46 protein-coding genes and 2 pseudogenes (2 of these 48 cut by a window edge) are annotated in these 57,671 nt (G+C 38.3%); 19 read left to right on the forward strand and 29 right to left on the reverse strand.

The window, feature by feature from the left end:
* The 14 genes and pseudogenes from pgi to AC1M9P_RS12005 all read right to left on the reverse strand — a co-directional run.
* On the reverse strand, window positions 1–409 hold the beginning of the coding sequence (pgi, locus tag AC1M9P_RS11940; protein ID WP_481587726.1) for a glucose-6-phosphate isomerase. It extends 1,265 nt beyond the left edge of the window; the window shows 409 of its 1,674 coding nt (coding positions 1–409); its start codon is at window positions 407–409; its stop codon lies off the left edge, out of view.
* Window positions 409–1,665 carry a nucleotide sugar dehydrogenase gene (locus AC1M9P_RS11945; protein ID WP_481587727.1) on the reverse strand — a complete coding sequence of 419 codons (1,257 nt, stop codon included), beginning with the start codon at window positions 1,663–1,665 and terminating at the stop codon, window positions 409–411. Before AC1M9P_RS11945 ends, pgi begins: the two co-directional genes overlap by 1 nt.
* 13 nt (window positions 1,666–1,678) lie before the next feature.
* Complete coding sequence (gene galU / locus AC1M9P_RS11950; protein WP_481587728.1) at window positions 1,679–2,557, reverse strand: UTP--glucose-1-phosphate uridylyltransferase GalU; 879 nt, start codon at window positions 2,555–2,557, stop codon at window positions 1,679–1,681.
* A 33-nt stretch (window positions 2,558–2,590) separates the two neighbouring features.
* On the reverse strand, window positions 2,591–4,465 hold the full coding sequence (locus tag AC1M9P_RS11955; RefSeq protein ID WP_481587729.1) for a polysaccharide biosynthesis protein: 1,875 nt from the start codon (window positions 4,463–4,465) through the stop codon (window positions 2,591–2,593).
* A 64-nt stretch (window positions 4,466–4,529) separates the two neighbouring features.
* Window positions 4,530–5,051: a PglD-related sugar-binding protein gene (locus tag AC1M9P_RS11960; protein ID WP_481587730.1), complete on the reverse strand. Its 522-nt coding sequence runs from the start codon at window positions 5,049–5,051 to the stop codon at window positions 4,530–4,532.
* A complete protein-coding gene (locus AC1M9P_RS11965; protein ID WP_481587731.1) occupies window positions 5,044–6,054 on the reverse strand; it encodes an MraY family glycosyltransferase in 1,011 nt (336 codons plus the stop codon). Before AC1M9P_RS11965 ends, AC1M9P_RS11960 begins: the two co-directional genes overlap by 8 nt.
* A 14-nt stretch (window positions 6,055–6,068) precedes the next feature.
* A complete protein-coding gene (locus AC1M9P_RS11970; protein ID WP_481587732.1) occupies window positions 6,069–7,010 on the reverse strand; it encodes an NAD-dependent epimerase/dehydratase family protein in 942 nt (313 codons plus the stop codon).
* 4 nt (window positions 7,011–7,014) lie between these two features.
* On the reverse strand, window positions 7,015–8,154 hold the full coding sequence (locus AC1M9P_RS11975) for a glycosyltransferase family 4 protein (RefSeq protein WP_481587733.1): 1,140 nt from the start codon (window positions 8,152–8,154) through the stop codon (window positions 7,015–7,017).
* Complete coding sequence (locus AC1M9P_RS11980; RefSeq protein WP_481587734.1) at window positions 8,141–9,244, reverse strand: glycosyltransferase; 1,104 nt, start codon at window positions 9,242–9,244, stop codon at window positions 8,141–8,143. The genes AC1M9P_RS11975 and AC1M9P_RS11980 overlap by 14 nt, the downstream gene beginning before the upstream one ends.
* A complete protein-coding gene (locus AC1M9P_RS11985) occupies window positions 9,241–10,443 on the reverse strand; it encodes a hypothetical protein (protein ID WP_481587735.1) in 1,203 nt (400 codons plus the stop codon). Before AC1M9P_RS11985 ends, AC1M9P_RS11980 begins: the two co-directional genes overlap by 4 nt.
* 2 nt (window positions 10,444–10,445) lie before the next feature.
* The gene (locus AC1M9P_RS11990; RefSeq protein WP_481587736.1) at window positions 10,446–11,243 is read right to left on the reverse strand and encodes a glycosyltransferase; all 798 of its coding nucleotides are present in this window, start codon (window positions 11,241–11,243) and stop codon (window positions 10,446–10,448) included.
* Window positions 11,233–12,219 carry a polysaccharide pyruvyl transferase family protein gene (locus AC1M9P_RS11995; RefSeq protein WP_481587737.1) on the reverse strand — a complete coding sequence of 329 codons (987 nt, stop codon included), beginning with the start codon at window positions 12,217–12,219 and terminating at the stop codon, window positions 11,233–11,235. The genes AC1M9P_RS11990 and AC1M9P_RS11995 overlap by 11 nt, the downstream gene beginning before the upstream one ends.
* Before the next feature lies 1 nt (window position 12,220).
* Entirely contained in the window at window positions 12,221–13,735 is a 1,515-nt protein-coding gene (locus AC1M9P_RS12000) for an MATE family efflux transporter (protein WP_481587738.1), read from the reverse strand.
* Between the two features lie 474 nt (window positions 13,736–14,209).
* Window positions 14,210–14,703, reverse strand: a pseudogene (locus tag AC1M9P_RS12005) (nucleotide sugar dehydrogenase); the annotation flags it as partial.
* 270 nt (window positions 14,704–14,973) lie between these two features.
* Between AC1M9P_RS12005 and AC1M9P_RS12010 the strand changes: the two are divergent.
* From AC1M9P_RS12010 to bamJ (AC1M9P_RS12030), 5 genes are all read left to right on the forward strand, one after another.
* Complete coding sequence (locus AC1M9P_RS12010; protein WP_481587739.1) at window positions 14,974–16,077, forward strand: polysaccharide biosynthesis/export family protein; 1,104 nt, start codon at window positions 14,974–14,976, stop codon at window positions 16,075–16,077.
* Window positions 16,077–16,505, forward strand: a complete 429-nt coding sequence (locus AC1M9P_RS12015) for a low molecular weight protein-tyrosine-phosphatase (RefSeq protein ID WP_481587740.1) — start codon at window positions 16,077–16,079, stop codon at window positions 16,503–16,505. The genes AC1M9P_RS12010 and AC1M9P_RS12015 overlap by 1 nt, the downstream gene beginning before the upstream one ends.
* Before the next feature lie 17 nt (window positions 16,506–16,522).
* A complete protein-coding gene (locus AC1M9P_RS12020; RefSeq protein WP_481587741.1) occupies window positions 16,523–18,709 on the forward strand; it encodes a polysaccharide biosynthesis tyrosine autokinase in 2,187 nt (728 codons plus the stop codon).
* A 181-nt stretch (window positions 18,710–18,890) separates the two neighbouring features.
* Entirely contained in the window at window positions 18,891–19,598 is a 708-nt protein-coding gene (gene bamJ / locus AC1M9P_RS12025; RefSeq protein ID WP_481587742.1) for a BamJ family beta-barrel-assembly machinery protein, read from the forward strand.
* Window positions 19,599–19,645: 47 nt separating this feature from the next.
* Window positions 19,646–20,335: a BamJ family beta-barrel-assembly machinery protein gene (gene bamJ, locus AC1M9P_RS12030; protein WP_481587743.1), complete on the forward strand. Its 690-nt coding sequence runs from the start codon at window positions 19,646–19,648 to the stop codon at window positions 20,333–20,335.
* A 74-nt stretch (window positions 20,336–20,409) separates the two neighbouring features.
* Here bamJ (AC1M9P_RS12030) and murJ read toward each other — a convergent pair whose 3' ends face one another.
* Complete coding sequence (murJ, locus tag AC1M9P_RS12035) at window positions 20,410–21,963, reverse strand: murein biosynthesis integral membrane protein MurJ (protein WP_481587766.1); 1,554 nt, start codon at window positions 21,961–21,963, stop codon at window positions 20,410–20,412.
* A 68-nt stretch (window positions 21,964–22,031) separates the two neighbouring features.
* Window positions 22,032–22,601, reverse strand: a complete 570-nt coding sequence (gene ampD, locus AC1M9P_RS12040) for a 1,6-anhydro-N-acetylmuramyl-L-alanine amidase AmpD (RefSeq protein ID WP_481587744.1) — start codon at window positions 22,599–22,601, stop codon at window positions 22,032–22,034.
* Window positions 22,602–22,746: 145 nt separating this feature from the next.
* Between ampD and nadC the strand changes: the two genes are divergently transcribed.
* Window positions 22,747–23,592, forward strand: a complete 846-nt coding sequence (gene nadC, locus AC1M9P_RS12045) for a carboxylating nicotinate-nucleotide diphosphorylase (protein ID WP_481587745.1) — start codon at window positions 22,747–22,749, stop codon at window positions 23,590–23,592.
* A gap of 433 nt (window positions 23,593–24,025) precedes the next feature.
* A complete protein-coding gene (locus tag AC1M9P_RS12050; RefSeq protein ID WP_481587746.1) occupies window positions 24,026–26,356 on the forward strand; it encodes a DUF6351 family protein in 2,331 nt (776 codons plus the stop codon).
* Between the two features lie 61 nt (window positions 26,357–26,417).
* On the opposite strand, the gene AC1M9P_RS12055 is transcribed toward AC1M9P_RS12050, so the two are convergent.
* Window positions 26,418–28,649, reverse strand: a complete 2,232-nt coding sequence (locus tag AC1M9P_RS12055) for a phosphocholine-specific phospholipase C (protein ID WP_481587747.1) — start codon at window positions 28,647–28,649, stop codon at window positions 26,418–26,420.
* A 306-nt stretch (window positions 28,650–28,955) separates the two neighbouring features.
* The gene (gene rph, locus AC1M9P_RS12060) at window positions 28,956–29,672 is read right to left on the reverse strand and encodes a ribonuclease PH (protein WP_035270511.1); all 717 of its coding nucleotides are present in this window, start codon (window positions 29,670–29,672) and stop codon (window positions 28,956–28,958) included.
* A 271-nt stretch (window positions 29,673–29,943) separates the two neighbouring features.
* Between rph and AC1M9P_RS12065 the strand changes: the two genes are divergently transcribed.
* The 3 genes and pseudogenes from AC1M9P_RS12065 to AC1M9P_RS12075 all read left to right on the forward strand — a co-directional run bounded on the left by AC1M9P_RS12065 (window position 29,944) and on the right by AC1M9P_RS12075 (window position 32,256).
* Window positions 29,944–30,393: a PAAR domain-containing protein gene (locus AC1M9P_RS12065; protein ID WP_481587748.1), complete on the forward strand. Its 450-nt coding sequence runs from the start codon at window positions 29,944–29,946 to the stop codon at window positions 30,391–30,393.
* Window positions 30,386–30,670: pseudogene (locus tag AC1M9P_RS12070) on the forward strand (PAAR domain-containing protein); the annotation flags it as partial. The gene AC1M9P_RS12065 and the pseudogene AC1M9P_RS12070, both read left to right, overlap by 8 nt.
* A gap of 1,163 nt (window positions 30,671–31,833) precedes the next feature.
* Entirely contained in the window at window positions 31,834–32,256 is a 423-nt protein-coding gene (locus AC1M9P_RS12075) for a hypothetical protein (RefSeq protein ID WP_180028922.1), read from the forward strand.
* A 171-nt stretch (window positions 32,257–32,427) separates the two neighbouring features.
* Here AC1M9P_RS12075 and AC1M9P_RS12080 read toward each other — a convergent pair whose 3' ends face one another.
* Window positions 32,428–33,570 (reverse strand): fatty acid desaturase family protein, encoded by a 1,143-nt coding sequence (locus AC1M9P_RS12080; RefSeq protein ID WP_481587749.1) that lies wholly within the window; start codon window positions 33,568–33,570, stop codon window positions 32,428–32,430.
* Window positions 33,571–33,603: 33 nt separating this feature from the next.
* A complete protein-coding gene (locus AC1M9P_RS12085) occupies window positions 33,604–34,626 on the reverse strand; it encodes a flavin reductase family protein (protein ID WP_481587750.1) in 1,023 nt (340 codons plus the stop codon).
* 176 nt (window positions 34,627–34,802) lie between these two features.
* Between AC1M9P_RS12085 and AC1M9P_RS12090 the strand changes: the two genes are divergently transcribed.
* Window positions 34,803–35,447, forward strand: coding sequence for a TetR family transcriptional regulator (locus AC1M9P_RS12090; protein ID WP_180000353.1), 645 nt, complete (start codon window positions 34,803–34,805; stop codon window positions 35,445–35,447).
* A 27-nt stretch (window positions 35,448–35,474) separates the two neighbouring features.
* Here AC1M9P_RS12090 and AC1M9P_RS12095 read toward each other — a convergent pair whose 3' ends face one another.
* Window positions 35,475–36,092 (reverse strand): thiol:disulfide interchange protein DsbA/DsbL, encoded by a 618-nt coding sequence (locus AC1M9P_RS12095; protein WP_180000355.1) that lies wholly within the window; start codon window positions 36,090–36,092, stop codon window positions 35,475–35,477.
* A 182-nt stretch (window positions 36,093–36,274) separates the two neighbouring features.
* Here AC1M9P_RS12095 and ubiG point away from each other — a divergent pair, with 182 nt between their 5' ends.
* Genes ubiG through AC1M9P_RS12110 form a run of 3 tightly spaced genes read left to right on the forward strand, consistent with a single transcriptional unit; the run spans window position 36,275 to window position 38,445 of the window.
* The gene (ubiG, locus tag AC1M9P_RS12100) at window positions 36,275–36,991 is read left to right on the forward strand and encodes a bifunctional 2-polyprenyl-6-hydroxyphenol methylase/3-demethylubiquinol 3-O-methyltransferase UbiG (RefSeq protein WP_035268814.1); all 717 of its coding nucleotides are present in this window, start codon (window positions 36,275–36,277) and stop codon (window positions 36,989–36,991) included.
* Window positions 36,988–37,674, forward strand: coding sequence for an HAD family hydrolase (locus AC1M9P_RS12105; protein ID WP_481587751.1), 687 nt, complete (start codon window positions 36,988–36,990; stop codon window positions 37,672–37,674). The genes ubiG and AC1M9P_RS12105 overlap by 4 nt, the downstream gene beginning before the upstream one ends.
* 24 nt (window positions 37,675–37,698) lie before the next feature.
* Complete coding sequence (locus tag AC1M9P_RS12110; protein ID WP_035268812.1) at window positions 37,699–38,445, forward strand: YciK family oxidoreductase; 747 nt, start codon at window positions 37,699–37,701, stop codon at window positions 38,443–38,445.
* Window positions 38,446–38,691: 246 nt separating this feature from the next.
* Here AC1M9P_RS12110 and dnaJ read toward each other — a convergent pair whose 3' ends face one another.
* From dnaJ to AC1M9P_RS12130, 4 genes are all read right to left on the reverse strand, one after another.
* Window positions 38,692–39,807 carry a molecular chaperone DnaJ gene (gene dnaJ, locus AC1M9P_RS12115; protein WP_035268804.1) on the reverse strand — a complete coding sequence of 372 codons (1,116 nt, stop codon included), beginning with the start codon at window positions 39,805–39,807 and terminating at the stop codon, window positions 38,692–38,694.
* Between the two features lie 94 nt (window positions 39,808–39,901).
* Entirely contained in the window at window positions 39,902–40,279 is a 378-nt protein-coding gene (locus tag AC1M9P_RS12120; RefSeq protein WP_481587767.1) for a hypothetical protein, read from the reverse strand.
* A 135-nt stretch (window positions 40,280–40,414) separates the two neighbouring features.
* Window positions 40,415–43,549 (reverse strand): efflux RND transporter permease subunit, encoded by a 3,135-nt coding sequence (locus AC1M9P_RS12125; RefSeq protein ID WP_481587752.1) that lies wholly within the window; start codon window positions 43,547–43,549, stop codon window positions 40,415–40,417.
* On the reverse strand, window positions 43,546–44,661 hold the full coding sequence (locus AC1M9P_RS12130; RefSeq protein WP_481587753.1) for an efflux RND transporter periplasmic adaptor subunit: 1,116 nt from the start codon (window positions 44,659–44,661) through the stop codon (window positions 43,546–43,548). The genes AC1M9P_RS12125 and AC1M9P_RS12130 overlap by 4 nt, the downstream gene beginning before the upstream one ends.
* Window positions 44,662–44,803: 142 nt before the next feature.
* Between AC1M9P_RS12130 and AC1M9P_RS12135 the strand changes: the two genes are divergently transcribed.
* The 3 genes from AC1M9P_RS12135 to AC1M9P_RS12145 all read left to right on the forward strand — a co-directional run bounded on the left by AC1M9P_RS12135 (window position 44,804) and on the right by AC1M9P_RS12145 (window position 49,827).
* Window positions 44,804–45,421 (forward strand): TetR/AcrR family transcriptional regulator, encoded by a 618-nt coding sequence (locus AC1M9P_RS12135; RefSeq protein ID WP_035268797.1) that lies wholly within the window; start codon window positions 44,804–44,806, stop codon window positions 45,419–45,421.
* A gap of 116 nt (window positions 45,422–45,537) precedes the next feature.
* Complete coding sequence (ppc, locus tag AC1M9P_RS12140; RefSeq protein ID WP_481587754.1) at window positions 45,538–48,228, forward strand: phosphoenolpyruvate carboxylase; 2,691 nt, start codon at window positions 45,538–45,540, stop codon at window positions 48,226–48,228.
* Window positions 48,229–48,531: 303 nt separating this feature from the next.
* Entirely contained in the window at window positions 48,532–49,827 is a 1,296-nt protein-coding gene (locus AC1M9P_RS12145; protein WP_481587755.1) for a solute carrier family 23 protein, read from the forward strand.
* A gap of 56 nt (window positions 49,828–49,883) precedes the next feature.
* On the opposite strand, the gene AC1M9P_RS12150 is transcribed toward AC1M9P_RS12145, so the two are convergent.
* From AC1M9P_RS12150 to ilvD, 4 genes are all read right to left on the reverse strand, one after another.
* The gene (locus AC1M9P_RS12150; RefSeq protein WP_092768001.1) at window positions 49,884–51,587 is read right to left on the reverse strand and encodes a putative bifunctional diguanylate cyclase/phosphodiesterase; all 1,704 of its coding nucleotides are present in this window, start codon (window positions 51,585–51,587) and stop codon (window positions 49,884–49,886) included.
* Window positions 51,588–51,758: 171 nt separating this feature from the next.
* Window positions 51,759–52,082, reverse strand: coding sequence for a chorismate mutase (locus AC1M9P_RS12155; RefSeq protein WP_481587756.1), 324 nt, complete (start codon window positions 52,080–52,082; stop codon window positions 51,759–51,761).
* A complete protein-coding gene (locus AC1M9P_RS12160) occupies window positions 52,039–53,361 on the reverse strand; it encodes a hypothetical protein (RefSeq protein WP_481587757.1) in 1,323 nt (440 codons plus the stop codon). Before AC1M9P_RS12160 ends, AC1M9P_RS12155 begins: the two co-directional genes overlap by 44 nt.
* Before the next feature lie 258 nt (window positions 53,362–53,619).
* Entirely contained in the window at window positions 53,620–55,449 is a 1,830-nt protein-coding gene (gene ilvD, locus AC1M9P_RS12165) for a dihydroxy-acid dehydratase (RefSeq protein WP_180000371.1), read from the reverse strand.
* Window positions 55,450–55,830: 381 nt separating this feature from the next.
* On the opposite strand from ilvD, the gene fmt reads away from it, so the two are divergent.
* Both fmt and rsmB read left to right on the forward strand, forming a co-directional pair.
* Window positions 55,831–56,793, forward strand: coding sequence for a methionyl-tRNA formyltransferase (gene fmt / locus AC1M9P_RS12170; RefSeq protein ID WP_481587758.1), 963 nt, complete (start codon window positions 55,831–55,833; stop codon window positions 56,791–56,793).
* Window positions 56,790–57,671 carry the 5' portion of a 16S rRNA (cytosine(967)-C(5))-methyltransferase RsmB gene (rsmB, locus tag AC1M9P_RS12175; RefSeq protein WP_481587759.1) on the forward strand. The gene runs 414 nt beyond the window's last position, so only the first 882 of its 1,296 coding nucleotides appear in the window; the start codon lies at window positions 56,790–56,792; its stop codon lies beyond the right edge, outside the window. Before fmt ends, rsmB begins: the two co-directional genes overlap by 4 nt.

Consider the following 57,671-nt stretch of genomic DNA (forward strand, 5'->3'; position numbering starts at 1 on the left):
TATGTATCTTCTCAACCAAAGCATACATACGATCAAGTTGCAGATGCACTTGATTGGCGATCTGTGAATGCTCAGCATGATCTTGCGGCAAACGTAATGCCCAATGCATGGCTGCTCGACTTTCTGTGTAGTTGATTCGCTCTTCAGAAAATAAGCGCTTAATCCAACCCGATAAGTCACAGCTTTGAGCTAGATTGACCAAGGCATCCAGCACAGATCGATCAACACGCTGCTTACTATAATCAAAAATGAGTGGCTCGAAATGAATCGCACAATTTTGAAAGCGATTAGAATCTTGCTGAAAAAAATCACGTAAATGTTGACGTGCAATTTGTTTTTTTAAAAGCTCGAGATTAGAAAGCGCTTGTTCAACAGCGACTGAATTACATTCCTGATTTGGCTGTTCCATTAACGCCCTACTCCTTTATAAGCAAAGCCCTGCGACTTCACATATTCGGGATTTAAAATATTACGACCATCTAAAATTAAAGCATGTTGCATGGTTTTCTTAAGGATTTGATAGTTTGGACACCAATACTGTTTCCACGCTGTGAGGATACAAAGTGCATGCGCATCATCCGCTGCTTCATATTGATCTTGGCAATAAATTAAATCTTCGCGCTGACCATACACCTTTTCAATTTCGCTCAAGGCTTGTGGATCATGAAGTTTAACGACAACCCCTTGTGCCCATAAAGCTTTTAACATGGCATGAATCGGGGATTGTTGAATACGAGCCGTATTTTCTTTAAAAGAAGCCCCCCAAATTGCCACGACTTTGCCCTTCAGATCTCCTTGAAAATGATTCCATAATTTCCGGAAGAGGATTTCCTTTTGTTGTTCGTTAATCTCCCAGACTTGTGCTAAAAGCTGACTCTTAGCCCCAGTACCAGAAACAGTACTCGCCAAAGTTTGTACATCATGCGAGAAATTTTCCCCACCAAACCCTGCTCCTGGATATAAATAAGAAGGACCAATACGACTATCTGCCGCTAAGCCTTGGCGCACATGCTCAATATCAATCCCCAATTTCTCAGCCACAACAGCTAAATCATTGATATAACTTATTCTGGTCGCCAACATGCCAGATACGCTTAACTTGGTAAATTCCGCATCTAACACTGGCATAAATAGATATTGTTGCTCACGTGGAAAGAGCGGTCGCAATAACTCTTGTAATACACGTTTAGCACGCTCACTCTCACAACCAACGACCAGTTGTGAGGTTTGCGTCAGGCTACGTAATGCATTGCCCTCTTGGATCACATCTGGTACATACACCCAATCATCTTCAGGTAATAGTTCAGCAAATTTTTGGGTTCCACGTAAACCCAATGTGGATGCATTAATCATTAATTTAGGATGACGGATCGAACGTTGTTTAAGGGATTTGAGTATTTCAACACCGTGCAATTGTTCAGTCGGATTAAAACTAAAAAAATAGGCATCCACATCAAGGGGAATCGCATCAAATGTGCAGTATTTTATTGCACCAGTCTGATGTAATTTCTCAAGCAAGTCTTGTACAGATTGATCCTGAGCATATACCTGTTCCGATGCTGGTTTTTTTAAAAGATCACACCAGAAGACTTGATGACCATATTCAGCCAACAATGCTGCCATAACCCCTGCATACAAGGTCTGACCAAATACTGCAATATTCATAGCGATACTCATTTTAAAGTTTTAAGTCTTTAATCATGACTTTAAAAGCTTCACCTAAACTTGGGTGATCCATACCGTAATGCAATACCGCTTTTAAATAACCCAATTTACTACCACAGTCAAAGGTTTGACCCTTCATTCGATAAGCTTCCACCACATCTGTTTGTTGCAGCATGGCAATCGCATCGGTCAATTGAATTTCATTGCCCGCACCACGTGGGGTGTGTTCCAAGAGCTGCATAATTTTTGCAGGTAAAATATAACGCCCGACCACAGATAAGTTAGACGGTGCTGTACCTACGGCAGGTTTTTCTACAATACCTTGCATCACAGTACTTTGCCCTTCAGCTGGAGACTCTGCAACATCAACAATACCGTATTGATCCACCAAATGATCAGGTACAGCTTCCACCATAATTTGTGATGCTTTTGATTCATTGAACCGCTGAATCATCAAGCTCAAGTCATTAGTCGCTGATGAATCTTTCACTAAAACATCAGGCAGAAGCACAGCAAAATCATCATCACCTACCACATCTTTTGCACAGAGTACGGCATGTCCTAAACCTAAAGGTTGTGGCTGACGCACACTGATCACGCTCACATGCGCGGGCAAAATTTCGGTAATTTCTTTGAGTAAATCAAATTTCTTTTTTTGTTCTAAGGTCGTTTCCAGCTCAAAACTACGATCAAAGTAGTTTTCAATCGAGGCTTTTGAAGAATGCGTCACTAAAATAATTTGTTCAATGCCTGCTGCAACCGCTTCTTTAACCACATATTCAATCGCAGGACGGTCAACTACGGTCACCATTTCTTTAGGGATGGACTTACTTGCAGGTAAAAAACGTGTACCAAGACCTGCTACAGGAAGAATCGCTTTTTTGATCGACATATTCAAAGCTCTACAAATATTTAATTTACTTCATTAGTTAACGCGAATTTCGGCACCGCGTTGATATCCATCTACATAGTATTCTAGTTGAGACAACACCCAATCAACATCCTCATGTGTTGCGGTTAAATCATAGAAACGGTCAAATATGGGTAAAATTTCATCCAACGGATGTGATTTTTCAAACGATCTGAGGATCCGGCTATGCTCGGTAATCTGAGTATCCTCTTGATCGATTAGCAATTCCTCATATAACTTTTCACCCGGACGTAAACCTGAATATTGAATCGCAATATCACCTGTTTGTGATCCTTCTTCACGAACCGTTAATCCACTGAGTGAAATCATTTGTCGCGCCAAATCTTGAATACGGACTGGCTCTCCCATATCCAACAAGAATACATCTCCCCCCTCACCTAAAGCACCGGCTTGAATCACCAACTGAGAAGCTTCTGGAATGGTCATAAAGTATCGCGTAACATCAGGATGCGTTACTGTAATTGGACCACCCTTCGCAATCTGTTGCTTGAAAAGCGGAACCACTGAACCTGATGAGCCCAGCACATTGCCAAAACGCACAATACTCACCTGAGTATGATCTTGAGCTGCTGCCATCGCTTGACAATAGAGCTCCGCCATACGTTTGGTAGCCCCCATCACATTAGTAGGACGAACCGCTTTGTCCGTTGAAATCAGGACAAATGTTTCCACTTGATTGCGTACAGCAGCATTTAAACTAAAGGCTGTACCGACTGCATTATTTTTCACACCTGCAATCGGATTACATTCTACCAAAGGGACATGTTTGTAAGCCGCTGCATGATAAACGGTTTGTACTTGATATTGTGCGATGACACGCTCGAGCTTCTGCTGATCCAATACTGTGCCTAGGATCGGAATAATGGTTAACTCTGTTTTTTGGCGTAATTCTTTGTCGATACTGTACAGTGCAAATTCAGTCAATTCATATAACACCAAAAGCTTAGGTTGGTTTTTGATAATTTGACGACACAGTTCAGAACCAATGGATCCACCCGCACCCGTAACCATCACAATTTTATTGGTGATATTTTTTGAAAGCAAATGGGCGACAGGAGGCACAGGATCGCGACCGAGCAAGTCGATAATATCGACTTCTTGAATATCCGACAGACGTATTTCACCATCAACCAGTTTTGTTAAGCCTGGAATCTCGGTAATTTTTAAATGTGCGGGTTCTAAATTTTTTATAATTTCGGTTTTACGTTGACGACCCACCGAAGGCAACGCAATCAAAATTTCATTGACTTGATGCTTGTTCAGCACTTTTTGTGCATCCGCTGCATGATAGACTTTCAATCCACCAATATTCTTCGCGGCAAGTGTGACATCATCATCTAAAAAAAGCACAGGTAAGTGTTCATCAGAATTATTCAGCATAGCTGCGACTTGTTGACCCGCAAAACCAGCCCCATAAATCGCAATTCTTTTTCGTGGAATATCTGCATGTAATACATATTTGACTAGGGCTCTAATGATCCCTCGACTAAGCCAAATCCATGCAAACATCATAAATCCAAACATCAACGGAATTGAGGTTGGAATAAATGCATGAGTAAAATAAGCTAAAGCGTAAAGTGCCAATACCGTGAGTGTTGTCGCTAAACCCAACTGGAAAATGAAAGCTTCGTTAAAGGCTCTTACAATAAAACTATAAATCCTTGCTAAGCCCAATGCACAGACTGCAATCAAAGATACCCAAAGAGATCCAAAAGCCAGATTCGGCACAACTTCGACGCCTAAATCAAATTGGCGAATGGCATAACACAGCCAAATCAGAATTGGAAAAATAAACAAATCTAAAGCCACTAAAAATATTTGTTTTAATGCTCTAGAACTCGCTGCTAAGCTTATAATTAAATTTTTCACATAGACCTTCTTTCATATTGATCGTCATGCATTAATTGATGAGTGATTTGAATATATCAATGTATTACTTCAAAATCGCATTCTCTTCAATTAATTCTCCCCCAGCGCATTTAACGCCAACACTTAAATGTGCATATTCACTCACCACGACATCATGGTCGAGAAGTACACCTAAATTTAATAAGACACCATTTTTAATAATCACATTGGAGCTTAATATACAACCAGCCATAATTGAAACTCCCTTTCCAATTTTTACACTCGGGCTGATAATTGCGCTTGGATGTATGATAGTAGCCAAAGGTATATCACACGCCATAAGAATTTCATGCCATTGACGTCTAATTTGATTATTTCCTACAGCAGCAATGCCCTCAACATACTTATTTTCAACCCAATCTTGTAAAACCTCTATATTTGAAACAACTTTAATGCCGTTAATTATCTTCTTGTGCGGCCATTGATCGTCCACAAAATAGATATTAGACCACTGATTTAACATTTGTGCGACTTCAGCTAATGCTTGACCATAACCACCAGCGCCTAGAATGATTAATTCAGGTAAAGTTGTTTTTTGCTCAGGCATCAGGATTCCCTGCTTTTAGGAAAACTGCTACTACCAGCAAAGGTAAATAAGCAATTAAAACACCCACCTCAGGCATAACAAAATATTCTTTGACTGTTAAATAAGCGATTGGGAATAGCCATAAGATATTAATAAATAGAACACCCATGGTCACTGGCGTATGACTTCCCCATTTACGAGATAAAATTTGATAGCCATGACTTCGATGCGCGTCATACATTTTGTAACCACTCAATACACGTTTAACAAGTGTATATGTTGCATCTACAATAAAGACACCCAGGCAAATAATCCATGCACAAAACAGAGCTACATTTTCTTTAAGTGCTATTAAGGCTAAGATACCTAGTGTCAAACCAAGGAAACCACTACAGGCATCCCCCATAAAAATTTTAGCTTTGGGAAAATTCCATAATAAAAAGCCAAATACAGAAGCTGCGAGTAATAAAAGAAGATCCGTATTTAATGAAACACTAAGGACACAATATAAAATTGCTACGCTAACTGTTGTCGTGATTGCTTCAATACTCGCAATACCATTAATACCATCCATAAAGTTATATAGATTGAGCAACCACACCAAAAATAATACCGCAATAATATTGGCGATAAAGCCAAGTTCTAGACCATTAAAAACAGTTACCCCAGCAAAGCCACCTAAACTGATCACCACTCCAATTGCAACCAAAAAATGGATTGCTAAACGTAGCATGGAATTGATATGGCCATGGTCATCGAGAAAGCCCAGTAAAGCGATGACAAACACTGCAGCCATCAGAGTTAAGCCCAAATGTACTGTCACTTGTTGGCTATAGATTAACACCACGAGTGCCAGTAAATAACTACATACCACCGCAACCCCACCACCGCGCGGCGTGGGTACACTGTGGGAGCTACGTTCATTAGGGTTGTCTATGATATTTTTCTTTAAAGCATAAGTTCGCATAAAATAAGTCATAGCGAATGCAAGCATAAAGAATACAAAAAGGGAAAGAATGGACATAACTATGACTAGACTCAATTTTTATTTAAGGTATTAAACATTTTCTCTAAACTTTCATCCACACTATATGGTGCTGTCCAGCCTAAAAGCTGAGTGTTTTTTATAGTATCTACTACTAATTCTGAACACAAACGTGATGCAACTGCTTTTTTCCCCACTAAACTTGCTATAAAACTGATCAAGCTTTTTGGTATAGGTAGCACTAGCAATTGATTATTTTGATATTTTGCTAATTTTTCGAATAGTTGTTTAACCGAAATGTCATCCTGATCACTGGCTAAAAATACTTCACGGTTGGCATTTGGATGAGTCATACACGTATGAATCAGGTCAGCTAAGTTATAGACGCTCACCATACTGCGTTTATTGTCTAAGCAACCAATCGGCAAAGGGAGTTTTTTACTTGCCAAGTTCACCATACTTTTAAAGTTGGCTTTTACATTAGGTCCATAAATGAGGACGGGGCGAATAATAACCACTTCTAAACCTGTACGTTGAGAGAGCGCAAGTAAGGTTTGTTCGGCTTCATATTTAGATAAGCCATATGGATCATCTGTGCAGACAGCATCATGGGGTTGAAAAGCTTGTGTGGTGGTTTGTTCACCATTGACCTTAATACTGCTTAAATAAATAAAACGTTTTACACCACTTTTTACAGCTTTTTTAGCAAGATTTAAAGTACCTTGGACATTTGTCTTACGATATGCTTCAAGTGGTGATTCTTCAGTTTCATTCATGACGTGCGCACGACCTGCACAATGAATAATAATCTCCACCTGATTTAGATCAATATTGTCTAAATTATCATTTAAATCAAAATTAATATTACTAATATTTGGATGTTCAAAAGTTTGGGCTTTACGAGTATGCGCTAAAATGAAATAGTCTTTTTCAACCAAGAATTGTGATAAATATTGACCTAAGAAACCGTTACTGCCTGTAAGTAAGACCTTCATATTTTTAAATTCCCAATATTTCTAATAAGCGTTGGTTTACTTTTTCTGCATCAAACTTTTCAATCGCAATTTTATGGCTTTGATCCCCCATCATACGAACTTGCTCTGGGTGCTCGATGAAATAAATCATTTTTTCTGCCAGTGCTTGCGGATCCCATTTGGGTACTAAAAAACCACTTACACCGTCTATAACCGTATCTCGACAACCAGGGACATCTGTTGTAATGACTGGGCGTCCTATTGCCATTGCTTCTTGTGTGCTTCTCGGCACGCCTTCGCGATATGATGGCAGCACAAATACATGAGACTGTTTGATCCGTTCAGCAATATTCTCAACATGACCAGGATAATCAATGACTTTTTTGTCAATATACTGAGTCAATTCGCCTTGTGTTAAAGCACCTAAATTTGCTTCATCAATTCCACCTAGTACAGTGAACGTTGTTTGAGGAAATTTCTGTTTTACAATCTGAGCAGCGGCAATAAAATCATGTATTCCTTTTTCTTTTAGAAGTCGACCAATGAACAAAAATTGTATTGGCAAATCTTTTGTTGCAGGTGAATATTTATACTGATTTAAATCTAGACCGATACCACCTAAAATATATGTTTCTTTGACTTCTATATCATTATTTATGAGCAGATCGATTTTATCGTCATGATTGAGTAGAATTAGCTGATCTAACTTTGGTAGCGCAAGTTTATATAAAAAAACTTGAATTGCTTTAATGAGTTTAGTTTTTGAGCTTAAACCATTCGGTTGATCTGTAAATGTGTAGCCTAATCCTTCAAGCATACCTATAATTTTTGGAACTTTTGCAATTTTTGCAGCGAGCGTACCAAAAATGACAGGTTTAGCAAAATATGAAAAAACTAAGTCTGGCTTTAATTGTTTGATTTGTTGTACCAACTTAAAAGTTGCAAGCATATCTGCTAAAGGGTTTAAACCACCTCGGTTAAGCTGGTAAGAGATAGGAATCGCGCCTAACTCACTAATTTTTTCTAGTTCCAATGCATCATTGTCCGTAGTAAATGCATAAACAGTAATATTTTTTAAGTTTAAGTTCTTTATAAGCTCTGACCTAAAACCGTAAAAACATGCAGCGGTAGTGCCAATCATTACGATCGTTTTAATTTTGCTCATACAATTTTAACCAATTTTGAACAGACTTTTCTAAAGAAAATAATTCCTCTACACGTTGACGTGCTTTGAAATTATTTTCTTGTATTTCAAGAGGTGTTTTTTCAAGAGCTCGCTTGAATGCTTCAGCTAAAGCTTCACTATTATGAGGGGGAACTAAAACTCCCGTATCTCCCATAATTTCCTTAGTTCCACCACAATCGGTTGCAATAACAAAACATTCACAGGCCATAGCTTCAGCAACAACCAATCCAAAGCCTTCATAAGATGAAGATAATACAAAAAAATTAGCCACTGACATTAGACCAGGAATATCTTCTCTTCTACCTAGTAGATTAACATTATTGTTTAGATTATATTTTTCTATTAAAGCTTTTAGTTCGGATCTCGCTTGATCATCACCATCACCTGCAATAAAAAGCTTGAAATTTTCAACCCTCTCGTGCTGGTTAAGATAAATAGAAAATGCTTTTAGTAAATTTGGATAATCTTTAGCTACATGAAAACGACCAACTGCAAGAAAAATAGTAGTAGAAATATCAGCACCTAAGTTTGACCTAATCTCACTGAACTCATATTTGCATTTATTGAAGTAATTTAAGTCTATACCGTTATAAGTAGTTAAAATTTCTCCTTTAGGGACGGCACCTAAATTTTCAAAGTTTTGGCTAGCTGCCTGACTAACATTTGTTGTTATATCCGCTAAATTATGTGTTAAACGATAAGCCAGCATTCTTAAGGAGCCACCCTCGTTATTACTATGTGCAGTACATATAAGACGAGGAATTTTAACAAAGAAACGGCACAGGCGTGTAAAAATATTGGCATGCACCATATGGGCATGTACAACATCTGGCTTGAAATCATTTACTAATTTTTTATATTCTTGATAAGCAAATATAAATTGTGTTAAAGATTCAAGACCTAAATAAATAAGTTCTATTGATTGGTTTTTTGGCCCTACAACAACCTCTCCTTTTAGAAAAGCAATTTTTACAGTATGACCCTGTTTAGTCATTTGATCGGCCAAGTCAACAACAACTTTTTCTGCTCCACCACCACCAAGACCCGTAATAAGAAATAAAATATTCATGATATACTCTTAGAATCTAAAATAAATTTATTCTTTATATATAAATAAAAAACAAATGAAAGAGTGATTGGGAGAAAACCTGGATTATTAAAAATAAAAACGCCTTTGAAATGCAAAAATAAAGAAATAATTATCAATATATAAACTACTGGGATTTTTCTAACTCTATAAAAAATAGAAACAAAACAAAGCAATAAAATTAAGACAAATCCTAAACCACCAAATAAAATATTACGCATGTAACCTATATCTGTTGCGCCATAATAACCACCAAATTCAGAAACATATCTTCCATCCCCAAATAACAATGTTAACTCATTAGGCAGATAAAACATTTGTTTTAAATCTTGTACTGTAGTAGAGTCACCTAATTTTTCACTCTTATAAAGCTCAGAAATCCATGCATTTGCGTCCTCAAAATAAACCAGATTATTTAAAGCCATGTAACCAAAAAAAATAAAAATAAAAAAAATAAAAATAAAGCTAATTTTTCTTTTAAAAAAAGAAAACAAAAGAAAAGAAACAAAATATGCAACTAATGCTATACGACCGGCCAAAACCCCAGCGATTAAAACAAAAAACAATTTCACATAATTAAAAAAATTTTTATTTAAAAAGATATAATATAACATTATTGGAACAACTAAAGAATAAAGTGCGGCTACACCAAAATAACCAGAACCCGATAAAAAAGAATTTCTGTACTCACTCATCCCAATAAGCTCATTCCCCCCCATAGTGGTTGGATATTGAAAATATGAAATAATAAATTTATAATCTGGAAAAGTACCAAAAAAAATACAAAATAGTGCATTAACAAAAAAAACATTAACTATATTTAAGATTATATTAGATTTATAAAAAATAGCTAAATAAAATAAAGTTGCAATCAAAATAACTAAACATTTCATGGCAGATAACCAATAAGAAACATCTTGAGCCATATCCACATAGACTCTAAAAGAAACAAATATTAAATAAACCAAAAATAAAATCAAAAATAAAGAAAAACAAGAAACAACCTGTTCTAAACGATAAATAAAATCCCTATAATTTAAAATAAAATATACTAGAGAAAAAAATAGAACAATAAATGCACTCCCAAAAAATCCAAAAATTCTTAAATCAAAAATCAGAAAAAACATACCAATAAAAGAAGAAAAGGTATAAATGCTCTTTTTTAATATATCCCCCCCCACACTCATCCTCCATTATACATTTTCTTTCTAAATTTGTGCGTTCTCAAAATTAAATATTGAATAACCTTATTTTGAAAGAACATTCCCTTTAAGAAATTATAGTCTTTATATTTCTTGAAAAAAATATAAAGCATAGCATATATATATATGTTTTTTTCTGCAGATGTACTACTTACTTGATATTCATGAATTCGATAGTTTAATAAAATATCAGGCAAATTCACTATATTTAAATTATTCTTTATACAACGCAACCAGAGCTCAAAATCCTCGCCATAAAAACCATATTTATATCCACCAATTTCAAGTATAACTGACTTTCTAAACATAACTGTAGGATGATAGACTGGACACTTGTAATATAACACTTTCTCAGAAGGATTTTTTGGTAAAACACTTGCCTTCAGAGAAGATGGTTCACCATTATCATCAATATAACTAATTTGCGCTCCCAAAATAGCTACTGAAGTATTTCGATCTAAAAAATCTACTTGTTTCTCTAATCTTTCAGGCAAAGAAATATCGTCAGCATCCATTCTTGCTATATATTGACCCGCTGCAATATTTAATCCGTAATTTAATGCAAAAGTCAAACCGCCTAAATCTAGCCTATAGGCTTTTACCCGAACATCTAATTCTTTAATATTCTCAATTTTAGACCAAAGCTCATCAGTACAATTATTAGCAATTATTAATAACTCAAAATCCTTAAAAGTTTGATTTAATATACTACTAACAGCTGCGTCTAAGTAACCATCATCCCTATTTACAGGTAACAGCACTGAAACCTTAACCGACATTTTTTGACTCCTGAGACAAACACTCTATTTTATCATAATCATACAACCATGCTTTATAGAATTTACTATTTTTACCATAACTATTATCCAACAACTTTACTTTTTTACCAGTTAACACAGCCAATATACACCCATGTAATCTAGTTGTATAAATTAACTCATATTCATTTATAAACTTTAAAGCTTCTGAAAAAAGATAGGGTCTCATTATATTACTCATAAAGATATCTAAATTATTTGAATGGGTAGAAAAAAAATCTATTCCAAATCTTGCTTTCAATTTATTCAATATGATTTGAAAAATTACTTTATTTTTTAACTTTTTTGTTAAAGGCGTATTAAACTCAAAACTTGGCCAGTCAGAAACTTTATCGTAGTTAAAATCCACGACAATATCATCATTCGCCTCACAATCGATGCGTTTCATATATAATGTTTTTGCCTTACTGTTTGAAACAATTTTATCATCATTAATGCAAAATGCCATATCTGGAAGTAAGTAAATATTATTTTCCACCAACCTATCGGCCAACAATTTGTAAGAGTACTCATCTCTTACACAGATAAATAAAGATTTATGTTGTGATAAGACTCTCATATCACACTCAAAAACATCTAAGTCATTGTAATGAATTGTTTGCGGGAAAATAATAATTTTATTATTTGGATAAGACTCAATCACCTTATTTCTAAAATTTTGACTACTGCGATAGATATCTCCGAAATTCCCTCCACCGTGTAATAAAATTACTGTTTCACTATCTAGTTTAGGAAATTTAACTGTATATGCAGAACCATAATCCAACATTTTATAAGGTACTTTTTTTAGAAAATCTAACTCACCTTCCCATATTAGAATATCACCCATATTAATATGGTAAGGCAAGTCCCACAGCACATAATCACTATCAATCAATGTTAACAACTTTGATTCAATGATTAATTCCAACTTTTTTTTCAAATCTATTTCATTCATTTTAAAACCTTTTAAAAAAACCAGATATTAAATTAAATATCAATTTATGCTCATTACGATTAAGAAATACACAAAAAAACAAAATTATGAGCAAAAACAATATCATTAACATATTAATTAAAACTTGTATAAAGTTCTGATTTTCCTGAGTCATATACAAAAAAATAATTGGCATAACAGCCAATAAAAATATCAACAACCTCAATATTAATTCATCAATGTATTCTTTGTAAGTTAAACAGCTTAGAGAATGAACACTATATATTCTATATAAATAAGCAAGAATTGAAGTAAATATTTTTGCAACAAAAGCCAATATCGGTTGTTCCCACACTACAAAACACAAATAAGCTATGGGTAAGTTTATTATTAGAATAATTGATATGATAACCTGATATCGTTGAATATTTCCTGATGCCTGAACGGTCAACCACAATGGTGCTGACAATACTTCAAATAATACTATGATTAATGTCAAGCGTGTAAACGATACAGCATAATCAGGAACACTTCCCAGCCAAATTTTTAAAATTGACTCAGCGAATGTAAATAGTGGCACTGCTAGCAATAGATATAAGAAAACAGAAAACTTTGAGAAGAAAATAATTAATTGTTTTAATTTTTCAAAATCTTGTTGGGCATAAGTTTTCATTAAATATGGACTATAAGCTGTTTGAAAACTACTGACAAATTGATAAACAGCAGTATACACTTGTTGTGCGATTGCATTTGACGCATTAATAAGCACACCAAAAAAATTATTTATTATAATAGCTAAGCCCTGCTGTGAAAATAACGCGGAACTACTTCCAAATATTGTCCACCCCGAGAAAGAAAGCATTTCCTTATAATATAATTTATCACTAATTCTTCGTAATTTTGGCATATCCAACCAAATATAACAAAGTACAATGTATAAAAGTGTCACAATAAAATTTATTAAAATTAAGATATAACCATAAACAATTAGATTGGATACATCTAAAGATAAAAAACCTAATATTAACACACCAAAAAATTTTAGTTGTGCATCAAAAATTGAAATTGAAGCATACATTCCCATTTTTTCGTTCGATATTAATAATGCGATGAATGGCAATCTAAAAACCATAATAACCAAATTCACAACACACAATTTAAAAAAAATTTCTGCGTCATAAATAAAATAAATTGGTATATTCAATAATTCAACTACATCACCACAAAACAAAAAACCAAATAAGAATATTAACAAGGAAATAATAGAAAAAATTTGCAATGACACACTATAGATAATAGAATTTTTGTATAAATCCCCTTGTGAAACATTATAAAATCTCTGTAATGTGGTTGCCATTGACCCACTTAATATATTGAAAAGTATAACAACCCCAAAAATAAGATCGTAAAGCCCATAGCCTTCAAACCCTAATGTTTTTAATAAAAGACGAGTAGAATACAGCGTTAAAAACATTACAAAAAACATTCTTAAAAACATGTAAACTGTATTTTTTATTACCACTTTAGTCTGACTCAAAAACTTACACCCATAAATTTAATGAAGTATTTTATTCATTCAAGAAATGCTCAAATCATACCAAATACACTTAGTTTTATTCAAAGCATATATTTTCAGCAGTGATTTTTTACTCATCTTGAGTAACGACTTGAATAATAAGTGCTATATACACATTATTTTTTAAAGTATTATATGATTCGAAATTACATTCATATCCTTCTACTTTAGGGATTAATAAACAGGCTATAAACATCTAAATTTAGTTCATTCCCTTTTAAAAGTATAATCGTCTCAATATTTTGTATCGCTAACCTTTAGACAATTTCTTTACAACTCACGCTCATTACCTATTTTTTTGATACCATCTATTATATGCATTAACACACGATATCTTTTAAGAAGTTTTGCACAATATATTCATCACAACTGTCATTTAAAGTACGAGCTGCCAAACTAATTCTGGATACAAGTCTAAAGAGCATACTTTATGTAAACAATTTGCAATTTAACGCCTGAGTCGATCCATTCAAGATTATAACCCACAAAGAAATTTTGGTTAAATTTTAAGTCTGACACTCGTTCATGTACAAGATTACAGATCTCACCTGTCGGACCTAGATACACAGTAGATTCATTCATTACAAAATCGCCTTTTTTTCAGCACTTTTTCAATACTTTGTGAAACTTTAACGATTAGATTTAAATAAGGTTATTTAAACTCATCGATCGGCGTTAGTACTGTGACAATAAAGAAATTTCATTTTTTTAAATCTTCTAAATTTGCTGAATAACTCAGCTGGTTTGCCTGTTTGAGCTCGTCAGGTGAAACCTCTAAAATATGATGTTAGCCACTTGTAAATTCATCTACGTTTTTGATGAATATCAAAACCCACGACAGACACTTTTTTACCAAATTCTACCGCTATCGGTAGGCCAACATAGCCTAATCCAACCTGAGCCAATTTTAAATTCGATACATTCAGCATCCGTTATACCTTATAGTATTTAATATCAATTTAACGGTGCGTAATATAACAGATCCTAAATTAAATATTTATGTAAAATAATCACAATTGAAAAAATTCATTACATAACCCCATGATCTTAATCACAATCAAGCAACAAAAAAGGGTTTTATATTCACATTGCCGCTAGGCGTTATAGGTTTATTCCTATAATATAGCTCAACAAATATCAGCTTAGATTTTTGAATCTATTTTAAATATTCTACTAATTAAAAAATGATAGGAATTCGAGTGAGTTACTACCGCTATAGTTTATTATTAGCACTTAGCTTAAGTTTTACAGGTTGTGCTGTGACCTCAGGTCTTCAAACCTATGACTTACCAGAAGAAGGTGTTTTTCAGACGGATTTGGGGACTCAAGTCAATGTCATCAAACTCACTCAAGAGTCCCTTTTTGCTGTTCAACCAGCACAAGTCAATGTCCACCAAGATTTAGGACATTTATTTTTACAAAATCAAAAACAATATCTACTTAGTCCTGGTGACGTATTATCCATTTATCTATGGGCATATCCAGAAATTACCCCCCCCACTAATACTATTAGCAACGAAGAAGCGATTAAAGCAAATGGCTACCAAATCGACTCTCGTGGCTATATTCAGTTCCCGATTATTGGGCGCTATAAAGCGGCTGGCAAAAGTTTAGATCGAGTGAATCAGGAACTTCGTCAATTACTTGCCCGTTATTTAAAAACGCCTGATGTTATTGCTCGAGTTTTGTCTTACCAAGGTCAACGTTATTCAGTACAGGGCAATGTCATGAAAGGTGGTCAATATACATTAAATGATCAACCCACCAGTATCTATACGGCGCTTGGCTTAGCTGGTGGCGTCAACACACAATTTGGTGCGAATACATCGATTAGCCTCGTTCGAAATGGTCAAACTTATAATTTAAATTCGATTGAACTTGAGAAAGCAGGGTTTTCGCTACACAATCTTTTGGTGCAAGCTAACGATACGATTTATGTCAACTCTCGCGAAAACCAAAAAATCTATGTCATGGGTGAATCGGGTAAAAACCAATCCCTACCAATGCGTGACCAAGGCATGACTTTGAGTGATGTGATTGGGGAGAGCTTAGGCCTGAATCCATTGTCTGCAAGCAGCAGTAAAATTTACGTCGTTAGAAGTCAAAGTGACTCACCTATGACTGAAATCTTCCATATGGATCTGTCTAGCATTGCTAATTTTGGTCTCGCCAATCAGTTTAAAATGCAAAGTAATGATATTGTTTATGTCGATGCAACGGGTCTAACGCGCTGGCAACGTGTGGTCAACCAGGTTATTCCTTTCTCCAATGCTTTATATAATTTAGATCGTTTGGGGAATTGATGAATTTTCAAAATATTTTAGTGGTATGTATTGGAAATATCTGTCGAAGCCCCATGGCAGAATATTTCCTAAAAGATGCATACCCAAATCGAAAAATTCACTCTGCTGGTATTTCTGGTCTAGTTGGTCATCCTGCAGATGATAAAGCATTACAATGTATGCAAAATTTCGGTATAAATATGCAAGATCATGTGGCGCGCAAACTGAATGCTGAATTGGTCAAAAATGCGGATTTGATTCTTGTCATGAGCCAGAACCAACAGAAGCATATCGAACAAACATGGCCATACGCAAAAGGAAAAACCTTTCGCTTGGGGCACTGGCGTGAAAAAAATATTGCGGATCCTTACCAACACGATCAAGCATTCTTTAATGACACCTGTCAGTTGATTCAGGATTGTATCGCTGATTGGAAAAAACACCTTTAATATTTTGAATAAAGATTATGAGTCAAACCGCGAATACCGAAGATACAATTGATTTAAAAGAATTATTTTTTTCATTAATCGCACAATGGAAACTGATTGCCTTGTGTGTGATTTTGAGTCTGGTCTGTGCGCTACTCTACTTGCGTACAACACCAGATACCTACTCTGTTGATGCTTTGGTCCAAGTTGAAGAAAATAAAGGGACATCAGCTGCACTTTTGGGTGATCTCTCAAGTATGATTGAGCAGAAACAACCCGCTCAAGCAGAAATTGAAATCTTGAAATCTCGATTAGTCCTCGGTTCAGTGATTGAGAATTTAAATCTAGATCTTAGAGTGTCTGGTACGCAAAACTCTTTCTTTGATCGTTTATTTTCACCACATGACTATTCGACCAGTTATTCACGTCAATCTGTGATTTTTAACGATGACGAACAATCTTTTGCTATTCCCCATTTCCATGTTCCTCAGAAATTTCGTGACCGTGCATTAGAACTTAATTTTACTGAGAAACAATTTACCCTGACGGATTTAAAAACCGAAGAAGTGGTGCTAAAAGGTTCAGTAAACCAACTCAATCAACGCTCTACCCGCGATGGCTTATGGAAAGTTGAAATTCGTACACAAGACCAATTGAGTGATACGTATATCATCACCAAACAGTCGTTACCTGCCGCGATGAAATCGCTTTTGGCCAACTATTCAGTGGCTGAAAAAGGGAAAATGACGGGTGTTCTAGGACTCAATTATCAAGGACAAGATAAAGAACATATTACAAAAGTCCTGAATACGATTTTAAATGCGTATAGTCAGCAAAATGTAGAGCGACGTTCTGCTGAAACTGCGCAAACGCTCAAATTCTTGGATGAACAACTCCCAGAACTGAAACAACAACTGGATGTCGCCGAACGCGAATTTAACAAATTCCGTCAAGGCTTTAATACAGTTGATGTCACCAAAGAATCTGAATTGTATTTAACGCAAAGTGTTGCCTTAGAAACACAAAAAGCGGAACTTGAGCAAAAAGTGGCTGAAGCCGGTGCGAAATACACCAATGAACATCCAATCATGCAACAGATGAACGCTCAGCTTGGTGCGATTAATAAAAAAATTAATGAGTTAGATGGCACCTTAAAACAACTCCCTGACTTGCAACGTCGCTATCTACAGTTATTCCGTGAAGTTGAAGTCAAACAACAGTTGTATACAGCTTTGCTGAATTCGTACCAACAACTTCGCATTGCGAAAGCGGGGGAAATTGGTAATGTTCGTATTGTTGATACTGCCGTAGAACCGATTGAACCAATTAAGCCTAAAAAATTACAGATCCTAATTCTGTCTATTTTCCTTGGTGGTTTCCTCGGGACACTTCTGGCGCTGTTACGTAATATGATGCGTTCAGGCATCAAAGATTCTAGTCAAATTGAAAATGAATTAGATCTGCCGGTTTATGCAACGGTACCGCGTTCTCCAGTGCAAGAAAGCCGAATTAAGATGCTGAAAAAGCATAAGAAAATCCCAATTCTTGCCATTAAGAATAGCGATGATATTGCGATTGAAAGTTTACGCAGTATGCGCACGGCGATTCATTTTGCGCTGAGTTCAGCTCGAAATAATGTGATTATGATTTCTGGTCCTGCACCTGAAGTGGGTAAATCATTTATTTCAACCAATTTAGCAACAATATTAGCGCAAGCCGACAAACGTGTTTTGATTATTGATGCTGACTTACGTCGTGGTTATCTACACAAATATTTCAATATTGAAACACAGCCAGGTTTGACTGATTACATGACAGATCAGCACTCTCTACAAAATATTATTCGAGACACTGAAGTCGCTGGTTTAAGTGTGATCACTCGTGGTAAGAGTCCGAGCAATCCATCTGAGATGTTGAGTTCTGAAAAATTCAAACAGTTGCTTGAACAACTTTCAACACAGTTTGATCATGTGATCATTGACACGCCACCTGTACTTGCGGTGACTGACGGTATTATCATTTCGCAATATGCAGGTGTGAATTTGGTCATTGCTCGCTATGCGAAGACACAAATGAAAGAACTCGAAATCACAGTCAATCGTTTCGAACAAGCCGGTGTGAAAGTGAATGGCTTTATTTTAAATGACATTCAACGTAATGCGGCAGGTTATGGCTATGGCTATAACTATGCGTATGCGTATAAAGCCTCAAAGGACAATGATTAATTATTGTTGAATAAAGGCCTGATCTATTCAGGCTTTTTTTATGCCGATCAAACACTGTATATTTGTGAAATTTTGTTGATTTCATTGAAATTCTATATCGCTGAAAGTGAATTGACGCTATGCTGTTTTGGTTCCGCGATTTTAGAATGTCGCACATAGAATTGAAAAAATTGGAAATCTCATGAGTAAAGCTTTACCCATCGCTGTTGCTGTCGTTTTAGGCGGTGCTGCGCTCGTCCCTGTTTATTATGCAAGTCAACATCCAACATCTGCGACAGTTTCTAGCATGACTGCAGATGCAAAACCGATTGATAAAATCAGTTATGCACTCGGTTATGAAGTTGCCAGCCAAACTCCTCCTGAAGTTGCCATTGATCCGTTTATTGTCGGTGTTCGTGAAGCGCATGCTAAAAAAGAACGTGCCTATACCGATGAAGAACTGCAAACTGCCTATGTGGCTTTACAAAAAGAATTAGAAGAAAAGAAAGTCGAGGACTCTAAAGCTGCCGATGCACAAAGCAATAGCTTCCTGACTGAAAATGCAAAAAAACCGAATGTTAAAACAACTGCTTCTGGTTTGCAGTATCTCGTCAGCAAAGAAGGTACAGGCAAACAACCTGCTGCAAACTCCGTGGTTAAAGTGCATTACACCGGTAAATTACTTGATGGCAAAGTCTTTGATAGCTCGGTTGAACGTGGTGAACCGATTGAATTTCCGTTGAATCAGGTCATCCCTGGTTGGACCGAAGGCCTACAATTGATGAAGGAAGGCGGTAAAGCAACCTTATATATTCCATCAAATCTGGCTTATGGTGAACAGGGTGTTCCTGGTACGATTCCACCAAACAGCACGCTCATTTTTGATGTTGAATTAATCGAAGTCAAATAAGTTAATCAAAAGGAGAGCCTTCAGCTCTCCTTTTTTGGATTTGAATGATGAAAAAAATCTCTATATTAAGCAGTCTGCTGATCCTCAGCTCTAGCTCATTTGCGGCAAACATTAGCAATAAAAGTACTGAAAAAGATCAGCTCGGATATAGCTATGGCTATGTGATGGGACGTACCAATGCGGATACATTAAAAGATATCAATTTAGATGCCTTTATTGAAGGATTGAAACAAGGCTCAACTGGTCAAAAATCGAGTTTAACCGATCAAGAAATGGCGCAGGCTTTAACCAAATACAAAAAGCAGAGTGAATCCAAACAGCTGATCGAATTTCAAAAATTGGCTGCAGAAAATTTAAAATCTGGGCAGCAATTTTTACAAGAGAATGCCAAGAAAGCAGGTATCGTCACACGACCAACAGGGCTGCAATATCAAGTGATTCAGCAAGGTCAAGGCAAAACGCCTAAAGCGACGTCAAAAGTGAAAGTTCATTATGAAGGGCGTTTGATCGATGGCACAGTATTCGATAGTTCGATCGCGCGTAATCAAGCGGTTGAATTCCAAGTGAGTCAAGTCATTCTGGGTTGGACTGAAGGCTTACAACTCATGAAGGAAGGTGCTAAATACCGCTTCTTTATTCCTGCTGATTTGGCCTATGGTGAGATCGGTTCGGGCGATGCGATAGAGCCGAACAGCACCTTAATCTTTGATGTCGAACTTTTAAAAGTTTTGCCTTAATGTTCACATAACTTATAAAAAACATCGCGGAAGCGATGTTTTTTTATGTTTTTATTGAGAGTCTGTTTGAAGCATTAGCCGTGTTTTAACTGTCTTGGTCTAAAGCCAGTCGCAAATAAACCCATTACATAGGCAACCACACCTAATACACAAAGAGCAAGCACTTCAAATACACGCATCCACGGTGCTACATCTGGGTTATACCAGCTTAGGCCATACCATAGGGCTGCGATCATCACGGCGTTACCCACCATAAATTGGAAAAATAACTTTTTCCAGTGCGGACCAAATCGGAATATTTCACGCTTGTGTAAATAGAAATATAGCATCCCTGCATTGACTAAAGCAGAACCTGTAGATGACAACGCCAATGCCATATGGAGTTCTTCCCAGCCCATCCATTTGAAGATACCAATAAAAACCACATTGAGAATGGCATTGGCTGCAACTGCCATGAGGCCAACACGTACTGGGGTTTTGGTATCTTGAATCGCATAAAATCCAGGAGCAAAGACTTTAATCAACATGAATGCCAAAACACCACCACTCATACATTGTAATGCCAAAGCGGTCATTTCTGTCGCTCGTGCATCAAAAGCACCGTGTTGGAACAGCGCTTGAATAATCGGTGTAGACAACATAAATAAAGCGATACTGGCTGGGATACCAGCAAATACGATGACACGTGCAGCCCAATCTAACATGGCCTTGAATTTAGTTTGATCCTGTTCCGCTTTACGCGCAGAGAGTGCAGGCAGAATCACCGTTCCGATGGCTACACCAATTAAGCCTAAAGGCAATTCGGTCATCCGTTCTGCTGTATAAAGCCATGACACAGAACCATTTTGCATAAAAGACGCCCAAATGGTATTGAGCAGCAAATTAATTTGTGTGACTGAAACCCCAAACAGTGCAGGCAACATTAATTTTAAAATGCGCTCGACACCTTCGTGCTTAAAATCAACTTTGGGTGGGATCAGGAGTTTTTTGCGCCACAGTTCCGGAATTTGTAGGGCTAATTGCAAAATGCCAGCAAACACCACTGCCCAACCCAATGCCATAATGGGTGTTTCCATATGTGGAGACAGCCACAAAGCCCCTGCAATCATTGCAATATTCAACAATACTGGCGCAAATGCGGGTGTGGTAAATGAGCCATAGCTGTTTAAGATACTGCTGGCAAATGCCGTCAGCGACATAAACATCAGGTAGGGAATGGTGAGACGGAATAAGTCGACTGATAAATCAAATTTGGCTGCATCAGCATGAAATCCTGGCGCATAAACATACAATATCGCAGGTGCAACAATCATACACAGCAAAGTTAATGCCGTCATTACGGTAAGCAAACATCCAAATACCCGACTAATTAGGATCTGAACTTCAGCATGGAGTTTGGTGGTTTTATATTCTGTGAGAACAGGAATAAATGCTTGGGAAAATGCACCTTCGGCAAAAAGACGCCTAAAAAAGTTGGGAATACGGAACGCTACGACAAAAGTATCGAAGTCTTTCCCTGCCCCGAACACATTTAACAGCACCATGTCTCGAATAAGCCCCATGACACGAGACAACATGGTCATTGCACTCACAATAAAGGTGGATCGCCAAAGCGCCATCATATTCACCACTTAAAAAGATTGACGATATTGTAATAAAACTTCGCTTTTAAATTGTTATTTCATTCGACAAAGCATCATATTTTTCGTTGATTTAATTGATCTCTAAAATAAGACCATTGAAAATGCGGTCCTGGATCGGTCTTTCGTCCAGGTGCAATATCTGAATGCCCTGCGATATGACTTTTAATTTTAGGATAAGCGTATTGAAGTATTGCCACGACTTCAACTAAAGCTTGATATTGTTGTTCCGTAAAATCTTGATCATCACTACCCTCGAGTTCAATGCCAATCGAATAATCATTGCATTCTGGATTTGCCATGTACGTAGAGCGTCCCGCATGCCAAGCACGGTCTTTAAAGTTAACAAACTGTAAAATTTCGCCTGACCTTAAAATCAATAAATGTGCTGAGACCTGCATCCCTTCAATGGTTTTAAAATAAGGGTGTACATTCCAATCTAATTTATTTTGGAAAAACTGCTCAATATAGCCTCCTCCAAACTGTGAGGGCGGTAAGCTAATATTGTGGATGACCACCAGTTGAATGTCAGTATGGTCTGGTCTTTGATTAAAATTTGGTGAAGCAATAAATCTTGCACCTTGTAATACACCATCTACCACTTGAAGCTTGGGTACATTCGACATGTGTGATCTCAATCCGTGTTTGCAAGTTATGACAATTCATCCACGCTCATCTTTGGAAAAGACTTGGACGAAAAAAACAGCACCATTACTTGAGGTGCAATGGTAATATATTGCTCATTTTTCTGGTGCCTACAATAGGGATTTTATGAGCATACCGCAATCTTTGCTTGAACAATCAATTCAAATCAATATCCAACAAGCATTGCAAGAAGATATTGGTGAGCGTGATATCACCGCATTGCTGACACCTGAAGATGAACAAGCAACAGCAACCATTATCAGTCGCGAAACGATGATTCTTGCAGGGCAACCGTGGGTGAATGCTTTAATTAAAGCCTATGATCCAAGCGTTAATGTGATTTGGTTAAAGCAAGATGGCGATCAAGTTCAAGCCAATGAGGCATTTTTAAAACTTGCCGGCTCAGCACGCAGTCTGTTAACCGTTGAACGCCCAGCACTTAATTTTGTACAAACCCTTTCTGCTGTTGCTACAAAAACGGCTGAATATGTGAAACATTTAGAAGGTTTAAATACCAAACTACTGGATACACGTAAAACATTACCTGGCTTACGTATTGCGCAAAAATATGCGGTGGGTGTAGGTGGTGGTCAAAACCATCGTTTAGGTTTATTCGATGCTTTTTTAATTAAAGAAAACCATATTATGGCTGCAGGTGGCATTCAGCAAGCAATCGAAAAAGCGCATGCCATTGCACCAGGTAAACCTGTGGAAGTCGAAGTTGAAACTTGGGATGAGTTAAACCAAGCTTTAGATGCTGGTGCCGATATCGTCATGTTGGACAATTTCAGCCAACAACAAATGATTGATGCAGTCAAGCATGTGGCTGGTCGTTGTAAATTAGAAGCTTCAGGTAATATTACCATCGAGAACTTACGTGAAGTTGCTACTTCAGGCGTCGACTTTATTTCCATGGGTGTACTGACTAAAGATGTCAAAGCCATCGATTTATCTATGCGCTTTAACGCTTAATTGATTCAATCCTATCTCTCAATAAAAAAGGGGCTTTGCTCCTTTTTTTATTTGCTTAAAACTGTGATGCTACATTAACTTTATCGCAAGAATACAAAAAAATTTGAATTTATATGGTCCTAGTTGATACCTTCCACGCTTTAAGATTATTTTTTAATCAAAATCATGCTAAATCCATAGAATGCAAAGTAAATCATTAAATTTCAACTATTTATTCGCCTTAATTTTACAATTATTCAATTTTCTGTCATGGAATGCTGCCTAATTTTCATTCATAGTGAAGCCAATAAATACAATTAAACCATGAGTTCGCATTGTCTAAATAATAGGAGGGTGTCAACGCATAGACCATGCTGAATGTCAGTGAATAAATAAAAAGAAATGCAGTCATCGGATCGATTGCATCCACCATGTTGTACATTAGGGAAATCACATGAAAACGCAAATGATCTATACGCTTTTAAGCGTCGCGATTAGTAGCAGCTTACTCGTCGGTTGTAAAAGCTCCAGCGAATCTGGGGGGAATTCAGGCGGTGGTAATGGATCACAGCCAACTCCGACCAATCCAACTGATCCTGACAATCCAACGAATAAAATTGAAAAAGAATTCGTGACTGTTTTATCAACTCGCCCCGATCTTGTGACAGATAATGATGTATTGATCGAATTAGACCCATCGATTAATTTTAATGACGCAAATATAAGCATTCATTTAAATGGACAGGACATCAAATCTCGCTTTTCCAATGCTCAGAATAGAGTGCTATTGGATGGATTACAGTTAGGGGAAAATCTACTTAAAATTGAAACACCAAACGCAATTCAAAATTTATATTTAAAAAATTTCAGTACCACAGGCCCTCTTTTATCTGGACCTCAAATTAATCCATGGACCTGTACCAACGGCTCGACTGATTTATTTTGTCGTAAACCTGTTCAATATAATTACTACTATCGGAATTTGGTCGGAACTTTACAGACCTATAATCCTGAGAAACCACCTTCGGCGGGTCTAATTTCCAAAATTAAGACCGATACAGGCGTAGAAGTGCCATTTATCATTAGAGAGGAGGTTGGCTATCAAAATCGTGATGAATATCGGTTTGCTGTATTGTTTAATCCTAATCAGCCTTGGACTGCGCTGAATCCACAACCCCAATTTAATAATAAGCTGTTAGTAACCCATGGGCAAAGTTGCGGAAATGATTATCAGTCTGCAACTGCACCTACCGTGGTTGCGACATCAACTTCTATTTTGCCAGATATTACCATCAAGGCTTTGGGCAAAGGTTATGGCGTCATGTCTACGGCGCTATCCAACAGTGGACATAACTGTAATTTGGCTGTTCAAGCTGAATCAATCATTATGGCCAAAGAACGTTTTATCGAACAATACGGCACTTTAGACTACACCATTGGACAAGGCTGCTCAGGTGGCGCGCTCGCATCTCAATGGGTAGCTAACGCTTATCCAGGTGTATACCAAGGTTTGTTAGTAACGTGCTCCTTCCCTGATGCATGGAGTACAGCGTCTCAGTTTGCTGATTATCATATTATGATCAATTATTTTAAAACAGCAGAAGGCCGCTCTTTCCTCCCTCATCAAATTAACCATATTCAAGGTCATATTTCTGAGATTAATGGTTATGTCAGTGAACTTGCGCAATTCGATGTTGCTCGACCAAATACAATTTGTAGCGGAATATCAGAAACACAACTGTACAATGCCACCTCAAATCCGAATGGGACACGCTGTTCAATTCAAGAGGCTGCTGTAAATTTGTTGGGTCTCAGAAATCCAACTGAAGTTGATCCAAATACACAACAGCTTAGACAAATTTGGAGTCCTGTCGAAAACCAGCGAAATATTGGGTTTGCTAACCTACCAATTGATAATGTCGGTGTGCAATACGGGCTTCAAACCTTATTTGATGGTGTGATCAATGCTGAAAAATTTGTTTTATTAAATGAACGCCTCGGTGGAGTTGATATTGATATTAATCCAATTCCCGAACGGTTATATGCCACGGAGCAAGGTTTAAAAAATGCTTATCGAACTGGTTTAATCAATGTTGCCAATAATTTAGATCAAGTGGCGATTATTGATTGTCGTGGTCCAGATCCAGCGATCTTCCATGATGCTTACCGAGCATTCGCGATTAGAGCACGTTTAGACAAAGCACACGGACATCATAACAATCAGCTTCTTTATGGAGGTGATACCATTATGATTGGCGATCTTAAATGTTTAGAAATCAGTTTCGATGATATGAACCAATGGTTGGATCGCGTAAAAAATGATACAAGCAATTTACCTCTGCCACAGAAACTCACTCGCAATAAAGTAAATCTTAACGACTCATGTATCACATTAGGAACGATTCGAAGATCTGGGTTCTGCAATAACCTTCGTGTACCGGTCTATAAAACACCGCGAATGGTAGCAGGTGATCAAATTAGTACCTACGCCAATAAATGTAAACTACAACCACTCACACGTCGCCTTTACCCCAATATTAACTTTACAGATGAGCAATGGACTCGATTACAAAAAGTTTTTCCAGATGGTGTTTGTGATTACACCCAAGATCCTGTTGGGTTTGGTAAAACCTATCCGTGGTTAACGTATCAAAATCAAAATGGACAGAACAATGATGTCATTTACGGTGGTAAGCAACTGGATGAAGATCCAAATCGCCCTGAGGAGCTTATAATGCCTCAACTTCCGAAGGGTTGGATCTCTAATTCATTTCAACTGTCTTAATACCTGAATTTTTCAATTCTGAAAAAAGCCGTGAACATTCACGGCTTTTTTTACTTCGTGTTTAAGGTTTAGGTTGCAATAATCCCATCATAGGATCAGTACATGTGTGCTGCCCTGTTTCAATACGTCCAGCAAATCGACGTTCATAAGCCTGCTCTCTCTGCTGTTGGGCGATCACAACATTAAAATCATACCATCCCCAAGACTCCGTTAAATCGAGATGAAGTTCAGCCTCATTCGATTGAGTTTTGACAGTCCACATTTTTTGATTGTAGTACGCATTGTCCTTGACCATCATCTCCACGGCTTCAGTACCATCATGCCGTATTTTTAAAATTATTTTAGGTTGACAAGCTTCATAGCAAATTCGAATTTCTGGCAAATGATTTCTTTCAATTTGATGGTGAAGATTTCCTTTAAATGCTCGATGATAACCGTTTGGTCCAAGTACCCAAAGATCATATTGATCATCTACTAGCTCCCAAACATCCTCAAGCTGTTTGCCTGCCTCCACCATAAAACGTCGAGGAATGGCATTTAAATCTAGTTTGTCATAGACATGGAAAACCGCACCTTGTTCTCCACCATTTGCGAAAATCAATTGTATGTTTCGGGTTGCAACCTGTACGCGCGCGCTGGTATGTAATAAATAAGGTAATGCTCGAGAATGACGTATTCCAGATTCTTGCACAGGAAATTGTTGATTTGCTGGGACTGGAACCTTGCTCAGTTGCTCTTGCGAATGACGCGTATTGTCAGCTTCTTGTTTTGTTCTTTGCCCATTGAGTGTTGGCAGAATATTAAAGTTAGGTGTCTTAAAGTCAAACGCCGACGTAAGGTCACCACAGACCGCTCTACGATAAGGGCTAATATTAGGCTCTTGCACGCCAAAACGTTGCTCAAGAAATTGAATAATTGAGGTATGATCAAATACCTGAGAGTTGACCCATCCCCCACGACTCCATGGTGAAATGATATACATAGGAACACGTACTCCTGGACCATACACACCATGCCAGAAGTTTTCATTCTTACCATTTTTAAATTTTAATTCAGGCTGTGCTGTCGAACCTGATACACGTGGGTGATTGAAATATTCATATGATATCTCTTGTTCTGATAACGTGGTTTTACCATGAACTTTAACGATATCACCTGCTTCATTGATTTCTCTTGATGGTGCAGATGGCGATGGTACATGATCAAAGAAACCATCATTTTCATCAAAATTGACCAGTAAAACCGTCTGACTCCATAACTCTGGATCTGCCGTTAAAGTGTTTAACAGTTCTTGAATGTACCACGCGCCTTGAACAGGACTTGATGGTCCCGGATGTTCACTATACGCTGCTGGTGCGACCACCCAGCTCACCTGTGGCAATTTACCCTCTAAGATATCTTGTTTAAATTGTCCTAATAAACCGCCGTCCTTAGGCATCGTATTGGCAATACCCTTATAGAGAGATTGCCGTTGATCAATACGCTCATCATATTCAGGCGACAAAATATTGGCATGGCTAACCGGCTTACCAGATAATTCATTGGCTTTACGATATTGCTTAAATCCAGCCAAAGGATTATCCGTAAAATTATCGGGCATATTTTGATAAACCTTCCAACTAATCCCAGCCTGCTGTAATCGTTCAGGATACGTGGTCCAGTCGTAACCGATCATTGATGAGCCAATACTATCAAACTCATTGACTACACTCGCGACACCTGCAGCAGTTGGCCCATTGGTCCCCGTCCAAATAAATTTACGATTAGGATTAGTTCCCGCGTGCATGGCACAATGATAGGCATCACATAAAGTAAATGCTTCCGCCAGCGCAAACTGGAACTCGAGTTCTTGTTTCTTAAAATAACCCATGGATTGAGGTTGTTTATGTTCCACCCAATTGCCCATACGCCCACAATCCCAAGCGGCTTGACCATCCTTCCATGAATGAGGTGTGCCCGAAACACGTTGAGCATTGCCCAATGAACTGTCTAGGTGATAAGGCAAAATTTTATTTTTGTTGGCATCATACTGTTCCCACACCGCTCTTTTACCACTCAATGGAATGGTGAATCGATCACCAAAACCACGTACTCCTTTGAATGTTCCAAAATAGTTATCAAAAGAACGATTTTCTTGAGTCAAAATCACCACATGTTTCACATCTTGAATAGTGCCAGTTTCCACTTTTGCATCAATTGCTAAAGCTTTTTGAATACTCAGCGGAAAACTCGCTAATGCAGATGCACCCAATAATGTCTTGGTCGAATTTAAAATAAAGTCACGACGGTTCATACAATTATCCTGTTTTTATTCTTGTTATGGTTATGGAGCACAGTGGATTTCACAGCTTGGATCTGAAGGTTGCGGTTTGGATGTTTGGTTATCATCATCTCCCCCACAAGCTGTTAACAAAATACTCGGTGTAAGGATGAGTATAAAAAAATAAGCTCGCATGTAGTTATCCTTCTCGTTTTATGCGAACTCAGTGATACGCTTTTTTCGTGACGCTGCAATGAAGCTTCAATTGCAAATCTATGAAATAAAAAAAGCACCTCTATCAAGGTGCTTTTTTACAATCAACGCATGCTATCAAATGCATTACCAGCCTAGTGCTTGTTGTTGCTTTTGAATTAACTCTTGAATGCCTTTCTCAGCCATTTCAAGCATTGCGTTACATTGCGTACGCGTGAACGGTTTATCTTCCGCAGTACCTTGAATTTCAATAAACTCACCCGCCTGAGTCATCACCACATTCAAGTCTGTTTGGCAGTTTGAATCTTCTTCATAACATAAGTCGAGTAGTACTTCGTCTTGATAGATACCAACAGAAATTGCAGCCACCAATCCTTTGAGTGGATCTTGTTTGATTTTCTTTTTCTCAAGTAATGAATTCATAGCATCAATCAAGGCTACCGCAGCACCTGTAATAGACGCAGTACGTGTACCACCATCAGCTTGAATAACATCACAGTCGATTGTAATCGTGTTTTCACCCAATTTCTTCAAATCCACCATAGCACGTAAGCTACGACCGATTAAGCGTTGAATTTCTTGAGTACGTCCACTTTGTTTACCACGAGCTGCCTCACGGTCACTGCGTGTATGGGTTGAACGTGGCAACATGCCATATTCAGCAGTCACCCAACCTTGGCCTTTTCCTTTCAAGAAGCGCGGTACTGAATTATCAACACTGGCAGTACAAAGAACTTTGGTATGACCAAATTCAACTAAAACTGAACCTTCTGCATAACGTGTATAGTTTCGAGTAATTTTAACATCACGTAACTGGTCTAATGCACGCTGGTCAATACGCATAATACGTCCTAATTTTTACTTAAAAAAAGATTGGGCACATTATAGCAGATTGATGGCATCTAACTTTGTTATAAGTCCGTGTTTTAAAATTGCAGTTTCATTTAAAAACATACATTGGTTTGAACTGAGTTGAAATAAAAAATGATCAGACTTCGTTTAACGCCCATATGTATAATGATCACTATTCTTGATAATGTGTGATTACATTTTGAACTTTTTCTTCATTCTGTATTTTGTTATTCTTTATTAAATTAGAATAATTGGATCTAGCATGACTAGCCCTATTTTTTTGCATGAACTGCCAGAAGAGCAGCTAAAAAAGCTTTCCCAAGATGATATTCAAAAGATTCACCAAGCAGAGCAACTCTACTGGAATAATAAGCCGTATACCAAAGTTTATGCTGCATTTAATGGTTCTAAAACGAAAAAAGGTGGTTTAGTAAGAGCCTCTACTGATACCTATAAGGTCAAAGGTATTTCTTTAGCTTTAGTAGGTGATGAAGCGATCTACACTGATGCTTCAACAGCAAAAATTATCTCTGGTGCTGGTAGTGCCATCACTGTTCATAATCGAGCCGCAGCACTTATTGGCTCCCTATTAGAAAATGGTGATGAAATTATCGATAGTCCAATAACCGCTCATGTCTTACGTTTGTATCATGATGCCGCTTTACCCAAAGATTTCATGATTTCGATGATTGGAGGATCAAAAAGTGTCTAAAGGCTTTGGCATACATGGTTCTACAACAAGTCATGGCGGAACAGTGTTATCCACTCAATCGCGAAGTTCTCAAATGGGAAACCTATTTCTTCGTGCGGGAGATGGTTTTGCTTGTCCAAAATGTAAAACGTGGTCAACTTTGATTAAGAGTAATGACCATGTAATTTTTGATGGTAAAGCAGTCGCTTATGTCGGTGATAAGTTCACGTGTGGTGCTACTTTGATGCCAAAACAAGTTCATGTTGTTGGGACAAGTGGAAATGGTTCTAGTAGTTCGACCATTTCTAATTTGCAAACGACTAATAACCAACTTACTAATAACTTTTTGTCTGACAAAAATAATTTCGATATTGAGTTGAGTAAAATCAGTATTAAAACAGATTTATTTATACCTTGTGGTGTTCCTTCTTATCAAGGAAAAAAATCAAATGATAAAATTGATTATGAAATCAAAATTAAGGCTGGAATTTTTGAATATCTAAAATTAGAGATAGAGATGGAACCTGGGAAATATCAGTTAATAAAAAGAATTTCAGGCCCACATCACCCAGGAAAAAAAATAAAAGTTGATTGGGACGGGTTCGTAAATGATATCTATGATAGCAAAAAATTTACTTCAAAAGATGGCATTAATTTTAGAATAAAAGGCTATGCCTTTGATAAAGAGCAATGTAGTCAGACTAAAAATGTAAAATTTAAGTATAAAGATAAAGATTGGATAGACATTTTAATTAATAAAAAAACCTTAAAGATAGCAATTACATTAAGAGTTGGTCTGTCAGATGGGGGGGAACAAGGTATTGATTCTTGGAAATATATCCCACCAAATCAGATTCTCATAGGAAAACCTCCATATCGGTCAAGGAATGTTTCCTATGAACAATTAAAAACAATGGCTTTAGATGGAATGAAATATTACTGGAGTCGAAATGGCTCTCATCCAGTTGGAAAAAGTATATTGTTAGATGGAAAAAATTATGAGGTTTTTCTAACTGCTCAAGAGTCAACAGTAAATATGATGCCTATGATGAAGTTAATATTTGCTACTAATTGGCGTCCAAGTAGAAGTGCTAATTGGGAGCTTTACAGGAGTACATTTTATAATACTGGTTATATGTTATTTAACACATCGAGAGGGGCTATATGGCAATTTTGGGATGCATCAAAAGCAAATAAACAATTTAGACTTACATTTGCACATGAAATGGGACATGAATTATTGTTAGCTTATAGCGGTCAAAAGCATTCAAAAGGGCATAAATCCACCTCTGGAATTATTAATCAAAGTCCAAAAGCAGGTACTACTTATCCAAAAAGTGGAGAAATTGATTTAATGAAATATGCAGATGAAAATGAAAATAATATAACTCTATTTCATGAACGATCTGTAGCAAGTCAAGAAGACGTAGCTGGGCTTTTATTTATTTCTGGAATTACAAAATGAAATTTTTTTTTAGTCATTTGCTTATAATATTTATATCCACTTTTTTAGTAGCTTGCACTCAAAAGACTTTATATTTAACTCCTGAAACTACAGGCTATATATATAGTATTGAAAGCAAAAAACCTATTGCCAATTATCATGGTTATATTGGATATGATACAGCTAGAGATAGTCATAATTCTATTACAACCGATAGCAAAGGTAAGTTTAAAATTTCTCCTGAAACACTAAAATATTATTTGATAAAACCAAGTTTAAAAGATTGGAATATGAGTGCTGCACATATTTATATTCAATTTCCTGGTTATAGAACGAAAATATATGATTATTCTGAAAAACTTCAGGAACAAGTTTCTAATTCTGATCCTAGTAAGTTAGAACAACTAGATGTTGGAATAATATTTTTGTCTTCTGAGTAACTTTAGATTCCTTACAATTAACGTAATACCCATTTTTTAATTTAAGTACCTTTATTTGATTCAAAAGCCCGATCCTCACCAATCGGGCTTTTTTGTTGACTCTTCACGTTCCACGCTTAAAACTTTGATCAATGCTCCATGCCTTTCATGAATTAAACTAAATAGTGGTACTCAAGCAAATATTCCTCTTAATTTTCTTATAGATTGAGAAATTTTAGCTGTCTTATCATTTGGTAAAGAACATTTAGCTAAACGAACCCAAACGCTCCAGAATTGTTTCATAAAGTTAGCTTCATTATAGTGAATGCCATATTCCTCACATAATGCTTTAATTTTTGGCGCAGCTTCTGCATAGCGATTTGCAGGCATATCAGGGAATAAATGATGCTCGATTTGATGACTCAAATTACCACTCAAAATATGCAGCCATGATGTTCCCGTAAAGTTACTTGAACCTCGAATTTGACGTAAATACCATTCTGCTCGCGTTTCATTTTCGGTATTATCCATCTCAAATGTTTCTGCATCTTCAGTAAAATGACCATTAAAAATCACTGCAGATGACCATAAACTTCTAATCACATTTGCAACTGCATTGCCTACGAAGACAGGAAGCGCATTTGGACCAGCTATAATCGGGAAAAAGACATAATCTTTTACCACCTGACGTCGTACTTTTTTTCTTAATTTTTCAGCATCTTTCCACACTTGTTTCCAAGATTTGGTTTTATAAACAAGCGCGTCTTCCAAGTGTAGGTTTTGAACACCGACATACCATTCAAAAAACACCATCAATTGAATTGCTAATGGAATATTAAACAAAAATCTTGGTTCCCACGGTTGAGATGCTGAAACACGAAGTAGACCATAACCTACATCATGATCCATACCCACAATATTGGTATAGGTGTGATGTACATAGTTATGGGTATATTTCCAGTCATCGCCTGTTGAGATGGTGTCCCAGTCATATGTCGCACCGTTTAAACTTGGATCATTCAACCAGTCAAATTGACCATGCATCACATTATGTCCAAGCTCCATATTTTCAACAATTTTGGACACGCCCAGTAATCCTGTACCCACCAACCAAACAGGTGGAATCCAACCACCAAACATCAGCAATGCACGTGAGCCAATCTCGCTATAGCGAACAAAGTTGCGAATCTTATATATATATTTGGCATCTTGTTCACCCAAATCATTCATAATACTGAGTCGAATCTGCTCAACGCGTTGTCCAAATGCTTCAATTTGCTCAGCGGTCAGATGTTTAGATTTTGATTGCCATGTTGTATTAAGTGACATATTCATTATTTTTCTCCAGTCTTATACGATACCGTTAAATTACAAATTAATCACAACAGGGCTTACTGCCTGACTAATACATAATTTAATTTGTCGATTTGGCTCATGTTCAATTTCACCTGTGAGCATATTTTTAGTAGCGCCACTGACTTTGTTACAGACACATGCATTACAAATACCCATTCGGCATCCATGAGCTGGTCTTAATCCAGCCTCTTCAGCACTCACCAATAAACTTTTTTGAGCTTCAAACGATTTCTGACTGCGGATAAACGTGACAGATTGTTTTTCAATTTCTTCATCTACACGGATTTGAAAAAACTCTTGTTTGAGCTGATTGCTGATCCCCTCTTCATGACAAATTTGATTTACAGCTTGCATCATCGAAGTTGCACCGCATGCATAAATCTGTGCTTGCCTAAAACTTGACATTAACTGCTCTAACAACGCCACTGTCAGATATTGTTTATGTTGGCGTGTATTAAAATAGTGATAATTAAAATGATCATGTTTTGAAGCGAGGTGTTGTAGTTTCACGTGGAACGCGTCATCTCGACAGAAATAAATCAAATAGATAGGTACAGATAATGTGTTTAAAGCCTTCGTAAGCAATGCATAAATGGCGGTAATGCCACTCCCCGATGCCAACAACACAATTGGCTGTTGAGTCGGCTCAAGCGTAAATTCACCTTGCGCTTGAGAAATTTCCACAACAGAACCTATCGCCAATTGGCTTAAACAATTCGACACTACTCCTTGAGCTCGGACAGCAATCACCAGATTACCTGTCGCAGAAATTTCCACAATCGAATAACTACGTTGTAGACGCACGCCTGCAACTACGACTGTGACTAAAACACTTTGCCCTGCCTCAATTTGTTGAAAATCGAAATTGTGATTTGGACATAAATGAATCTCATAGAAATCGTGACTAAGTGCCTGACGACTCACGAGCGATGCTTTGACTTTTTTCCAAGCCAAAGTGGGATGTATTTTTTCAGCGATAAAATCGACGAAATCTTCTCGAATCCATTCAGGTCGATATGACAGATAACTACTCATCTCAAACGTTCCTCTTTTGTATTTCAATTTAATTGAGTGAACAAGTGTTCTAATAGTGAACATGTGTACACTATATTGATTTTAAAATTGAGTCAACACATGTTCACTGACATTCGTCGTTTAATTTTTATATTTTTTTGATAGACTCATCTCGACTTCACTTCTCAGGTTTTAAGATGTCTATACGCGATGAACGTAAACAACAAAGTCGTCAGGCTTTACTGGATGCCGCTTTGCGCTTAAGCACATCTGGCCGTTCATTTAGCAGTATTAGTCTGCGTGAAGTTGCACGTGAGGTTGGTTTGGTGCCAACAGCCTTTTATCGACATTTTCAAGATATGGATGAATTAGGCCAAGAGTTAGTGGATCAAGTCGCGTTATATTTGAAAACCGTACTTCATCAGCTCGGTCAAGGTTTAGCCCACCCTGATGCTAAAGCCGAAACCAGCATGGAACTTTTTTTTGAAGCCATCGATTTAAATACCCAACCTTGGATTTTTATGATCGCAGAGCGCTGGGGTGGCTCTGAAGTGGTAAGACGTGCGATTGCTCGTGAAATTGAGTTTCTAAATTCTGATTTGGCCAATGACCTACAAAAATTCGAAATCGTACAAAATTTTCATCAAGCTGATGATCTAAAAATGTTGTCGAATATTTTAATTAATTTATGTTTCACATGGGCAATGTCTTGGATTAGCTTGGGCCGTCAATATTCAGGTATGGAGCTTGAATTACAAAAACTGGTACTCAAAAAACAGTCGATTACCCAAATACGATTAATCTTTAAAGGAATTTTGAATTGGAATACTACTGAGGCATAAAAAAACCCGCTCAATGCGGGTTTTCTATTATTTAGCTTTGCGCTCTTTATCCAATAGATAATCGACCACTTGTAACACGCGGCCATTATCACCTTGTACGACATATTTCCCATTTACTACAACAGCTGGCACACCCGTCAATTGATATTGTTGCGCTAATTTATTCGCTTGAGAGACTTTGGCAGTAATTGCGAAAGAATTATATAAACTATTGAATTTCGCTTCTGGGATACCATATTTCGTAAAGAATTGCGCTTGTGATTTTTGGTCAAAAATCTGCTGACCTTTGTCATGGATCGCGTGGAATAAAGGCAAATGGGTACGTTTACGAACACCAAGTGCTTCAGAAACATAGTAGCCACGTGCATTCTGTTCCCATACTTTGTTCATTGCAGCAGGTGTACGGACAAAATTCACATCTTTTGGAATTTTACGTAACCAAGATTGCATATGAGGTTCTAAAGTAAAGCAATGACCACAGCCATACCAAAAGAACTCACGTACTTCCAATTTACCAGCGACATCAACCTTTCCTGGGTTTTGCACGACCGTATAATCTTTGCCTTCAACAAAGTTCGCCATTGCACCTGTTGAAAGTGCCATCAGCACCGCAGCGGCAACACCACTAAAAACCACCTTTTTCATTAAGTTTTTATCCTCTAAATCATTCTGATTAGCATATGGTTTCACTATAAAACAAATATGAGAAAATCGTTTTGATTCTGTGAACTTTTTTACAAGATTTATCGCTTTTTTTGGAATTAGCGATACACTAAGATCTGATATAAATTCTACCCATTAAAACGAACTTTGCTAAGGTGGCTGTAATGACTCAACTGAATGTTGACCCACAAGAAATTGCTAAATTTGAAGCACTTGCTGCAGTATGGTGGGATCAACACTCTGAGTTTCGCCCTCTCCATCAAATCAATCCATTACGATTGAATTGGATTGATGAACATGCAGGTGGTCTTAGTGGCAAAAAAGTCCTAGATGTGGGATGTGGCGGCGGTATTTTGGCTGAAAGTATGGCACGCCGTGGTGCCGATGTCCTCGGTATCGATATGGGCGCAGCACCATTAAATGTCGCACGTCTGCATGCAGAACAAGAAAACGTAACCAATATCGAATATCGTCAAATTCCAGTTGAGCAATTGGCTGAAGAACAAGCTGGTCAATACGATGTCGTAACTTGTATGGAAATGTTGGAACATGTACCAGATCCAGCGTCAATCATTCAAGCATGCCAAAAACTGGTGAAACCAAACGGTCATGTATTCTTCTCCACCATTAACCGTAATCCAAAATCATATTTATTTGCGATTATCGGTGCAGAGTATGTGTTACGTCTTTTGAAAAAAGGAACTCATGACTATCATAAATTTATTAAACCTTCTGAATTAGCGCATGATATTCGTAACGCAGGTTTAAAACTTAAAGATATGACAGGCTTACATTACAACCCATTAACTAAACATTATTGGTTAGCCCCAAATGTCGATGTGAACTATATGGTTTACACGCATAATGAGGTGAATGAATGAAGGCCGTACTTTTCGACCTAGATGGGACTTTAATTGACACTGCTGCGGATTTTATTCGTATTATTCAAGCAATGTGTCGTGAAGAAGGTCGAGAGATCGTAGATGCAGCCCTGATCCGAACTCAGGTCTCCGAGGGGGCTCGGGCGATGGTGAAATTGGTTTATCCTGAATTACAGGTTGATGATCCTATTTTCCTTGCACATCGTCAGCGCTTTCTAGATATCTATGGTGCTGATATTGCTGTGGATACAGACCTTTTTGCAGGGATGTATCCTTTAATTGAGGACTTGGAACAACGCGATATTCCATGGGGAATTGTGACAAACAAACCTCGTTGGCTGAGTGAGGCACTACTTCAAGCCTTAAACATAACTGAACGTTGTGCCGTTCTCGTATGCCCAGAAGATGTTAAGCACACTAAACCTGACCCAGAACCAATGTATCTCGCTGCTCAACAAATTAATGTTCCAGCTGAACAATGCATTTATGTTGGTGATCATCCACGTGATATTGATGCAGGTCGAAGCGCAAATATGTACACGATTTTGGCTGCTTACGGATATTTACCATTAGAACACAAAGATGACTTAGATTCTTGGCAGGCAGATTGTATAGTGAATGATGTACAAGAATTACATCAACACTTAATCGAATTGATCGAATCTCACCAAAAAACAGCTTAATTAGAACAATGAAGGAGGTCGCACATGAAATATTCAGAATATCAACCTCGCCCAGATTTATTGAAAGATAAAGTAATTTTAATTACGGGTGCAGGTGATGGCATTGGACGCGCAGCAGCGTTGAGCTATGCTTTACATGGTGCGACCGTCGTTCTTCATGGTAGAACGCTGAACAAGTTAGAAGTGATCTATGACGAAATTGAAAGTTTAGGTGCTCCTCAACCTGCAATTTTGCCACTGCAACTTTCTACTGCAACAGCATATGATTACGAACGTCTTGTTGAAACGCTTGACCAACAATTTGGTCGTTTAGATGGGATTTTGCACAATGCTGGGATTTTAGGTGAGCGCGTTGAATTGGCCCACTACCCTGCTGAAGTGTGGGATGATGTAATGGCTGTAAATTTAAGAGCACCTTTTGTTCTTACTCAACATTTACTTCCATTATTAGAAAAATCTCAAAATGCCTCTGTTGTTTTTGCAAGCTCAGGTGTCGGTCGTGAAGCACGTGCGAAATGGGGCGCATACTCAGTTTCAAAAATTGCCATTGAAGCGGTCAGTCAAATTTTTGCAAAAGAAAATGTCTATCCAAATATCCGTTATAACTGCATTAATCCTGGTGCAACACGAACAGCTATGCGTGCTAAAGCATATCCTGATGAAGATCCGAAAGTATTGGCAACGCCTGAACAAATCATGCCAGCTTATTTATATTTAATGGGCGAAGACAGTATAGGGATGAATGGTCAGAGTATTGATGCTCAGGATTAGTTTTTTCAAAATTACATAATGAGGATCTTCAGATCCTCTTTTTTAAATTATAGTTCCAACAAAACCCATTAAAATTTACCTTTTGATTTTGAAAGCTTAAATAAGTAAGTCTCAACAACTTTTGAATACATCCATAAACTAAGAAATTGTCTAATGGTAGTATCACTTACCCTGCTTTAAGCGTCTTAAGTATTTACAACTCAATAAAAAACCCGACAATAATGTCGGGCTTTTATTTCATTCTGATCAGTCAAATAAACGATCGAAGAATGATTTCTTTTTAGGTGAAGATTTACTGTCCGCACCATCTAAAGATTCTTGTAACTCTTTTAAAAGTTCACGTTGACGTGCAGTTAAGTTGACTGGTGTTTCAATCACGATACGGCAAAGTAAATCACCTTGCATACTTGTGCGTACTGGTTTTACACCCTTGCCACGTAGACGGAACATTTTACCTGTTTGTGTTCCCTCAGGTACTTTCAAGTTCACACGACCATCAAGGGTTGGAATCTCAATTTCTTTACCCAATGCAGCATCAGCGATACTAATCGGCACATCCATATACAAGTCCGCGCCATCACGTTGGAAGATTTCATGTTCACGAACATTAACTTCTACGTATAGATCACCTGATTGACCATCACGAATCGCTTCACCTTTTCCAGTTAAACGAACGCGATCGCCATTATCTACGCCTGCAGGAATGGTAACTTCAAGTGTCTGTTGACGATCTTTAACACCTGAACCATGACAAGTGCCACAAGGATTTTTAATAATCTTACCTTGTCCGCGACAAGTGCTACACGTTTGCTGAACTGAGAAGAAACCTTGTTGCATACGGACCTGACCAGCCCCGTGACAAGTTTTACAGGTTTCAACATCATTCGGGTTTTTAGAACCTTTACCATCACACACTTCACATGGTGCTGGCGCAGTAAAAGTGATTGTTTTCTTTACGCCACGTACAGCTTCTTCTAAGCTGAGCTCAAGCACATAACGTAAGTCTGAACCACGTCTTTGACGCTGTTGGCGACCGCCGCCACCAAACGCGCCACCGAAAATGTCACCAAACTGACTAAAAATGTCTTCAGCGCTAAAACCGCCACCGAAACCACCGCCGCCGCCACCGAAGCCGCCTTCAAACGCATTATGTCCCATGCGGTCATACATGCTGCGTTTTTCACTATCAGACAAAACTTCATACGCTTCAGCAGCTTCTTTGAATTTTTCTTCTGCTTCAGCATTATCAGGGTTACGGTCTGGATGATATTTCATCGCCAACTTACGGTAGGCTTTTTTAATTTCATCATCACTAGCTGTTTTAGAAACCCCTAAAACCTCATAATAATCACGTTTAGCCATGTCTGGCGATGCTCCACAAAAAAATTTGATATGACTTCTCTGCGGAATATGTTGGGGTCATATTCCGAGATTACAAGTAAATTAAATCATTATTTTAAAAAGCGGCTTTTTTCTGCAGATATTTAACTAAGCCTTTAAGCCATGCATTTAGGAGAAATAGCCATGCAATTGTGGTAAAAATGACACCAATCACCGTACACCCTTTCACCCATAACACACTATCCCAATAGATAAAGCAGGCAGGAATAAACCAAAGAGCAGCAAATGCGGCCATCATCATGAATAGCACAACATTTCGTGCAATCCATAATGCTTGAGCATGGATCCAGACTTCAGCGTCTTGCGCTTGAGCCACTTTTTGCGCTAAAAAATAGGCGATTGCAGCACTGATACCAGTGAACAATGCAAGAAACATGAATACATAAGACACCGTAATTAATCGACGATGTCTTGTTAAATTGTCTCGCCCCATGGATGCTTTTTTATACCTCAACCGAGTGCACATTCAGTTTTTTTATGTACTCAGCCCACTGTGTTATTTTGTGTTAAAAACTAGGGACTACTATATTGAATTTTTCAATGCTTCGCACCTAGTATTCACATAAAACTACGCGGTTTTTGACTCTTTTTTTACTTTAAACCATGCCGCATAGAGTGCTGGCAAGAAGAACAGCGTTAATAATGTTGCGATAATGAGTCCACCCATAATTGCTACCGCCATTGGACCAAAGAAGATACTGCGTGAAAGCGGAATCATCGCCAACACAGCAGCCAATGCAGTCAAAATAATTGGACGGGCACGGCGTACTGTCGCTTCTAAAATCGCTTCCCATTGAGAATGACCCGCTTTGATATCTTGCTCGATCTGATCAATCAAGATAAGCGAATTACGCATAATCATTCCAGATAAAGCAATGGTACCTAGCATCGCCACAAACCCGAAAGGCTTATTGAATATTAACAGGAACAATACCACGCCAATTAAACCCAAAGGCGCGGTCAAGAAAACAATAAACGAACGTGAAATACTCTTGAGCTGAATCATGAGCAAGGTAAAGACCACAGCCAAAAATAACGGCATGCCAGCATTTACTGAAGTTTGCCCACGTGCAGATTCCTCCACAGTGCCTCCCACTTCTACCAGATAACCACTTGGAAGTTCGGCACGAATTTTCTCAATAGATTCAGTTAATTCACCAACCACAGTAGCTGGTTGGAGTTTAGTCCGAATATCTGCGCGTACAGTAATCGTCGGCAAACGGTTACGATGCCAAATCAGACCATCTTCAAACTTATATTGGATATTCGCAATCTGTGCCAATGGAACTGTTGTACCTTGACTCGTCGGTACAGCGAGACTTTGTAACGATGCCACATCAACACGTTCCGCTTGATCGCCACGTAAACGAATATCAATCAACTCCCGTTTCTCACGATACTGATTAATTGCAGCACCCGTAATTGAACTATTTAAGAAATTCGCCAAATCTAAGCTAGATACGCCTAACTGACGCGCTCGATCTTGATCAATTTCAAGTGAAATAATTTTACTCGGCTCACCCCAATCTAAATGAACATTGGTGGTATTTGGATTTTCACTGATTGCTTGTGACACTAATTGTGCTCGTTGGCGGACAGTATTTAAATCTTCACCAGAAACACGGTATTGAATTGGATAACCGACTGGTGGTCCATTTTCCAATAGCGATACACGTGACCGTACTTCAGGCAATAACTTGCTAATTTCTTCACTCAGATTCTTGCGAATCTCATCTCGCTCATCTAATGAGGAAGCCAAAACCACAAATTGTGCAAAACTCGCCTGAGGCAATTGTTGATCAAGCGGCAAATAGAAACGTGGAGAACCTGTACCAACATAAGCGACGTAATTATCGATCCCTTTTTGAGTCGACAAGAATTTTTCTACTTTTTTAACCGCATTTTCTGTCGCTGTTAGAGAAGCACCTTCCTCTAGTTTTAGATCCACTAAAATTTCAGCACGGTTTGATGGTGGGAAAAATTGTTGTGGAACAAGTTTGAACATCAAAATTGACAAGACAAATATTGCAAACGTCGCAGCAATGACGGTTTTACGATAAGTAATACATAACTCAACCCAAGATCTAAATTTTTGATACGTCTTGGTTTGATATGGATCGTGATGCTCACCATGGTGTTGAACGACGGGTTGTGGCTCTGGTTGTTGACGTAATCTTGCCCATAAGCGTTGATACCACGGGGCTTTCTGATTCATTTGATTAAAATCAGGCAGTAATTTGTCACCTAAATAAGGAACAAACAGTACCGCTGCAAACCATGACACCACTAAAGCAATGGTTACAACTTGGAAGATTGAGCGAGTATATTCACCTGTGCTCGACGCAGCAGTGGCAATCGGCAAGAATCCAGCTGCAGTGATCAGCGTCCCCGTTAACATTGGAAATGCGGTCGACTTCCAAGCAAAACCTGCGGCTTTTAATCTGCTATATCCTTGTTCCATTTTAATGGCCATCATTTCAACTGCAATGATGGCGTCATCAACCAAAAGTCCAAGTGCTAAAATTAACGCGCCTAAAGAAATCTTGTGCAGTCCAACATCAAAGAAATTCATGCCTGCGAACGTCATTGCCAAGACCAAGGGAATAGAGAAAGCGACCACTAATCCTGTACGGAAACCTAAAGAGAAGAAGCTGACCAATAAGACAATAATCACGGCCTCTGCGAGCACTTTGATAAATTCGTGAATACTGCGTTGCACCGCTACAGGCTGATCTGAAACTTTTTTAAGTTCCATCCCTAAAGGTAAAGTTTGTTGTAGATCATTAAAGGTCTTTTCTAGATTTTTCCCTAGCGCAATGATGTCACCACCCTTACGCATAGACACCGCAATACCAATACCATTTTTGCCCATAAAGCGCATACGTGGTTGAGCTGGCTCACTAAAGCCACGGTAAACTTCAGCCACATCGCCCAATTGAATGGTCTTATCACCAACCAGTAATGGCATGTTCTTGATATCTTCGACTGATTTCAATTGTCCGCTGACACGCACTTGAATACGATCTGAGCTTGTTTCAAAGAAACCTGCGCTCGCCATGGTATTTTGTTTTTGTAGTGCTTCTTGAATTTCAGAAACTGGAATACCCAATTGAGCGGTTTTCGTATTTGAAATTTCTATCCAAATTTTTTGATCTTGCAAGCCGACTAAATCAACTTTCCCGACATCTTGCACACGTTGTAGTTGCAGCTGTAAGCGATCGGCATATTCCTTCATCACGGCATAATCAAAATCATCACCCGTTAAGACATAAATATTCCCAAAGGTGTCACCAAATTCATCGTTAAAGAATGGACCTTGAACACCGCTAGGAAGTTGGTGTTTGATATCTCCAATTTTTTTTCTAACCTGATACCAAACATTTGGTAATTCATGGGAACGCAGCGAGTCTTTGGCAACAAAGGTCACCATTGATTCACCAGGACGAGAATAGGCTGCAATACGATCATAGAGCCCCGTACTCATTAATTCTTTTTCAATACGATCAGTCACCTGTAAAGAGACTTCTTCCGCTGTCGCACCTGGCCAATAGGTTTGAACGACCATTACTTTGAAACTAAATGGAGGGTCTTCACTTTGTGATAGTTTTGAGTAGGAATAAACACCCAATATTCCCATCAAAATCATGAAATAAAGGATCAGTCCCTTATTTTTTAACGCCCATTCTGACAAGTTAAAGTTCATATTTTCGCTCCAACTTGTCCTGCTTTCACATTTACTGCACGGTTTTGACGGTCAATCGGATTAATTTTTTGTTTATCTCGCAGTAAGTGTACACCGCCAACCACGATCCAATCAGAAGCTTTTAAACCTTGGGTCACAGGTACTGTATCACGACCATAAGCACCTATTTGAACATTCACCTTACGGATACTGTGATCTGGATTCACAACCCAAACATAAGGCTGATCTTCTGTTGCAGATACACTGGTCAAAGGAACATTAATCACATTTGAACTGGTATTTGAAAAAAATACTCGCGCACTTTGTCCAAGTTGAATTGCTGAACGCCCTTCAGTCAAAGCAACTTTGACACTAAATGTTCTAGATTGGTCGGCAGCAGGTGAAATTTCACGCACATATGCGGCGAAACGCTCCTCTGGTTTTGACCATAGCGTAACCCAAGCTTGTTGACCTGTTTTAATTTCTGATACTGCTTGTTCTGGCACACCAATCACCACTTCACGATCACCATCTATCGCCAGTTGATATGCTGCCTGCCCTGCTGCGATCACTTGACCAACTTCAATACTACGCTCAGTGATGACGCCATTTTTATTGGCAATGAGTTGGTTATATCCCGTCTGATTACTACTCACTGCATAATTTGATTGTGCTTGTTTTAAATTTGACATGGCCGATTTATATTGATTTTCTACGGCATCATATTGCGAACGACTCACCGCATTAATAGGTAATAACTGCTTAAAGCGTTTGTATTCTTCTTCGGCAATTTTGGCTGCAGATTGCGCGCTTTCTAACTGAGCTTTTGAAGCATTTAACTGCAGTTGAGCATCTTTCACATCTAATTTTGCTAAGACTTGCCCGACTTTGACTCGATCCCCTACATCAACATAGCGTTCAGTAATTTGTCCTCCAACACGGAAAGCCAATGCCGTTTGCTGTCTCGCCTGAACTTCTCCTGCATAACTTTTCAGTTCATCTTGGGAAGTATTCGGCTGGGCAACCATCACAAATGGAATTTGTTCCTCTGTGGGTTTATCCTTACTACACGCGGTGAGTATCACGCTACAAATGAGCATTAGACTGTATGTGGCAAATTTTTGAAGACTCATGTGCACTGCTCTTATGTCAATTTTTAGGCAAATCAAATTAGGGATATTAATTTGATTATTTTTTAATTAATATACCGCATGGTACAGTAATTAAAAATCATTTTTCAAGGTATGACCTAAACTGTTTTTTTTGGATTTTTTTGTGCAAATGAATATTGGACGTCCTAAGGATTTAGTTAAAAAGAAACAAATATTAGAGGCAGCTAAACGTTTGTTTCTAAAACAGGGCTTTCATGGTTCAAGCATGAATCAAATTGCCAAAGAAGCTGGCGTGACTAAACTGACGGTGTATAACCATTTTCAAGATAAAGAATCGTTATTTACCTATGCAATTGCAGAAACGTGCGAAGAATCAATCAATGCTCGGCGAATCCAATTACACCCTGAATCCAATTTTTTAGAAGACTTCTATCAGGTGTGTAGTTTAGCGCTGCAAATTGTCAATCTTCCTGAAGCCATTAAGCTTGAGCATTTATTATTAGAATTGGCAGCAGAGCAAAATCCTTTGGCTGAACCTTTTTATAATGCATCTCATAAGCGGTTATTTGTGGTTTGGACTGATTTTTTTGCTCAAGCGATTGAGCACGGATTTATCCAGAAAGATGATGCTGAAAAGCAAACACATTTGCTCCTTTCTTTACTCTTAGGGCATCGACATCATGAAGTATTGTTAGGTGTTCGTCAGGTTCCCAGTGAAGCAGAATGTGATGAAATTATTCATCAAGCCATCGAATTATTTATGCTGAAATACAAAAAATAGCTCTCTCCATTCTTAAATGGCGTATTTTTCACCTAATTTTCTTTAAATTATTTTGCAATCGCTTGGCATGTCATGAATAAGCGGTATAGTCAAAAGAACAAGAAAAGGAGAAAAAAATGATTCAACAAATTGATGCTCCATTACGTGAAGACGTACGCTTACTCGGTAATCTTTTAGGAGAGACTTTAAAAGAACAAGCTGGACAAGATTTGTTTAATCAAGTTGAACAAATTCGTGCACTCGCGAAAGGTGCACGTGATGGTGATAGTGAAGCTGAAAAACAATTAGAAAGTTTATTTTTAAGTTTAAAAGATGATGAGATTCTTCCACTGACACGCGCTTTTTCACATTTTCTGAACTTTGCCAATATTGCAGAACAATATCATGTGGTACGTAGCCGTCGCCAAAATGAGTTTGATAAAAACGGCGCTGCAGCGAATGTCCTTATTCCCCTTTTTGAAAAATTTCAACAACAGCTGATTTCAGCGGAAACCCTTTATCAACAAATTTGTGAGCTAAATATTGAGCTTGTACTCACCGCACATCCTACGGAAGTTAGTCGTCGCACCTTGATCCAAAAATATGATGGGATCAACGAGTGTTTATCTAAGTTTGATCAGCAAAAGCTGACCCCCAAACAGCGCGCTCAAGTTCTTTCTGAATTAAAACAATTGGTTTGTTCAGCATGGCAAACCGATGAAATTCGCCAACATCGTCCAACCCCAATTGATGAAGCAAAATGGGGTTTTACTACCATTGAGCAAACTTTATGGAACGCTATTCCTAAGTTTGTCCGTGAATTGAATCAATTGGTTCAAGAGCATTGTTCTCAAGCTTTACCTTTAGATATTGCACCTGTGCGGTTTGCATCTTGGATGGGTGGTGACCGAGATGGAAACCCAAATGTTACACACAAAGTGACTCAAGAAGTTTTATGGTTATCTCGATGGAAAGCCGCGGATCTCTACCTCCGAGATATTGAAGATTTACGTTGGGAGCTTTCTGTTCAGGCGTGCAGTGATGAACTAAAGGCTGCCTTAGGTCAGCCTCATCCAGAGCCTTATCGTGAATATTTAAGAACAACACGTGAACGCTTAAAAATTACAAGAGAATGGCTCACTGCAAAATTACAAGGTCAACATTCTGATGTGGATCGTAGCCAGATTATTCATCACAAAGATGAGTTGTTGCAGCCATTATTGTTATGTTATCGCTCATTAGTCGATTCAAACCTTTCCGGTATTGCTCAAGGAAAGTTACTCGATTTTATTTATCGCGTGAATTGTTTCGGTATTGAGTTATTAAAACTAGATATTCGCCAAGAGTCAGGTCGTCATCGTCAAGCAATTTCAGCGATTACTGAGTATCTTGGACTTGGCAATTTTGAGACATGGACTGAACAAGCCCGTCAAAACTTCTTATTACAAGAACTGCAAAGCAAACGCCCTTTACTTCCTAAGCATCTTAATGAATCTGCTCAAAGTCTTATTGAGCATCCTGATGTTCAAGAAGTATTCGCTACCATGCGAACTTTGGCAGAACAACCTGCTGAAAGTCTAGGTGCTTATATTATTTCAATGGCGGAATATCCAAGTGACGTTTTGGCGGTTCTATTACTCCAAAAAGAAGCAGGTATTAAGCAACCTCTGCGTGTAGTTCCATTATTTGAAACGTTAAAAGATTTAGATGGCGCAGCTTCGACCATGAATACTTTATTCAGTATGCATTGGTACAAACAACATATTCAAAACAAGCACGAGGTCATGATTGGTTACTCTGACTCAGCAAAAGATGCAGGTTTCATGTCTGCGAATTGGGCTCAGTACCGTGCACAAGAAGAGTTAACAGCTATTGCCAAACAACATGGTATACAACTCACTTTGTTCCATGGTCGTGGTGGCTCAATTAGTCGTGGTGGTGCTCCAACCCAACAAGCACTATTTTCACAACCACCTGGCTCAATCTCAGGTGCAATCCGTGTGACCGAACAAGGCGAAATGATCCGATTCAAATTTGGATTAGAAGAAATCGCACTGCAAAATTTAGAGATTTATACCGCAGCTACCCTAGAAGCGACTTTACTCCCACCACCAGAACCCAAGGCAGCATGGCGCGAGTTGATGCACAAAATGACGGAACTCTCTGTGAATGTTTACCGTCAAACAGTCCGCGAAAACCCTCATTTTGTCCAATACTTAAGAACCGTGACGCCAGAGCTTGAATTACAGATGCTACCTTTGGGTTCAAGACCAGCGAAACGAAAAATCAGCGGTGGTATTGAATCCTTACGTGCAATTCCATGGGTATTTGCATGGACTCAAATTCGATTAATGCTTCCAGCATGGTTAGGTACTGGTGCAGCCATCAATCAAGTCATTTCAGAAGGTCACAAAGCTGAGCTAGATGAAATGTTAGAACAATGGCCTTATTTCCAAACTTTAATTGATATGTTGGAGATGGTGCTATCTAAATCAGATAGCAATGTTGCATTGTATTATGAATCTCATCTCACCCAAGATGAAAATCTTAAAGTATTGGGTGCGGAACTACGCCAACGCTTACATGACGCAGTACAAACTTTATTGGCGATGAAAGGTGAATCTAAATTACTCAGTTCTAATGAAGTTCTTGATCAAGCCATGAAGATCCGTAAACCCTATCTCCTTCCATTACACCTGTTACAAGCAGAACTCATGAAAAGACGTCGCGAATATTTAGCTGAACGAACTGTCGAACAAACTGAGGTTGACCATGCATTAATGGTAAGTATTGCAGGTATTGCTGCTGGATTACGTAATACGGGTTGATTTCACGACTGTCTATGCTCAAGTACCTTTATGGGCTTGAGCAATTTAAAGACTTTATTCTAATTTTCAGTAATGACAACAAAGCACCTATAAATTTTTTACTCAATATGGATATAGATTTTTTTGATATAGCTGAATTGCAATAGGCTGATTTTACTTTATTTTTAAAACATATTTTTTTTACCGATGGGTAAAAATTTAATAAAAGTCAGACCATTAGTTTTAATAATTTTTCAAGAAACAGATGATTTCTCATAAAACAGGCGTATGATGTGCACAATTTAACTATTGAGTGCTCACTTTATGACCAGTTGGTTTCCTAAATGGCGTCCCTTCACGGATGATATTGATACGCGTCCTGTTGGCACGACCGAATATTTACCTCCTGCGCAAAGTGTAGTTCTTGGCATTCAACATGCTTTTGCCATGTTTGGTGCGACAGTTTTAGCACCATTATTAATGGGTTTTGATCCTAATCTTGCTATATTAATGTCAGGTATTTGTACCCTGTTATTTTTCCTCATCACTGGCGGTCGAGTGCCCAGTTATTTAGGCTCAAGCTTTGCTTTTATTGGTGTAGTCATCACGGCAACGGGCTATGCCGGTGCTGGAGCAAATGCGAATATTGCATTAGCTGCTGGGGGAATTATTGCCTGTGGTGTACTTTATGCCTTAATTGGTTTTCTGGTGATGGCAACAGGTACTCGATGGATTGAAAAGCTCATGCCTCCTGTCGTAACAGGTTCTGTGGTCATGATCATCGGTCTGCATCTTGCACCGGTAACGGTAAAAAGTGTCGCGGGTAATCCATTTAATATGTGGATGGCATTGATTACTGTCATGTGTATGGCTTCAATTGCAGTATTCACCAAAGGGATGCTACAACGCCTACTTTTACTTGTAGGTTTGGTGCTGTCTTATATCGTATATTTTGTTATTACGAATATCATGGGTTACGGTACTCCAATTAACTTCGCGCCGATTACACAAGCTGCATGGTTTGGTCTTCCTAACTTTCATGCTCCTGAGTTCAGTACGAACGCGATGCTCATCATTGCTCCTGTAGCTTTGATTTTAGTGGCTGAAAACTTAGGTCACATCAAAGCTGTCTCTGCCATGACTGGTGAAAATCTAGACTCACATATTGGAAAAGCGTTTGTAGCCGATGGTGTTGCAACATCATTAGCCGGTGGTGTAGGTGCTCCAGGCATGACCACTTATGGTGAAAATATTGGCGTGATGGCTGTGACACGTGTCTATTCCACGATTATTTTTGCCATCGCAGGTGTATTCGCAATTTTCCTTGGCTTATCACCAAAATTTGGTGCAATTATTCAAACCATTCCAACTGCGATTCTTGCCGGTGCATCAATTGTGGTGTTTGGTTTAATTACCATAGCTGGTGCTAAAATTTGGATCGAACATCGTGTCGATTTCTCTAAAAATAAAAACCTCATGATTGCTGCGATCACGCTGATCTTAGGTACTGGTGACTTTGCGCTTCAATTTGGTAGCTTCAATTTAGGTGGTATTGGAACGGCTACCTTTGCTGCATTATTCCTGAATTGGTTCTTTAGCTTAGGTGGAAAGTCTAACTAAAAATCTATCGCATATAAAAAAAGAGAGCTTAATGCTCTCTTTTTTAATTTTTTATTCTAATTAAGTATTTTAAGATTTTTTTCAATCGGTTGAGGTCGACCAAAATAATAGCCTTGAAACGTATTACAGCCATTTTCTTTCAGAACTTGGAACTGCTCTTCAGTTTCTACACCCTCTGCCACCACATTCAGATCGAGAATCTGTGCTAAATCAATAATCGTTTTCACAATAGCAATATCGCGTGGATTACCGACAATATTTTCTACAAATGAACGATCAATTTTGAGTTGATCCAGTGGAAGCATTTTGAGGTAATTCAATGAAGAATATCCTGTTCCAAAATCATCCATAGAGAATCTTAATCCACGCTCGATGAGCTTTTTCATTTTCTCAATTGAGTTATGCATATCGGTATAGAACATACTTTCAGTGAGTTCTAAACGTAATAATGTTGGATCAATTCCTGCTTCATCAATAATCCGAAGCACATTTTTATCAAAGTCAGTCTTACGGAATTGTTCGACACTAATATTGACTGAAATCGTCCAGTTTGAAGATTCTGGGTATTGGCTCCAATCTTTTAACTGTTGGCATGCTAATACTAATACACGATTACCAACATCATGTATGAGATCAGTTTTCTCCACTTCTTCAATAAATCGACCTGGTAAAATCAAACCGTGTTCAGGATGACTCCAACGTAGCAAGGCCTCATACCCAATCACTTCCTCTTCACGATTTACTAAAATCTGATAATAAAGTTGGAACTCATCTCGTAATAAAGCTAATCTTAAATCATTTAATAAAGCAGCTTTAGCAATAACACTTTGTTCCATTTCAGGATCAAAAACACATATGCAGTTTTTACCATTTTCTTTAGCTTGATACAGCGCCATGTCGGCGTACTTAAGCAACTCATTTTTTGGCAATTTTGAATTACGGAAAATAAAAATTCCGATACTAGAGCTAGTATGGATTTTATTATCCTTTAATACGAAAGGCTCATTTAATGCAGCACGAACTTTATCAGCGATTTGCATCACTGCTTGATTAGCAATCGTTTCATCTGGATCTAAATCTGAAAGAATAATTAAAAACTCGTCTCCACCAAGACGGACAATTGCATTCTGCTGTGCCACACACTCCATAAGGCGCACCGAGACCATTTTGAGTAGGTCATCTCCACGATCGTGTCCTAACGTGTCATTAATATTTTTGAAGTTATCCAAATCCAACATCATGAGTGCACTATGTGTACCATTTTGTTTACATGATTCAATCACCTCCAACATGCGTTCTTGCATAAAACGGCGGTTAGGCAATCCCGTTAATTCATCATGTAATGCCATATAACGTGCATGGTCTTCGGAATTTTTTAGCTGTGTGATATCAGTTCGAATGGAGATATAGTTTTGTAAAACGCCATTATTATCTTTAAGCGGCACAATCGTGGTTTCAACCCAATATAAAGAACCATTTTTAGCTCGGTTACAAATTTCGCCTTTCCAAATTTCTCCACTCGAAATGGCTTTCCACATATATTTAAAAAAACTTCTCGGGTGATAGCCTGAATTAATAATTTTATGTGTTGATCCGACCAGCTCTTCATAAGAATACTGTGAGATATTACAAAACTTCTCATTGACATGAGTAATGACGCCACGTGCATCTGTTATGGCAACAATTGAATGTGCATCAATGGCTACTTTATAGTTTTCAAGATCCTTGACTATTTTTTCTAATTGTAACTGGGTATCCATAGCGCCTTCGACCGTCAGTCTAAAAAGTGATGTATCCAAATGTTAACTTAATATTATTTTTTGTAACACTAAGCTTTGTTGAACCAGTTCACAAATCGGCTATATATTTTGTAAATTTCAATGAATAAAAGAGGAAACTAAGTTCCTCATTCTTATTAAGAATTCCGACTATTATGGTCGTATTTCTTTTAACTCTCTTTGAATAAAGTGTTGAATCATCTCTCGATATATTTTTTCCATGACTAATGGATCCACACCATTCTTTGTAGACAATTCACGTATTTTTTCAATCACTATTTCAACACGTTCAGGAGACTGTACATCTTGGATAGTTCTTTTAAATCGCACTGCCTGATCTACGTAATATTGGCGTAAACCAATTAATTCTGTTATAGCTTGATCAATTGAATCTATTTGTGCTCGAGCTTGCTGAAGGGTTTCGCATTTTTCTTTATTGATTTTCAATTGATTCGGTATCCCTGTGTTCAGATTCATTTTCACTTTTGTACTTTTGTTCTAACACATTACTGAAAATACTTTCAATCATCCATACACGATATAAGCTATTAAACACATAACTCTTTCCATCGATACGAAGCTCAAGCACTGGTAAATCAGGTTGTGATTTCATCTCACAGAGTAATTGATTTTCTTCTAGCTTTTGACTGATCGACTCTTCAGTGAGCGTCGTGATATTCAAGCTCTGTTTTAAGGCTTGAATATGAGGTCGATACGATAGATCTTTACCTTTACTCCAAACAGCCTGCAAGATTTCATACATTGCATCAAGACGTTGATCCTCAGGCACACTGTAAAACAATCGTGCTATTTCATATGTCGCCTGCTGAGTCGGTCGGCAAAACGGCGTGAATTTTACTTCTGTTCGTTTAGATAAACGCGTTGCCAAACTCCAATCAAATAAATCTCGTCCCTGATATTGCAATGGATAAACGGTAAGTTGGATATCGTAATAATCGGCAAGTTCTTCTTTAATATAAGCTAACAATAACCAAGAGATCGGATCTTCTAATGCAATATAGAGGTCCAACTCAGGATTCATCGCCTGAATCTCAGATAATTCCTCAGCATCATTCATTAGGTGTTCCCGCCACTCAATATGATTGATGAGAAAAATAGGATTACCAGTCAAGAGTTTTTGTTGTTTTAAACGGCGGGTCAATCTTAATAAATCATCTACCGCATGATACCGACGATCACCGAGCTCAAAAAAGCTTGCTAAAACTGGCGTGTGATCAAAAGTTCGCTCAGCGATTTGTTGTTCTTTTCGATGTCGACTGGCCATGACATACAAAGTACGTAATTTTCCATATTGCTGTTGCCACAACATATGGAAGACATCTTCCAATAAATAGAGAAAATTTTCACCTGTTAATGGTGTATTTCGTAAAATCGTTTCTGCCTGTTGAATCGCTTCAGCACTTGGTATTTCAGGCTTTTCATTATCGAATCCGAAACGATGCTGGTACGCTAAAATTTGGGCATCACGTAGACTGTAATCTTGCCACTCTTCAGGACTCATATCATTTGGAGCTTCAGCAGCAGTATCTGAGATAACAATTTTTAACGGCTTAATTTCATCTTTTAAAATGTCATTTAATTGTGCCAATTGCTGGACTGCAAGATAACTATACACATCATCTAAACGAAGATAGATCGTTAAACCCTGCTCAGTTGACAAGACCTCTTGACGATTTGGTTTCTGATAAAACCAACTCGATCGTAGCGGATCAAACCAACGGCGTAACAATGACATGAGATGTGCCTCAGATGATTTTACTGGTAAATTATGTGCTCAAAGTATCGAATTCATCGCTTTTTCTAAAACTAAAAAAGTTTGAACGCGAGCAAAACTTATATCAAGACAAAGAGAATTGATCAATATTTATGACCTTTCTATCAAATATTGTCATTAATGTAATTGACGCTTTCAGATGAAATTCAAACTTTTCTTGATTAAAAAAGCATCCCGAAGGATGCTTTTGAATCATGATCGATCTAGTTTATAAGCAGATTAGATGTCACGTACCGCACCTTTTGCAGCACTTGTTGCATGCATTGCATACGCTTTCAGTGCTTTAGATACTTTACGTGGACGCTCTTTCGCAGGCTTCCAACCTTTAGCTTCTTGCACTTCACGGCGCGCTGCCAATACATCATCAGCAACTGCTAAGTGAATCGTACGGTTTGGAATATCAATTTCGATACGGTCGCCATCTTCAACTAAAGCAATTGCACCGCCTTCAGCCGCTTCTGGAGACACGTGACCAATTGAAAGACCTGATGAACCACCCGAGAAACGACCATCAGTCACAAGTGCACAGTCTTTACCTAAACCTTTTGATTTTAAGTAGCTTGTTGGATACAGCATTTCTTGCATACCCGGACCACCTTGTGGACCTTCGTAACGAATCAGAACCACGTCACCTGCTACGATTTTGCCGCCTAAGATTGCTTCTACTGCATCATCTTGGCTTTCAAATACGCGTGCTGTACCGTTAAATTTCAAAATCGAGTCATCTACACCAGCCGTTTTTACGATACAACCATCAAGTGCGATGTTACCGTAAAGGACTGCTAAACCGCCGTCTTTAGAGAAAGCATGTTCTGCATTACGAATCACGCCATTTTCACGGTCGCCATCAAGACGTGTGTAGTAACGGTCTTGTGAGAATGCTGTTTGTGTTGGTACACCGCCCGGTGCTGATTTAAAGAAGTTATATACCTCTTCATTTTCAGTACGAATAATGTCCCACTTATCTAAAGCATCTTTCAATGTTTTTTCATGTACGGTTGGTACAGAAGTATCTAACAAACCTGCACGGTCTAATTCGCCAAGGATCGACATGATCCCGCCTGCACGATGGACATCTTCCATGTGAACATTTTTAACCGCAGGTGCAACTTTACACAGTACAGGCACTTTACGTGATAAACGATCGATATCGTCCATTGTAAAATCAACTTCTGCTTCATGCGCAGCCGCTAATAAGTGAAGTACTGTATTGGTAGAACCACCCATCGCGATATCTAAAGTCATGGCATTTTCATAAGCAGCTTTAGGGGCAATGTTGCGAGGTAATACGCTGTAATCGTTTTGTTCGTAATGGCGTTTTGTGATTTCAACAATCAACTGACCCGCACGCTCAAATAATTTTTTACGGTTGGCATGCGTTGCAAGTGTTGAACCATTACCCGGTAAAGATAAACCTAATGCTTCTGTTAAACAGTTCATTGAGTTTGCAGTAAACATCCCTGAACATGAACCACAAGTTGGACATGCAGAACGTTCGTATGCTTTTACTTCTTCATCTGTGTAGTTGTCGTCTGCAGCAACAATCATGGCATCCACAAGGTCAATCGCTTGTTCACCACCACGAATTTGGACTTTACCAGCTTCCATCGGGCCGCCTGAAACAAACACCACAGGAATGTTTAAGCGCATTGCCGCCATCAACATTCCCGGTGTGATTTTGTCGCAGTTCGAGATACAAACCATTGCATCTGCACAGTGTGCATTGACCATGTATTCAACTGAGTCAGCAATCAAGTCACGCGATGGTAATGAATACAACATTCCGTCGTGACCCATTGCAATACCGTCGTCTACTGCGATTGTATTAAATTCTTTAGCTACACCACCCGCTTGTTCAATCTGACGTGCAACAAGCTGACCTAAGTCTTTAAGATGCACATGACCCGGTACGAATTGTGTGAATGAGTTGACTACTGCAATAATTGGTTTGCCAAAATCTTCGTCTTTCATTCCAGTTGCACGCCATAAGCCACGTGCACCCGCCATATTTCTTCCGTGTGTTGATGTTTTCGAACGATAGTCAGGCATTTTTATTTCCAACTTAAGCTGAGCTCGATGAATATGTATTCAATCTGGCTAAATGATACTGAAATATAAGGCTAAATCAGTTGAACCTTACTTCTATTATGACAGCTTTCTGATTAACAGTTAACCATTGCTTGCAATTGTTCGTATAGGTCTGATTTGCCCTCAACGATCTAAATCGATGTAAGAGATGTGATCTACTATAAACCCTTATCTGAAATCGTAATACAAAACTTTCATGAATCTTTTTTTAAAAATACATAAATTTTATTAATCACACCTTAAGCACAAAATGCACATGAAAACGTTTCAAATTACGACCTTATTTGGGCGAAAATCGCTTTTGGCATATAATGTTCTTTATATTGTTTTGGAAGTGTCTGAGTGAAAATCATCTTTGCGGGAACCCCTGAATTTGCAGCGAGTGCATTAGCAGCTTTGCTAAAGACTTCTCATGAAATTGTTGCTGTGTATACGCAGCCAGACCGTAAAGCAGGACGTGGACAAAAACTGACAGCGTCAGCGGTAAAGCAATTGGCGCTTGAGCACAATATTCCTGTTTACCAACCTTTACATTTTAAATCGTCGACTGAGGAAGGTTTGGCTGCTCAAGCTGAACTCAAGTCTTTCAATGCTGATGTGATGGTGGTCGCAGCATACGGTTTAATCTTGCCTCAAGTCGTTTTGGATACACCTAAATACGGCTGCTTGAATATTCATGGTTCCTTATTGCCTCGCTGGCGAGGTGCAGCCCCTATTCAACGTGCTATCGCGACAGGTGATACTGAAACAGGTATTACGATCATGAAAATGGCAGCTGGTCTAGACACTGGTGACATGATGTTTAAAACGATGTGTCCTATTACGGCTGAAGATACTTCCGCAACCTTACATGATAAACTGGCTCAACAAGGGGCTGAAGCCACTCTCGCTGTTTTAGAAAGTGAAGACACTTTAAAGCATTATTTAGATACACGTGAAGTTCAAGATGAATCACTTACAGTGTATGCTCATAAACTGTCGAAGGCTGAAGCTCAAATTAACTGGGCAAATGATGCTGTGACGATTGATCGTAATATCCGTGCTTTCAATCCTTGGCCCGTAGCTTTCACACCTATTGATGAATCCAACAATTTACGCATTTGGAATTCGAAACTTTCTCCACTCACTCCATCAACTCAACAAATCGGTGAAATCATCGCTGTCGATCAGGATGGTGTTCACGTTGTGTGTGGTGATCATCAAGTGATTTGCCTCACTCAACTTCAGTGGCCAGGCGGTAAAGCGCTCAATGCTGCACAAATTCTACAAAGTCAAAAATTGCAGCCAGGACAGATCTTCGCATGAGCCAACAATCTTCTCATTTAAATTTACGCGGACATGTGATTAAAACATTACTGGCCGTTCAGAATGGACAATCCCTCACCTCTGTTCTTTCCCAACATCTTTCATTGGTTGGTGAGCGTGATCGGGCCTTATTTCATGAATTGACTTTAGGCACTTTACGCCAATGGCATGCACTTAAAGCAATTACTCTCCCTCTTCTGACTAAACCGCTCAACAATGAAACCGTTGAAAGCTGCCTATATTTAGGTTTATATCAACTGCTTTGCACGCGTATTCCAGCACATGCGGCTATCTCAGAAACGGTAACAGCCACCAAACAACTTGGTTTTGAAGCTTTAAGTGGCGTCGTGAATGCGATTCTACGTCGTGTTTCACGTGAAACTGAAGAATTCGGCGAAGCATTAGACCAAGCCCATGGTTTACCTAGTTGGCTATTTAAACGCTTGAAAAAAGATTGGCCAGAGCATCTTCAAATGCTTTCAGCTGAGCTTAAACTGGCTGCGCCTTTGACACTACGTGTAAATGAACGACAAGTAAGCCGTGAGGAATATTTAGATATTCTTGATGAAGAAGGGATTGATGCTCATCCATGTGAATGGTCCGATGTAGGCATTATCTTAGATCAATCCGTGCATATTCCTCACCTCCCTGGCTTTGAAGAAGGTGGTTTTTCTGTTCAGGATGAACATGCTCAACTTTGCGCGACCTTGTTGCCGAATCTTGATGATAAGATCGTAATTGATGCATGTGCGGCTCCAGGTGGAAAAACAGCACATATTTTAGAGTGTTATCGTCCTAAAAAGCTGTATGCGATCGATCACGACACAAAGCGTTTAAGCCGCGTAAGTGAAAACTTAGAGCGTCTTGCACTTAATCAG

This window comes from Acinetobacter sp. 25-47-122, from assembly GCF_056779695.1.

What these genes read in the sequence shown, in the direction of transcription:
- AC1M9P_RS12130 (WP_481587753.1), bottom strand. Translation starts at nt 44,661, where the DNA reads ATGAGTCTTCAAAAATTTGCCACATACAGTCTAATGCTCATTTGTAGC.
- AC1M9P_RS12075 (WP_180028922.1), top strand. Translation starts at nt 31,834, where the DNA reads ATGAAATTTTTTTTTAGTCATTTGCTTATAATATTTATATCCACTTTT.
- AC1M9P_RS11995 (WP_481587737.1), bottom strand. Translation starts at nt 12,219, where the DNA reads ATGAATGAAATAGATTTGAAAAAAAAGTTGGAATTAATCATTGAATCA.
- AC1M9P_RS12095 (WP_180000355.1), bottom strand. Translation starts at nt 36,092, where the DNA reads ATGAAAAAGGTGGTTTTTAGTGGTGTTGCCGCTGCGGTGCTGATGGCA.
- AC1M9P_RS12120 (WP_481587767.1), bottom strand. Translation starts at nt 40,279, where the DNA reads ATGGGGCGAGACAATTTAACAAGACATCGTCGATTAATTACGGTGTCT.
- AC1M9P_RS12105 (WP_481587751.1), top strand. Translation starts at nt 36,988, where the DNA reads ATGAAGGCCGTACTTTTCGACCTAGATGGGACTTTAATTGACACTGCT.
- AC1M9P_RS12090 (WP_180000353.1), top strand. Translation starts at nt 34,803, where the DNA reads ATGTCTATACGCGATGAACGTAAACAACAAAGTCGTCAGGCTTTACTG.
- AC1M9P_RS12020 (WP_481587741.1), top strand. Translation starts at nt 16,523, where the DNA reads ATGAGTCAAACCGCGAATACCGAAGATACAATTGATTTAAAAGAATTA.
- AC1M9P_RS12155 (WP_481587756.1), bottom strand. Translation starts at nt 52,082, where the DNA reads ATGAATCTGAACACAGGGATACCGAATCAATTGAAAATCAATAAAGAA.
- AC1M9P_RS12015 (WP_481587740.1), top strand. Translation starts at nt 16,077, where the DNA reads ATGAATTTTCAAAATATTTTAGTGGTATGTATTGGAAATATCTGTCGA.
- ilvD (WP_180000371.1), bottom strand. Translation starts at nt 55,449, where the DNA reads ATGCCTGACTATCGTTCGAAAACATCAACACACGGAAGAAATATGGCG.
- AC1M9P_RS12110 (WP_035268812.1), top strand. Translation starts at nt 37,699, where the DNA reads ATGAAATATTCAGAATATCAACCTCGCCCAGATTTATTGAAAGATAAA.
- bamJ (WP_481587742.1), top strand. Translation starts at nt 18,891, where the DNA reads ATGAGTAAAGCTTTACCCATCGCTGTTGCTGTCGTTTTAGGCGGTGCT.
- AC1M9P_RS11945 (WP_481587727.1), bottom strand. Translation starts at nt 1,665, where the DNA reads ATGAATATTGCAGTATTTGGTCAGACCTTGTATGCAGGGGTTATGGCA.
- AC1M9P_RS12080 (WP_481587749.1), bottom strand. Translation starts at nt 33,570, where the DNA reads ATGAATATGTCACTTAATACAACATGGCAATCAAAATCTAAACATCTG.
- AC1M9P_RS11960 (WP_481587730.1), bottom strand. Translation starts at nt 5,051, where the DNA reads ATGCCTGAGCAAAAAACAACTTTACCTGAATTAATCATTCTAGGCGCT.
- AC1M9P_RS12150 (WP_092768001.1), bottom strand. Translation starts at nt 51,587, where the DNA reads ATGGATACCCAGTTACAATTAGAAAAAATAGTCAAGGATCTTGAAAAC.
- bamJ (WP_481587743.1), top strand. Translation starts at nt 19,646, where the DNA reads ATGAAAAAAATCTCTATATTAAGCAGTCTGCTGATCCTCAGCTCTAGC.
- nadC (WP_481587745.1), top strand. Translation starts at nt 22,747, where the DNA reads ATGAGCATACCGCAATCTTTGCTTGAACAATCAATTCAAATCAATATC.
- ubiG (WP_035268814.1), top strand. Translation starts at nt 36,275, where the DNA reads ATGACTCAACTGAATGTTGACCCACAAGAAATTGCTAAATTTGAAGCA.
- AC1M9P_RS11975 (WP_481587733.1), bottom strand. Translation starts at nt 8,154, where the DNA reads ATGAGCAAAATTAAAACGATCGTAATGATTGGCACTACCGCTGCATGT.
- AC1M9P_RS12055 (WP_481587747.1), bottom strand. Translation starts at nt 28,649, where the DNA reads ATGAACCGTCGTGACTTTATTTTAAATTCGACCAAGACATTATTGGGT.
- rph (WP_035270511.1), bottom strand. Translation starts at nt 29,672, where the DNA reads ATGCGTATTGACCAGCGTGCATTAGACCAGTTACGTGATGTTAAAATT.
- AC1M9P_RS12145 (WP_481587755.1), top strand. Translation starts at nt 48,532, where the DNA reads ATGACCAGTTGGTTTCCTAAATGGCGTCCCTTCACGGATGATATTGAT.
- AC1M9P_RS12065 (WP_481587748.1), top strand. Translation starts at nt 29,944, where the DNA reads ATGACTAGCCCTATTTTTTTGCATGAACTGCCAGAAGAGCAGCTAAAA.
- ampD (WP_481587744.1), bottom strand. Translation starts at nt 22,601, where the DNA reads ATGTCGAATGTACCCAAGCTTCAAGTGGTAGATGGTGTATTACAAGGT.
- AC1M9P_RS11980 (WP_481587734.1), bottom strand. Translation starts at nt 9,244, where the DNA reads ATGAATATTTTATTTCTTATTACGGGTCTTGGTGGTGGTGGAGCAGAA.
- dnaJ (WP_035268804.1), bottom strand. Translation starts at nt 39,807, where the DNA reads ATGGCTAAACGTGATTATTATGAGGTTTTAGGGGTTTCTAAAACAGCT.
- AC1M9P_RS12125 (WP_481587752.1), bottom strand. Translation starts at nt 43,549, where the DNA reads ATGAACTTTAACTTGTCAGAATGGGCGTTAAAAAATAAGGGACTGATC.
- ppc (WP_481587754.1), top strand. Translation starts at nt 45,538, where the DNA reads ATGATTCAACAAATTGATGCTCCATTACGTGAAGACGTACGCTTACTC.
- AC1M9P_RS12160 (WP_481587757.1), bottom strand. Translation starts at nt 53,361, where the DNA reads ATGTCATTGTTACGCCGTTGGTTTGATCCGCTACGATCGAGTTGGTTT.
- AC1M9P_RS11990 (WP_481587736.1), bottom strand. Translation starts at nt 11,243, where the DNA reads ATGTCGGTTAAGGTTTCAGTGCTGTTACCTGTAAATAGGGATGATGGT.
- AC1M9P_RS12050 (WP_481587746.1), top strand. Translation starts at nt 24,026, where the DNA reads ATGAAAACGCAAATGATCTATACGCTTTTAAGCGTCGCGATTAGTAGC.
- AC1M9P_RS11970 (WP_481587732.1), bottom strand. Translation starts at nt 7,010, where the DNA reads ATGAAGGTCTTACTTACAGGCAGTAACGGTTTCTTAGGTCAATATTTA.
- AC1M9P_RS11965 (WP_481587731.1), bottom strand. Translation starts at nt 6,054, where the DNA reads ATGTCCATTCTTTCCCTTTTTGTATTCTTTATGCTTGCATTCGCTATG.
- galU (WP_481587728.1), bottom strand. Translation starts at nt 2,557, where the DNA reads ATGTCGATCAAAAAAGCGATTCTTCCTGTAGCAGGTCTTGGTACACGT.
- AC1M9P_RS12085 (WP_481587750.1), bottom strand. Translation starts at nt 34,626, where the DNA reads ATGAGTAGTTATCTGTCATATCGACCTGAATGGATTCGAGAAGATTTC.